Here is a 57,671-nt window from a genome sequence, read left to right as displayed (position 1 = left end):
TACTGATATCGTTGTTTTTAACTGGCCTGTTGATACCGTTTACAGATTTTTTGACACTTCAAAAAGACGCGCTTATAAACCAGTCGACAAAAAATCAAATTATGTAAAAAGATGCGTGGGAATTCCCGGTGATAATTTATCCATAAAAGACGGTGTCGTTTACATCGATGGTAAAATACTACAATTACCGGAACGAGCTAAACCGCAATTCTCTTATAAAGTAGCAATAGATGGAAAAACGCCTATTGATTTTGAAACTCTATACAAAGAGCTAGATATCACAGATCCTTCAGGATTCATAAATGAAACTACAAAAGACACTATTTTCATGAGTGCCTTGACTGAAGCCGGAGCGGAAAGATTGAAAAACACACCTGGTGTAACTGCTGTAATCAGACAAATATCGAGAGATGTTGACAAGGCAAACTATGGAAAAGGAGTATTCCCGCATATCAATAAATGGAATAGTGATAATTATGGACCAGTTTACATTCCTGAACAAGGAAAAACAGTGGAGCTGAACAGCGAAACATTGCCATTTTACAAAACTATTATTGATGATTATGAAAATAACGACTTAAAAGTAAATGGTACAGAGATCCGAATAAATGGTAAAGTTGCCACTAGCTATACTTTTAAACAAAATTATTACTGGATGATGGGTGACAACCGTCACAACTCAGAAGACAGTCGTTATTGGGGATTTGTTCCTGAAAATCATATCGTCGGAAAACCTATTTTCATATGGTTGAGTATCGATCCAAACGGAAAAGGAATAAACAAAATTCGTTGGGACAGAGTTTTCACAACTGTAAGTGGTGAGGGTCAACCGCAATCATACTTCAAATTATTTCTACTTGGATTACTAATTTTATTCGTCGGAGAATATTTTTGGAAAAAAAGAAAAAATAGAAAAAATTAGACAAAAGTCTTACAGTCGAAAGTCATAAATCTACATTTAATACAGCGTTATGACTTTCGACTTTATGACTTTAAAAACTTTAGACAAAGATGAACATTCTCCTCCACCCCACTTATTTCCCATCAATCAGCCATTTTACAGCAATGACTCAGTCGGAAAATATTACGTTTGAGATAGAAGATAATTTTCAGAAACAAACAAACCGCAATCGCGCTTACATTTACAGTCCAAATGGCATTCAATTGTTAAATATTCCGGTAAAGCATTCGAAAGAAAGCCATCAAAAAACCAACGATATTAGAATTGAAACCGAATTTGATTGGCAAAAACAACATTTCAAATCACTGGAAGCAGCTTACAGAAGTTCTCCCTTTTTCGAGTTTTTCGAGGATGACCTGCGTCCTTTTTTTGAAAAAAAACATGAATTTTTATTGGATTTAAATTTTGAAGCTTTGGAAGTTGTGTCAAAATGTCTTCGAATGAAAATGAATTATACAACAACAACCGAATATTTTCATGAAGTTGATACTACTGTAATTACCGATTATAGAAGTTTGGTAAACGGGAAAAAAGACTTTTCAATATTTGAAAATTACACTCAGGTTTTTGACGACAAACATGGCTTCATAAACAATCTCAGTGTGTTGGATTTACTTTTTAATGAAGGAAAATATGCAATGGATTATTTAAGAAAACAGCAACTGATTATCAGATAACAATTCCATTCGAGTTATTCAAAAGATAATCGTGCCATGATAGGAAAATGATCCGAGTTTATAAAACGAGGGAAATGTTCAAAACTCTTGACTTTCATTTTTTCATCAGCAAAAATATAGTCTATTCGAGCGGGATAATACCTAAACTTGTAAGTTTCTCCAAAACCAATACCCGCCTCTTCAAAGCTATCTTTCATCTTACCTTTTATATTTCGGTATACGTAGGAAAACGCGCTGTTGTTCATATCGCCACAAATAATTGTAGGGTAAATACATTTCATTTTGTGCTCTTTGAACAGCTCTGCTTGTTGCTGTTGCTGCTTGAATGCTTTACTGATTCTAATGAAAAGCATCTGTGATTTTTGTTGATTGATGGCATCTATATTTTCATCAATCTCGTTTACATCCGGAGAAATCTTAATGGACTGTAAATGCATATTGTACACTCTGATAATATCTTTCCCTTTTTTGATATCTGCAAATACTACGTTATTGCTGGAATTAGGAAAAATAATATTCCCTTGGTTAATAATTGGAAATTTAGAAAAAATTGCCTGACCGGTTTTTATTTGGTTTCCATCTGTAAAAATATAGCGATGCGGATATACTTTCAAATCAATATTAGCCGAAGAGGAGAATTCTTGCATACACAATATATCGGGATTTTTGTCATTGATGAAAGCCAGAATATCCGAAGGCACATCATCCCTGTCAATCCACCTGAATACATTCAACAACCGAACATTGTAACTCATTACGGTAAAATCTTTTTCTTCCTTAGAAAATTTAGGAGAAGAAAATTTATAGAACTTATTTATAAAAGTGATTCCTATCAATAAAACCAATCCGGAAACAATCAATTGCTTCTTGAACTGCATTGCCCAATACACAAAAAAAAGCGCATTAAAAACAAAAAAAAGCGGCATGAAAAGTGTCAAAACGGATAAAAGAGGAAATGATTTTGGCGCTAAAAAAGGCAAAATATAAGCAATAAAAGTCACGAAGGTTAGCACTATATTGAAAAAAAACATTCCTTTATTAAACCATGAAAGATTTTTCATTTTCTATATTTTATTATTTTTACAAAAAGCCAACCGTTCACTTAAAAATTTATTTACCTGCTTTAAACAAGAATTCTTTTTCTTCTTTGGACAAACTATCGTACCCTGACTGACTAATTTTGTCTAAAATTTCATCAATTTGTTGTTGCGATTTATCCTTAGTAATTATTTTTGAAACGCTTCTTTCCAATGGTTTACTGTAGTTTTTATGCACTTTCTTGAATGGTGTTGACGTGTTTTTTTTGAATAAATTTTCAAAAAAATCTAATACACCAGAAACTATTTTACTTAAATCCGTTCCATTTTGAAGCAATTTAATAAAAATAAAGCCAAAAAATGCACCTGCAAGATGAGAAATATGTCCACCCATATTCTCCGAACGCAATTGCATCAAATCCACGATAATAATGACAGCGGTTATATGCCATAACTTAACATTTCCAATAATTAGTAAACGAAGATCCATCAACGGATAATACGTAGTTGTAGCGACTAAAATAGCCATAATAGCAGCAGAAGCGCCTACAATAGGAGCACTAATATTTAAAACATAAAACACCAGAATATAACTTATTCCCGCAAAAATGGCACTTAGCACATACAAGCCAAATAATTGCTTAGATGTAAAATACGTCATAAATAATCGCCCCGAAAAATTCAAAACAATCATATTAAAAACGATATGCATGATTCCGCTGTGAAAAAAAGAATACGAAAGCAATGACCACGGTTTCCAGAGCAAAAGCGCCGGATTAGAAGACAAACTTACATACTGAATATAATCGATAGTGATGCCCAACAACGATAAAAGCGCAAAGAGGAGCCACGGAAGCACAAACAAAGCTACGTTCCAAAATATTAGCCTGGTTACTATTCCTCCCGTTTTATAATGTAATTTCAGGTCGTCAATAATATTCATAATTCTATCGGGATTTAAGAGCTGCTATTTAAGTTGTACTACTTTTAAAGATATTACAATTTTAATTCCAACGGTTTTTATTGAACTGATTTTTTTTCCAATACCACATAATGATAAATCCAAACAAAGCGCCACCAACGTGGGCAAAATGGGCAATTCCACCACCTCCGAAAATTGATTTCCCAGAAATCCCTAAATATAAATCGACTAAAACTAAACCGGGTACAAAATATTTTGCTTTTATAGGTACAGGAATAAACATCAAGGCCAATTCAGCATTTGGAAACATAAAAGCAAATGCCACTATTATTCCGTAAATAGCTCCAGACGCACCAACAGCAGTTCCAGCAAAGGCACTGGTAAAATTCTGAAAATCAGAAATGGATATAAATTGTTGCCATCTGGTATCAATTTTACCCTCATTCAAAAGTTGCAAAATATCTTGTTTTTCAAATCCATTAGAAACCAAAGTATTTAAACCATCTTGAAAATAGTAATAATTGACTCCGGTATGCAACAACGCAGCGCCGAAGCCACATGAAATATAGAAGAACAAAAATTTCTTACTTCCCCAAATTTGCTCTAAAGCAGATCCAAAAGAAAACAATGCAAACATATTGAAAAAAATATGCATAAAACTTCCATGCATAAACATGTGCGTTAACGGCTGCCACAATTGAAAATCTCGATTTACAGGAAAATACAAAGCTAATATTTTATAGGCAGCATCACCTATTATCAAAGTACCTACAAAAAACAATACATTGATAATAATCAATTGTTTTACGGTTTCAGTTACATTTCTCATATTGCAAATTTTTTATCTAAATCTTCCACACGCATCGTGATGAAAGTGGGTTTATGAAAAGGGGAAACATTTGGATCTTTACAGGCAAAAAGTCCGTTGACCAAGTTTTCCTGCTCTTTTTCGGTTAAGTGCGTTCCTGTTTTCACGGCTAAACTTTTGGCCATCGATTTGGCAATCGTATCATTCTGACTGAAACTGCTTGCCGGTATTCCGTCATGTAAATCGCTTAACAATTGTTCTAAAACCAATGAAACTTCACTCTCCGTTACATTTACCGGAATTCCTGAAATAACGATATGATCTGTATTATTTTCTTCAAAAACAAATCCGGTGTTCATCAATGACAGCTGTAACTCCCCAATAAGTTCCATTTCGCTTGACGAAAAAAACAGGTTCAAAGGAAACAACAATTGCTGACTTGAAGCTTGTTGAACGGTCATATTTACCAAAAACTGTTCGTACAAAACACGTTGATGCGCGCGTTGCTGATCGACAATTACCATTCCTGATTTAATAGACGAAACGATGTATTTTTTATGTATTTGATAGGTCTTATGAACGGAATGCTCTACTTCTTCGTCATTGAACAAAGAGGAAGTCACTTCTTCATTCTCGAAAGTCATGTGTCCAATTTCATCCGTATCTTGTTTTAAACCTACATAAAGACTTTCCCAATTGGCTGTTGGTTCCGGTTTTCTATAACTGGAAAATTGTTTGCTGGGTTTATCTTCAGAGAATGGATTGAAAGTACCATCTACCTGAATTGTAGGCGTTTCTCCAGTTAAATCTTTGTAATGATACGGGGTGTCTAAATTAGAATCCCTATCGAAATCCAATACTGGAGCCACATTAAACTGTCCCAAACTATGTTTTATAGAAGCTCTCAAAATCGCATATAATGCATGCTCGTCATCAAATTTAATTTCTGTTTTGGTAGGATGAATATTGATATCAATTGTGTTTGGTGGCACTGATAAATATAAAAAATAACTCGGCTGTGCGCCGTCTTTCAGGATTCCGTCATAGGCAGCCATAACTGCATGATGTAAATAACCACTTTTTATAAAACGCTCATTGACAAAGAAAAACTGTTCTCCCCGACTTTTCTTGGCAAATTCTGGTTTGCTGACAAATCCCTGAATGGACACTATTTCTGTTTCTTCCTGAACCGGCACTAATTTTTCATTGGTTTTACCCGAAAAAATATTGACAATCCGTTGTCTCAAAGTAGATGGCGGCAAATTAAACATTTCACTGCCATTGTGGTAAAACGTAAAGTGAATATTGGAGTGCGCCAAAGCGACACGATGAAATTCATCAACAACATGACGGTATTCCACGGTATCCGACTTCAGGAAATTACGTCGCGCCGGAATATTAAAAAATAAGTTTTTAACTGCAAAAGAAGTTCCTTTTGGCAAAACTGCCACTTCTTGTGATATAAATTTGCTACCCTCAATGATGATATGGTTTCCCAGTTCCTCTTGATCTTGACGCGTTTTCATTTCTATATGCGCTATGGCAGCGATAGAAGCCAAAGCTTCACCACGAAACCCTTTGGTGTTCAATGAAAATAAATCTTCGGCTTGACGGATTTTCGAAGTGGCGTGTCGTTCAAAACACAGGCGCGCATCCGTTACGCTCATTCCTAAACCGTTGTCGATTACTTGTACCAACGCTTTTCCGGCATCTTTTATAATTAATTTGATATCTGTAGCTCTTGCATCAACCGCATTTTCGAGCAGTTCTTTGACCACTGAAGCTGGTCTTTGAACAACTTCTCCAGCAGCAATTTGATTGGCAACATGATCAGGAAGTAATTGAATTATACTCGACATTAAAAAATTTAGGTTTAAAGTTTAAGGTTTAAAGTTTTTTAAAACCAAGAGGTACAAATTTAATAAATTTCTATTGGGTTTTATTATTAATGTGCTTTAAAAAAACAAAAAATCATAACCTAAAAAAACCGTCAATTAGGACTTTTTAAAAACTGCTTTCAACCATCGTTAACTCGCAAATACAACTACGCAAACTAATAAATACGTTCTGAAAAATTATATAAAATTATATGTCAAAAAAAATAAAATTATAAATTAAAAAAATTTAAACACCTGAAATACAGTATTGTAAAATGTAAATTATGGAATGTTTTAACAAAATTCTATAATTGCTGTGCTTGTTTAAAACTTACATTTGTTAAAACAAACAAGTTAACAATTAAAAAAATCTATTATGAAAGCGACCAACGAAAAACAAGAAAAAGAAGAAGTAGCCTCTAAAAAAGGAGCTGTAAAAGCAAAACCAGATGCGGCACAAGGTTTAAGAGATTTTTTTGAAGATGGATTAAAAGATATTTTTTGGGCAGAACATGCCTTGGTGAAAGCCTTACCTAAAATGGCAAAAAATGCCACCTCTTCAAAACTGATACAGGCTTTTGAACATCACTTAAAAGAAACAGAAGAACATATTACTCGTTTAGAAAAAGTGTTTGAATCTTTAGGACTGAAAGCAGTTGGGAAAAAATGTGATGCAATGGATGGTTTACTAAAAGAAGCCGATGGGATTATGGCAGAAACTGAATTAGGAGTAGTACGAGATGCCGGAATAATTGCAGCTGCACAAAAAGTAGAACATTACGAGATAGCTACGTACGGTACGTTGAGAGCTTATGCTGTTACTTTAGGCGAAAGCAAAGTGGCTACTCTGCTGGATAAAACCCTTGAAGAAGAGAAAAAGGCTGATGTTACCTTAACAGAAATCGCTTTGGCTGAGATTAATATTGAAGCTGCAAATGCCGATGAAAAATAGGCTGATCAATAACTGATTTGTCATTTATAAAAACCTGTTTTTTCAGGTTTTTATAAATGTGTTTGTTTAAAACAGTATTGGTTTCGAATACAGAACGAAACTGCATAAAAAAACCTACTCCATTGGAATAGGTTTATATTATTAATCTAAAAAATAACAGGTAATGCTATTATTTATTCTTTTAATTCGAGAGGAGTTCCTTCATCTAACTGAACAGCACCCGAAGATAATAAATGTTGGTTGTCAATTTGATGTGACAACGAGGATTGTTGACGAATATAAGCCATTTTGATAGCGGCAATAGCAGCTTCGGTACCTTTATTTCCGTGAATTCCTCCACTTCTGTCAATGGATTGTTGCATTGTATTGTCAGTAAGTACACAAAATATAACTGGAATATCCGTTTGAACATTCAAATCTTTTATACCCTGCGTTACGCCTTCACATACAAAATCAAAATGTTTGGTTTGCCCTTGAATGACACATCCAATAACAATAACAGCATCAACATTTTGTGTTTGCAACATTTTTTTAGCGCCATAAATAAGCTCAAAGCTTCCTGGAACGTTCCAACGGATTATTTGTCCAGCTGGAACTTCGTTTTCTAACAGGGTTTTGAACGCACCATTAAAAAGACCTTCAGTTATATTCTCGTTCCACTCAGCAACTACAATTCCAAAACGAAAATTTTTAGCATTTGGAACAGTATTTTTGTCGTATTCGGATAAATTTTTATTTTTGGTAGCCATTTGATTTTAGAATTTTGATTTTAGAATTTTGATTTTAGAATTTTGATTTCAGATATTAAAGATAGCATTTTGAAATCAAAAGTCTACAATCTTAAATCACCAATCTTAAATCATTTTTTACTATTGTGCTAATCCTATCAAAACGTCAACTGAAGCAGCTTCTGGAGTAGCTTCATAATTTTCTTTGATATCAGTAAAATATTTTAATGCATCTGCTTTATTTCCTAGAGCCAGAGCAGTTTTTCCAGCTTTCAACAAGAAACGCGGCGTTGTAAAATCATTTTTGTTTGATTCAGCAGCTTTTACATAATTTTCCAAAGCTTCCTTTGGTTGATTTTTTTGAGAATAAGCATCTCCAATCGCTCCTTTTGCCAAAGCTCCTAAAACAATATCATCTGATTTGAACTTGCTCAAATAATCAATTGCTTCTGTATATTTTCCTGTATTCAAATAGGCAATTCCAGCATAATAATTTGCTAAATTACCCGCATCAGTTCCTGAATATTCATCTGCTATTTTCAAGAATCCAAATTTCCCTTCTGAACCGTTTAAAGACAACTTATATAATGAATCACTTGCTACTCCATCCGTTGCTTTTTGAAAATTTTGTTGTGCAACGAACATTTCATTTGCGGCCTCATCTTGTTTTGGCGACGCAATAAATCTTTGGTATGCTAAATATCCAATAGTTAATATCGCTGCAGCGGCAACTAATCCAATAATGATTTTTTGATTTTTGGCAACCCAGTCCTCCGTTATTGTAGCACTTTCATCTAATTTTGAAAAAACTTCAGCAGTTGTACTGTCTTTTTCGTCAATGATTACCGCTTCAACTCCTTCTTCTTTAACTTCTTTTTCTTTTGGTGCTTTATATCCTCTTTTATTGTAAGTAGCCATTTAAATTTAATTTAGTGAGTCGCAAAAATAAAATTTTTATTCAAACCCACACAAAAAATATGCTTTTATATTAAAAAAAAATATACTGCGGAATTCTTGGTTTCTAAAGACAAAATAATTCTCAGAGAAAAAACAGAAAAGAAGGTTTTATCGATATTTTTCAATAATTTGCACCCACTTTAAAAAACCCATTTAAAAACAGTAAAGTTCTCAATACCAGCAAGCCTTACCCATGTATTTAAAAAAGATTTCATTATTCAATTATAAGAATTTCTCAGAAGCAAATTTTGATTTCGACAGCAAAATAAATTGTTTTGTAGGCAAAAACGGAATTGGTAAAACAAATGTGCTGGATGCTATTTATCATTTATCATACGGAAAAAGCTATTTTAATCCGTTAGCGGTCCAAAATATTAAACACGGAGAGGAATTTTTTGTCATTGACGCTACATTTGACAAGAATGAACGAACGGAACAAATAGTCTGCAGTCTTAAAAAAGGCCAGAAGAAAATATTGAAACGCAACGGCAAAGCATACGATAAGTTTTCGGACCATATTGGATTTATTCCTTTGGTGATTATATCCCCAGCCGACAGAGATTTGATTGTGGAAGGCAGTGAAACCAGACGGAAATTTATGGACAGCGTCATTTCGCAACTGGATTTCCATTATTTGCAGCAACTTATTCAATACCAGAAAGTAATGAGCCAGCGCAACGCTTTATTAAAATATTTTGCATTGAACCATGTTTTTGATACCGATACGCTGTCTATCTATAATGAGCAACTCAACGGTTTTGGCAATTATATTTTTGAAAAAAGAAAAGAATTCATAGAACAATTCATTCCTATTTTCAACACGCACCATCAAGCCATAACAGGTTCGCAGGAAACTGTTCAGCTTGTGTATGAAAGTCATTTATTTGAGAAAGATTTACTAAGCCTTTTACAGGAAAACATTAATAAAGACCGCGCTTTACATTACACGAGTGTGGGAATTCATAAAGACGATTTAGCTTTTGATATTGATGAACATCCAATAAAGAAATTTGGCTCACAAGGCCAACAAAAATCCTATTTAATCGCTTTAAAACTAGCACAATTTGAATTTTTAAAAAAACAAAGCGGTGTGAAACCAATTCTGTTATTTGATGATATTTTTGACAAATTAGATGAAAGTCGGGTGGCCAAAATAATCGAAATGGTCAACAGTGATACTTTTGGACAACTATTCATTTCGGATACGCATCCGGAGCGTACTGAAGTTATTTTAAAATCGACGCATCAGAGCTATAAAATTTTCAACTTATAACTTTTATTTAATAGTTTTTATAGCGTTCAAAAATCGAAAAAAACTAATTTAGCCTATTCAAATTTAAATCAAAACACAATGAAATTCAGTTCAATATTTCTATTAATCATATCTTTTGCTTTTTTATCTTGTAACGGACAAGCATCAAAAGAAAGCCAAACTATCGATGCAAAAGCTTTTAGCGAAAAAATCGCAGCAACAACAAATCCACAAATTCTGGATGTACGAACGCCTGCGGAATTTTCGTCAGATCATATAGACAAGGCCGTCAACGTAGATTGGCTCGGAGACAGCTTTGTTGCGGAAACTGAAAAACTGGACAAAACAAAACCTGTTTATGTGTACTGCAAAAGCGGCGGAAGAAGTCAAAGTGCCGTTGCAAAACTGAAAGAACTTGGTTTTACAAATGTTTATCAATTACAGGGAGGAATTTTAAAATGGGACGCTGCAGGACTGTCTAAACCAAGCAACAAAATAACCGGAATGACTTTGCGGGACTACAATAAATTAGTAGACTCCGATAAAAAAGTATTGGTTAGTTTTTATGCTGAGTGGTGTGCGCCTTGCAAAAAAATGACACCCTATATCACAAAAATGCAAACTGAACTAGAAGATAGCGTAACCATCATACGATTGGATGCCGACAAAAACAAAACTTTAATGACCGAAATGAAAATTAGTGAACTTCCTACAATATTATTGTATGAAAAAGCAGCAGTAAAATGGAGAAAATCCGGTTTTATTAGCGAAGGAGAATTAAGAGAACAAATACAATAGTACTAGATGCTTTCAAAAGAAACACTACAATTTTTGGATGATTTAAAAGCCAATAACAACCGGGATTGGTTTTTGGAAAATAAAAAACGTTACGAAGCTTTCAAGAAAGATTACCAACAATTAGTTGCTGATTTACTGGATGCCATGAAACCGCTTGACCCATCGCTGGAAATGCTTGAAGTCAAAAATTGTACGTTCAGAATCAATCGCGACATTCGGTTTTCTAAGGACAAAACGCCGTACAAATCCCACTTAGGAATCTGGCTTTCGTCTGGTGCGAAAGGGCTGAATCGTTCCGGTTATTACATTCACTTAGAAAAAGACGCAAGTTTTATTGCTGGTGGATTGTATTGCCCAGAGTCCGAAGATTTAAAAAAAATGCGCAAAGAAATTGCCTATTTTCATGATGATCTCGAAGCTATTCTTGAGGAAAAAAATTTCAAAAGGGAATTTGGCGACTTTGATAGAAATGAAAAAGATACTTTAAAAAACCCGCCAAGAGGCTATGACAAAGAACATCCGGCGATAGAATTATTAAAATTAAAGAGCTTTGAGTCTTCTCAGAAAATTGAGTTCTCAGCTGCTGCAAAAAAAGATTTTGTTGGTGTAATGAGCCAAAAACTGATTGCGCTAAAACCATTGAACGATTTCATCAATCGCGCCTTAACGTCGGAATAATTAAAATGAAAAAAAAGAAAATACTTTTTCTTGGAGAATCCTATAGAGCCGATGCCATCACTTGGATGAACGGACTCAGGGAATTTGGCAATTTCGAAATCATCACTTGGGAATTAAAAACGCCCAGCGATTGTTTTAGGAAACGAATTTTAAGGATTTTCGAATTTGAACTTGCTATTTTTAAAATCAAAAAACTAATCCAGCTGCATAAACCGGATATGGTTATTGCGGAACGAACTACCAGTTATGGCTTTCTTGCTGCATTGTCCGGAGTAAAACCTGTAGCAATTGCGCAACAAGGCCGAACAGATTTGTGGCCGGAAAAATCTATTTCACTTCCGTTAAAAAAAATAATTCAGTATTACGCTTTCAAAAAAGCCGATTTAATTCATGCTTGGGGACCCGTGATGACTATATCTATGCTGCAGGCTAAAGTTGACATGAGTAAGGTTTTGGTATTACCAAAGGGAATTGATTTGGTACAATTTGGCAATCAAAACACTGCCAATCCTGAAAAAATTTGCGCTATCGTCACCCGCTCTTTGATGCCGGAATACCGCCACGCTACTATTTTAAAGGCATTTGCTATTTTAAACCAAAAAGGGATAGATTTCGTCCTTACTATTGTAGGAGACGGAACACAACTTGATAAATTGAAAAATTTAGCAAAAAATTTAGGTATCGAGAATAAAGTCAATTTTACCGGAAGAATTCTGAATACGGCATTGCCAAAGCTATTGCAAGAATCTAACATTTACATCAGTATGCCCATAACAGAAGGCGTTTCGGCATCCTTATTTGAAGCGATGGCTACAAATTGTTATCCAATAGTGAGTGACATTACAGGAAATAAAAGTTGGATTGAGCATCGAAAAAACGGTCAATTAGTTACCGTTGACGATTCTGAAAAGCTTGCCGAGGAATTAATTTGGGCTTTTGAAAATAGAGATCACAGGGCACAAGCCGTTTCTAACAACAGGACATTTGTTGTAAAAAATGCTGACTACATTACAAATATGAAGATTATTGCCCAAAAATACCACGAATTAATTAACTCAAATCACTCCAATTAATTATGTGTGGAATTAATGGAATCTTGCATTTACAATCTCAAAAAAAAGTAGACGAACGCAATCTTGTAAAAATGCGGGATTCTCTGGAACATCGCGGCCCGGATGACAAAGGATTATTTATAGCAAATAATATTGGTTTAGGACACCGAAGACTTTCAATTCTGGATGTTTCTTTAGCCGGACACCAACCTTTCTTTTCAGAGGACGGAAGATACATTATGGTTTACAATGGCGAAATCTATAATTATAAAGAATTTTACTCTGAGTTGAAAAGCAGCGGTTTTGACATCAAAACTACTTCGGATACGGAGGTTTTAATGAAATTATTTGAATTACACGGCTTAAAAATGCTCGGCCGCCTCAATGGAATGTTTGCTTTTGCTATTTGGGATAAATTAGAAAAAAAGCTGACTCTTGTTCGCGACAGAATGGGCGTTAAACCGCTATATTATTCTTTTTATAACGAAACATTTTATTTTGCATCGGAGCAAAAAGCACTTTTCACAGCCGGAGTTCCGCTAAAAATGGCGCAAGACGGACTGGAAGAATATATTTTTAACCGATTTGTAGCCGGCGAAAACACATTGTACCAAAACATAAAAAAAATATTGCCTGGACATATTATGACCATTCATGAAGGTGGAAAAACCATTACCCAAAAATGGTGGGATTTAAAAAAGGAAATTCAAAATCAGCCAGTAATAAAAAATCCTGTACAATGGTTTCGGGAAACCTTTGATGATTCTGTTAAAACGCGAATGGTGAGCGACGTTCCTGTTGGTGTATTATTAAGCGGCGGACTGGATTCTTCCTCGGTTTTAGCGTCATTGCACCATCAAAAATACAAAGACATCCAGACGTTCAATATGGGTTTCAAAGAAAAGGAACACAACGAAGCGCACTTAGCAAAAATGATGGCCGAGAAGTTCAATTATGGATTTCACACAATGCAATTAGAAAATAAAAATCTTTATGATCAATTAATCAGTTCAACTTATTTTCAGGATGAACCCATTATGCATTTAAGCGAACCACATATTTTAGCAGTGGCACAAATGGCAAAACCTGCCGTAAAAGTATTGCTGTCGGGTGAAGGCGCCGATGAATTAATGGGGGGTTATGTACGCTACAAAGCTTTGAAATATCCGTCTTTGTTAAATTCAATTGCGACCATCAGCAACATCGAATTATTTTCTAAAACACCAAGGTATGAAAAGCTGCGTCGTTATGCTCAAATCAGTAAAAAATCTGATTTGGTTATTTACAATGGCTCGAATATTTACCCTAATGATATTGCAAAAACTTTTGGCATAAATACACCTCCAACAAACGAATATAGGAGAAAAATCTACGAAGAAGCAAAATCATTGTATCCTGATAATTTACGTAGACAAGCACTTTATTTTGACCAACATACCTATTTATGCTCGCTGCTGGATAGAAACGATCGTTGTACAATGGGCGCATCCATTGAGTGTAGAGAACCATTTCTGGACCCGAGATTAATTATTGGGCTAGGATCATTGGATGACAAGTGGCTCTTCTCAGGAAAAAAAGGGAAATTTATTTTGAAAAAAGCAATGGAAGAACGTTTACCAAATGAAATTCTGAATTTTAGAAAAGTAGGTTTGAGTGCGCCTTGGGGCGATTACATTACAAAAAGCCCGGCTTTTAAAGACGAATTAGACTCTTTTTCAAAAAGTGATCTATTTCAAATCCCTTATTTTGAACACATTAATATCCAGAAATTATTACTGAATTTACAAAAAGGCGATACTAGAATGACTCCTTATATTATGCCATTGTTTATGATGCATATCTGGATGAAAACGTATGCAACTAAATTTTAATTCTTACTTTTGGTGCATAATTCAACAATACAAAACGCACTTTCTTTTATGGAAATACAGCATAATTTCTCTTTAAAAAAATACAATACATTTGGTATTGAAGCCAAAGCAAAACAGTTTGTCGCAGTACATTCTGTGCAGGAATTAAAAAATGTTTTACAAGAAAATAAAACCATCCAAAAATTTATTTTAGGCGGCGGAAGCAATATGCTTTTTACAAAGGACATTGATGCGCTAGTAATTCATATCGATTTAAAAGGCAAGAAAATTATAAAAGAAAACGACGATTTTGTCTGGGTCGAATGTCAAGCTGGAGAGAGCTGGCATGAATTTGTGCTTTGGACCATCAACCAAAATTTTGGAGCACTGGAGAATATGTCACTTATTCCGGGAAATATTGGAACTACGCCAGTCCAAAACATTGGAGCGTATGGAACCGAAATAAAAGACACTTTTGTTTCCTGTGAAGCAATAACAATAGCAAGTCAGGAAATGAAAACGTTTACGAAGGAAGAATGTCATTTTGGGTACCGAGAAAGCATTTTTAAAAACGAAGTAAAAAACCAATATATTATTACATCAGTTGTCTTTAAATTGACAAAAACGAACCATAAAATTAATACTTCTTACGGAGATATTTCGGCTGAATTAGCCAGAAACAACATCACTAATCCTACTTTAAAGGATGTTAGTAACGCCGTAATTACTATTCGGAAAAGCAAATTACCCGATCCAAAACAGTTGGGTAACAGCGGTAGTTTCTTTAAAAACCCAATTCTCCTGAAATCAGATTTCCAAAAAATTCATCAACAATTTCCTGAAATGAAATATTTTGACATTTCAGAAACCGAAGTAAAAGTTCCCGCTGGCTGGCTAATTGAACAAGCTGGTTTCAAAGGAAAACGTTTTGGAGATGCCGGAATCCATAAAAACCAAGCTTTGGTTTTAGTGAATTACGGTAATGCGACCGGTCAGGAAATTTTGAATGTTTCTAAAGATATTCAGCACACTATTTTTAAAATGTTTGGAATTCATATTGAAGCCGAAGTTAATGTGATATAGATTTCAGCTTGCAGTGTTCAGTCGCAGTGTTCAACTCCAGAAAAATCGGAATTTTTTATGGATTTCAGATTATTAATACCAAAATAGCATTTCAAAACTGCTAAATCCTAATTCTTAAAGTAAAAATGTACACTCCAGAAATCTACAAAAACGAGAATCAAGAAGAAATAAAAAAATTTCTGCAAGAAAATAGTTTTGGTATTCTCATCAATCAAACCAATGGGAAATTGTGTGCAACACATATTCCTTTGGAACTGGAGACCAATAATGAAGGCAAGGACATTTTATGCGGGCACATTTCTAAAGAAAACCCACAATGGATTGGTTTTACAGACAACGACCAAATTCTAGCTGTATTTTCAGGTCCTCACAGTTATATTTCTTCTTCTTGGTACGATCATGAAAATGTTCCAACATGGAACTATGTTGCGGTTCATGTGTATGGAAAAATCAAAATTATTGAAGGAGAGGCCGTCATCGAATCCTTAAAAAAGCTAGTTGATAAGTACGAAAAAAAATCTGAAAATCCGGTTCGGGTAGAAGATTTATCGAAGAAAACCATGATGCAATCTCGTGGAATTGTGGCATTTGAAATTGAAATTACTGAAATCCTAGCCACAAGAAAATTGTCTCAAAACAGAGACAAAAAAAATTATCAAAACATTATATCCGAGTTAGAAAAAGCGAACACGAATCAGTCCATCGCTATCGCAAATGAGATGAAGAAATGCCCAATGTAATTTCTTTCGAAATTCACGAATTGTATTTAACAATTTAGAATTCAATTCATACCTTTGCACTCTCCCGTTTCGAGGCCTCGGCATCGATATTAAAAACTCATAAAACTCAAATGCTTATACCAATTCTTTACTTTTTTATTTTTATTGTTGTCATTCAAATTTCGTATTATTTAGGTGTTTTTCGAAAATTTGCTTTCGCTGACGCGCAGAAAATTACACCTAAAAGAATCCCGATTACGGTAATTGTTTGTGCGAAAAACGAAGAAGAAAATGTCGCAAATTTTATTCCCCTACTTGCGGAACAAAACTATCCTGATTTTGAAATTGTACTGATTGATGATGCGTCAAGTGATCGTACTTTGGATATTTTTGAAGGTTTTGAAAAGCAATATCCTAATGTTCGTTTGGTAAAAGTCGAGAACAATGAAGCCTTTTGGGGAAACAAAAAATATGCTTTGACATTGGGAATAAAAGCGGCCAGAAAAGAGTACTTATTGTTCACTGATGCTGATTGTTACCCCACTTCAAAAGAATGGATAACAGCAATGAGTTCTCAATTTACCATGCAAAAAACAATTGTTTTGGGTTATGGTAAATATGAAAAAATTCCTAATTCATTTCTGAATAAAATAATTCGTTTTGAAACTTTATTGACCGCAATTCAATATTTTTCATGGGCAAAAATTGGACATCCTTACATGGGCGTCGGAAGAAATTTAGCCTACAAAAAAGAAGAATTTTTTAATGTAAATGGATTCATTGAACACATGCAGATTCGTTCTGGCGATGATGATTTATTTGTAAACCAAGCTGCAAAAGCTAAAAACACTACTATTGCCTATACACTCGAAAGTTTTACGCTTTCTAAACCAAAAACTACTTATAAAGACTGGTTGACCCAAAAGAGACGGCATATTGCGACGGCAAATTATTATAAACCATTCGATAAATTACAATTGGGAGCATTCTATTGTTCGCAATTACTATTCATTTTATTGCCCATTATCTTGTTGGCTTTTCAATTTCAATGGATATTAGTTTTAAGTTTAATAGCATTGCGTTATCTTGTGGCATGGATTGTGGTAGCTTTTTCAGCAGGTAAACTTAAAGAAAATGACATTAAATTCTGGTTTCCTGTCGTCGAGGTAGTACTTATCTTCACACAAATCAATATTTTTATAACAAATATATTCTCAAAACCAGTACATTGGAAATAAACAAACAAATAGAAAAAGCAAAACAAGGCGATCAGGTTGCCTTCACTTTTCTATTGAATTATTATTGGAATGAAGTGTATGGTTTTATGCTGAAACGTACCGAAAACGAAACCAATGCAGAGGATGTTACTATAGAAACTTTCTCGAAAGCATTTGATAAAATAGCTTCTTACAACTCGGAATTCCAATTTAACACTTGGCTTATTGCTATTGCAAAAAATGTTTACATTGATTTATTGCGAAAAAAGAAATCAAGTCTTTTTGTAGAAATTACTGATGAAGAAGACCAGCAAGCCTACAATATTGCTGACACAACTCCATCTGCAGAAGATGAATTGATTACTGAACAAAACCTTTCCCGGTTATTGCAATTCATCAAAGAATTGAAACCACATTATCAAGAAGTGATTCAGTTGCGCTATTTTCAGGAAATGAGTTACCAGGAAATTGCCAATAAAATTGGTGAACCATTGAGTAATGTGAAGATTAAATTGCTTCGCGCCAAAAAACTTCTGGCAGAAATTATTCAGAACAAGAGGTAGTTTTCTTTTTATAAAATAGCATCGATTTTTAATCCTTTAAAAATAAAAAAAGTGATCTAAATTAGTTTTAGACCACTTGATTAAAATCAAAAGCGAATACCGATTACTAAAAAATTACCTTATAACTCTTTCCGGATAATCCGTAATAATTCCGCTTACTTTAAGTCCTTGTAAATTCTTAATATCCGCAGGTTCATTCACCGTCCAAGGATAGATTTTAAAATTATTCGCTTTCATTATCGCTACATTTTCAGCCGTTAAAGTTTTAAAATATGGGTTTATTGCCTGCGCATTTAGCTCTTTTCCAGTTTTTATAATAGTCTCTATAGGATCTTTGTACGTAAGCAACCCAATAGCTATTTCATTACTTAGAGACCTCATTTTTTGCAATTCTCCTATGCGAAAACTAGAAATAAAGAAATCTTTATTTCTCCATCCTTTTTTCTTATATTCTTCTATAATTCTGTACGTATCCGTAGCGGTATTAGTTCCTTTCAACTCAATATTAAGCACTACTCTTTTATCAATGGTCTCAATAACTTCTTGCAAAGTTGGGATTTGATGTTTTCCGGCAACCAAAACTTTTCTCAATTCATCGAAAGTGTATTCTTCAATTTTACCTTTTGCGTTTGTGATTCGATCCAAATCATCATCATGAAAAACAACCATTTCCCCCGTTTTTATTTTAAAAACATCTATTTCTAACATATCCGCTTTTAACTCTATTCCTTTATCTATTGATGCCAATGTATTCTCTGTGGCATGCCCCATTGCTCCTCTGTGACCACAAACAACAAATTTATTTGAAGTGCAATTTGAAAATAATAGGACTACTGATGATGCCAATAATAGTTTAGTAAATTTCATAATTTTCATTTAAGTTTTTATAGTAAAAATAGATTATGCGGCAGTCTCAAATATTAAGAAAGGATTAAATTAAGACTATTTTATTTAAACAAATTCAATGATTTCAGTATTCAAATTGTTAACAAAATCGCAAAAAAAGGTTCTTTTTAACCTCTTTTTTAGATTTCATTAACATAAAAGTATTCTAGTATTATTGTTAAAGTAACGACCATTTTTCAATTAGTCAATTCCTTTGTCAGCACTAAAAAACAAAAAAATAGTATTCATGAAACAACTCAAATTATTTTTATTTACGATTGTGCTGACAGTATTTGTCGGCAATAAAAATTTTGCGCAAACTACTCAAGCGTCCATATCAGGTATCGTTTTAGGCAGTAATTCAGAACCTATAAAAGATGCAATGGTTCAAATTCGGAATGAGTCAACTGGATTTAAAACCAACTCCTTGTCTAATTTCAAAGGCGCTTTTACCTTCAAAGAACTACCGTTAGGTGGACCTTATACTATTAGCGTTACAGCTTTAGGTCACGGAGAACAACAGCGCTCCGGCTACACTTTAAATCAAGGTGATTTAGTAAATATTGAAATGGTAATGCAAAACGACATGCAAAATTTAGAAGTCGTCGAAGTTGTAGGAAGAGGTTTAAAAAATAAAACAGGAAACTTAGGAGCAGCGACGGCAGTAACCGCAAAACTGATTAATGCGTTACCGGTAAATGGAAGAAATTTTACCAGCTTAATGGATTTATCGCCTTTGAGCAGAGGTGGAAATATTTCAGGGCAATTAGCTTCTTCCACTAATTACACGCTGGACGGAATGAATGCTAAAAACCCAACTTCGGCAGGATCTACAACAAGTCGAAGTGGTGCTCCTTACTCCATATCGATTGAAGCCGTAAGAGAATTCAAGGTCGTTACCAATCAATATGATGTAGGCTACGGTCGAAGTGGCGGTGGAACAGTAAGTGCTGTGACTAAATCAGGGACAAATGATTTTACAGGAAGTATGTTTGCTTATAATCGTGCAGACTGGCTGTCAAGCCCGTACGATATTAGAGGAAACAGACGTCAAAATGATTTTTCTACGTCACAATATGGTTTCACTTTTGGCGGACCAATCATAAAAGATAAATTGCATTTTTTTGTAGCGTGGGACCACCAACAAGATTCCCGTCCATTAATTATAGCTGATGTTCAATCCGCAGAAGACGAATTACGTTTTAATGTTACAAGAGCCACATTAGATAATTTTGTAACTATTGCCCGCATTAAATATGGCGTTTCTAACACTCCACAATATGGAACTTTTGACAAAAAACGTAATTCTGATGCCGCTTTTGCTCGTATCGATTGGCAAATTGACAGTAATAATTTATTGACGGTACGTAATAACTTTACCTATGATAATAATAAACTAGGCTTACAAGATAATACGACCATCAATTTATATGAATCATATGGCGACGATTTTAATGTTGACAACAGTATTTTAGCTTCTTTACGAACAAAAGTAAATTCCAGAGTTACAAATGAACTAAAAGTGCAACATTTATATACTTTTCAAGACAGTAATCCAGGAGATCAATTGCCTTCGTACAATATTCCACGTGCTGTTGTAGAAAATGTTGCTTCAACTATTAATGGAGCAGTAAGAACTTCGAATATCCAAATTGGCGGACACCGGTTTGCCCAAGAAAAATTCACCAATAATGTTTTTCAAATTGTAGATAATTTATACTTTAACACGGATAAAGTTAAATATACTTTTGGTTTTGATTTAATGCAAACCAATTCAAAATCTTTATATGGTAGCGAAGTAAATGGTCGTTTCCATTTTAATAGTGTTGCTAATTTTGACAACTTAACACCTTATCGATATTATAGAGAAGTACCATTAGTAGCTGATCCTACCGTAACTTCAAATATATTAAACGCCGGAATTTATGGTCAGCTACAAACTAAAATTGCATTGGGATTAGACCTAACTTTAGGATTGCGATTTGATTATGCTAAATACCCGACGGCAACATTCAATCAATTGGTTTTTGATGAATTAGGCATTCGTACTGATAACAAACTTCAGTCAGCTATTCTTCAACCGCGAGTGCAATTATCTTGGGATGTGAATGAAGGCCACAAAGATTATGTTCGTTTAGGAGCTGGAATTTTTGCTTCCGATTTAAATAACTATGCGGTCATCAATAATTTATATTTTGATGGAAATCACACCGCTACTGTCGATGTACGATCTCCAAATGTTCCGATGCCAAATTTCATTAATTATCGAAATAATTATGCCAGTATTCCCACTTTGGATGCGTTTCAATTACCAACTATTAATTTCACAGGAACAAATGCTAAAGTACCTGTAGTTTATAAAGCCAATATATCGTACTCCCATTTCTTCACTGATAAATTAAAAGCAGGAATAGCAGGATATGCAACTTTAGGACGCAATAACTATGTTTATGTAGACCGAAATATGGTAGCAGATCCATTTTTTACTTTGGGCAATGAAGGCAATCGTGGTGTATATGTTCCTGCAAGTTCAATTCCGGCAAATGGCGCGGGAGACTGGATGCAAGGACGTATCAGCAAGAAATTAGGACGTGTTTTAGAATTAAACAGCGAAGGTAAAGTCAATCAATTTGCACTGGTTGCAGATGCTACTTACCGTTATTTTAAAGATGGGGAAATTTCTGCGAGCTACACCTTGAATGACACAAAAGACAATACTTCATATAACGGAAACGTTGCCAACACATCAACTTTAGTTTTACCGGTAAAAGATGATCCAAGAGACTTGAGCAAAATGAGTTATTCAGATAATCATTTTCGACATAAAGTAGTGTTTTACGGAACATTACCTACTTTTTATGGTTTCAATGTTGGTGTTCGTTATTCTGGCATCGGCGGGACTCGCTACAGCTTACTTTCAGGAGGAAATACAAATGCCGATTTTGTCGCTGCTTCAAATGACTTAGCGTATATTTTTGACATCAATGATCCAGCGGTTCCTCAAAATATAAAAACGGGATTACAAACCATTCTTGACAACCCTGATGCAAGTCAAAGTTTAAAAGAATATATCAATAAATACTCTGGAAAATTAGCCGAAAGAAATGGCGGTGTAAATGCGTTTTATGGCCTTGTTGATGTCAGAATCAGCAAAAAGATTGCATTAGACAAAAAACAATTTCTGGAATTTACAGCTGATATATTTAATGTTGCCAATTTATTTAATAAAGAACGGGGTGTAAATAAATCTCTGGGAAGTCAATCATTATATGCTTTAGGTACACCAGCATCAGGAACAACAGCTGCAGTTCCCGGATTTGACAGCGCCAAACAACAATTTAACTACAGAGTAAACAATGCAGGACTTCCTTCGCTTTCAGGAAATCCATTTCAAATACAAATTGGATTTAAATATGCTTTTTAAATCTTAAAAATAAATTATTTTAAACCCAATAAAGCGTATTCATTGATTTGAATGCGCTTTTTTTGTGAATACTCAACCCTAAAATCAATAATAACAATAATTAAATAACATAAAAGTTAAATTAATAAACATAACTTAACGATAATCAAAAATAATTACTAAATTTATATAATAATATTTCTATTTTGCACGTTACCAATAAAAACGCTCTTCGCTTATGATTTAATTGTACTTAATCTTTAAAACCATAAATTATGTCAAAACTAAGCATTTACGAAACAGGCTGGATTAATCTTGTTTTTCAAGACAGAAACAAAGAATATGGTGCATATCAGTTGCGCCAAGAAAGTACTAAAACGGCATTAACGGCACTTTTTACCGGTGTGTTATTTATCTTTGGGGCTTTGAGCATTCCAGTAATCAGTAACTATATTAATCATAGTAAAACTGATACGATAGGCATTCCTGAATTTACAAATACTACAGTGCGACTTACTGATATAATTCCAAATCAGCTAGAGCAAAAAAAATCTCTTCCTGCCATACAAACCAAAACTGTTGATGTTCCCGTAAAAAGCGCCAAACTGGTAAACCCTGTGATCGTTCCAGCTTCACAAGCCAATCAGGACATTTCAAAAATTACCGATAATACGACGGTAACAAATACAACTACAGAAGGAACAGGAATTGTAGGAGTCAATCCAACTTCATCGTCAGGAACAGGAACGGAAATCACATCAGTTGTTGACGCAGGCAATACCATCATCAATAGCGTTGCATTAGATAAACTACCAGAATTTCCTGGCGGAATTAATAAGTTTTACAATTATGTTGGAAATAATTTTGAAGAACAAGAAATAGATGGCAGTGGTTCAATTCGAGTGTATGTTTCTTTTGTAATTGAAAGAGACGGAAGCATGACCGATATTCAGGTAAAAAGAGATCCTGGCTATGGTTTAGGAAAAGAAGCCGTACGAGTTCTAAAATCCATTAAAACGAAATGGGCACCCGGAATGATTGCTGGAAAACCAGTGCGGACCGCCTATAATCTCCCGATTACTGTACAAATGAATTAAATAAAAGAAAAGCTTCAAATAATTTTGAAGCTTTTCTTTTTTTAACCTTTTTATTTTTTTTACATTCTATCCTAAAACAACAAAAAGTCCGAACTCCTGATTGCAGCGGCATCCTGCGCTATCATTGCTAGGAACGTCGCAATCAGCGTGAATCTAGCGGAAAACAGGACAACTACTCCCTAAGAACAAGTAAATATTGTGCTCCTAAAGCATCCGTTTCTCTTTATTCAAATAAACAAATAAAGGAATCCACAAACAAGCAACTTTCCTTATCTTTGTGCTCTGAAAATTGATATATGGAAACTGTTTTAGAAAATACTTTACCTGCAGGAACCCGAGTCGGAGCCGAACTGACCGGAGCTAAACCAAAATGGTTGAAGGTAAAGCTCCCAATAGGCAAAAAATATACAGAGCTTCGTGGCTTAGTAGATAAATATAGTTTGAACACGATTTGTACTTCTGGAAGTTGCCCGAACATGGGTGAATGCTGGGGCGAAGGAACAGCAACATTCATGATTTTAGGAAATGTGTGTACGCGTTCTTGTGGCTTTTGTGGTGTAAAAACTGGAAGACCAGAAACGGTGGACTGGGACGAACCGGAAAAAGTGGCGCGTTCTATTAAAATTATGAATATCAAACATGCCGTAATCACAAGCGTTGACAGAGATGATTTGAAAGATGGTGGTTCTATCATTTGGATTGAAACCGTAAAAGCCATTCGCAGAATGAACCCAAATACGACACTGGAAACGTTGATTCCTGATTTTCAAGGTATCGAAAGAAACATTGATCGAATCGTGGAAGCAAATCCGGAAGTGGTTTCGCATAATGTGGAAACCGTTCGGAGATTGACACGTGAAGTACGAATTCAGGCGAAATACGACCGAAGTTTAGAAGTGTTACGTTACTTGAAAGAAAAAGGAATCAACAGAACTAAGTCGGGAATTATGCTTGGTCTTGGCGAACAAGAAGAGGAAGTGTACCAAACAATGCGTGATTTGCGTGACGTCAATGTCGATATCGTTACTATTGGTCAATACTTGCAACCCAGTAAAAAACACTTGCCGGTAAAAGAGTTTATAACACCAGAACAATTTGCAAAATACGAGCAATTTGGTCTAGAATTGGGTTTCCGCCATGTAGAAAGCGGACCTTTAGTTCGTTCGTCTTACAAAGCACAAAAACATATATTGTAGTCGAATCTCGTAAAGTCATAAAGTCGAAAGGCTTGGTATTTTGACTTTTTGACTTTCTGACTTTAAGACTTTAAGACTTATGATAAGAATTGCAATAAATGGTTTTGGAAGAATTGGTAGAAATTTATTCCGATTACTTTTAAACCATCCTTTAATAGAAGTGGTAGCCATAAATGATATCGCCGACAAAAAAACAATGGCCCATTTAATAAAATACGATAGTATACACGGTGTTTTACCTTTTGCAGTTAGCGATGATGAGAAAGGAATATTGGTGGATGGAAAACATTTTTTGTTTTTTCATGAAAAAAATATTACAAATCTGGATTGGAAAAGTTTAGACATTGATTACGTTGTGGAATCCACCGGAAAGTACAAAACTTTTGAAGAAATCAATTCCCATATTATTGCTGGTGCCAAAAAAGTGATTCTCTCCGCACCATCAGAAGTTGACACCATAAAAACGGTGGTACTCGGTGTAAATGATTTTATACTTGACGGTACGGAAACTATTATTTCAAATGCCAGCTGCACGACGAATAATGCCGCACCAATGATTAAAGTAATCAATGAACTTTGCGGTATAGAACAAGCGTATATCACCACGATTCACTCTTACACGACGGACCAAAGTTTACATGATCAACCGCACAAAGACTTACGCAGGGCCCGCGGTGCAAGTCAGTCCATTGTTCCTACAACCACTGGAGCGGCAAAAGCATTGACGAAAATATTTCCGAAATTTGAAGGCAAAATCGGCGGTTGCGGTATTCGTGTTCCCGTGCCTGATGGATCCTTGACTGATATTACTTTCAATGTAAAACGTGCCGTTACCATAAATGAAATAAACGCGGCTTTTAAATCGGCAGCACAAACTACTTTAAAAGGCATTTTAGATTACACTGAAGACCCTATTGTTTCCGTTGATGTAATTGGCAATAAAAATTCATGTATATTTGATGCACAACTTACTTCTGTTATCGATAAAATGGTAAAAGTGGTGGGATGGTACGACAATGAGATAGGATATTCCTCACGAATAATTGATTTAATTCTTTTGACTGATATGAAAAACAAGCAATAAAAAAATCGGCTACGAATGAAATATTTTTTCGTTTATGTACTTTTTTTAAACACGCTACTGTTCGCTCAACCCAATGAGAAAACAGATAGCACCGCTTATTACAGCAGCTTGAGCAACTCATACGTTCAAGATAATGATTATAAAAATGCTTTACTAAATACGCAGAAAGCAATACTATATTCAGAAAAAAATAAAAACATCAAGGACCAAGCCTATCAAAATTTTTATCTTGGAAAACTTTACATTGATTTAAGAAAATATAACGATGCAGTTGAATCGTTATTAAAAAGCTCTGAATTATATGCCAACTTAGACCCTAGCTCCGATCAAGCTCACATGTATTACCATCTTGGCTTGAGCTTTATGGCAACAGCAAATTTTGACAGAGCCATACTTTACTTCAATAAGGCAAAATCAATTTACACCACATTAAATATTCCCGACACTGCTGAATTATTTACGCTTCAAACGGGACTTATTTACAAATCAAAAAATAAATTAGATTTAGCATTATCTGTTTTTAAGACTATCATTGCAAAACCTGACAGTCCTGATTTATCAAATACAAAAGCAGAAGCCTTGTACCAAACAGGAAGAATTGAAGCGTTTAAAAGCAGGAATAATTTAGCTTTAAACTATCTAAATAAAGCATTAGACCTCAATAGTAAAACTGAGAATCTGGAACAAAAATCTAATATTTTGCTTGCCTTGAGTACTGTATATGAAAAAATGTTAGATAAAAATAATGCCTATTTATACTTGAAACAGCATCTTAATCTAAAGGAACGAATTTCCATTTTAAACAATAAGAGACTTGGTATTGATGACTATACAAATTTTAAAGAATCCGAACGATTAAAAGAAATTGTACAAACCAATAACGAAAACATAGAGCAAGCAAAAGCAAGTAAATTTTCTAAACTGATTAGTATTCTGGCCGTAGCGTTGGTTTCAATTTTATCCCTGTTGAGTTTGTCTTTGTATAAAAACAATATCATCCGCAATCAGTCAAATTTATTGCTAAAAGAAAAAAATAAAGAATTAGAAATTGCGAAAGAGAAAGCAGAAAAAGCATCAAAAGCCAGGTCTGAATTTCTTTCGACAGTAAGTCATGAACTTCGTACACCGCTTAATGCCATCAACGGGATTACCCACTTGTTATTGGAAGAAAAACCTAAGAAAACTCAAATGGATTATTTATCATCATTAAAGTTCTCAGGTGATTATTTAACAAAATTCATTAATGAAATTTTAGAAATAAACAAAATAGAATCGCACAATGCTGAAATAGAATATACAAGTTTTAATCTAAAACAACTTTTGACAGACATTCAAAATTCCTTAAAAGAATTGGCTTTAATAAACAACAATAATTTCACACTCAAAATAGACCATGCTATTCCTGACTATTTGATTGGAGACCCTACAAAACTATCGCAGATCGTAATGAATCTGATTAATAATGCCTTGAAATTTACTAAAAATGGGGATGTGAAGGTACTTGCCAAGCTCGGAAATTTAGTAGATAAAAATGCGACATTGTATTTTGAAATAACAGATACCGGAATTGGGATACCCCCAGATAAATTAGTCAGTGTTTTTGACAGCTTTTCTCAAGGTTCTACAGAAGTCAATCGCAAATATGGCGGCACAGGTTTAGGCTTGACGATCGTAAAAAAATTAATTACAATTCTTGGAGGACATATAAAACTAACAAGTACTGTTGGCCTAGGCTCGACATTTTCATTTGAATTGGCATTTAAAACAAGTGAAAAAACTTTACTTGTGGAAAAAACTTCAAAAATAGATTACGATTCTAAATTGTTAAACAAAAAAATCCTGTTAGTGGAGGACAATAGAATCAATCAAATGATTATCATGAAAATGCTTCTTAATAAACAAATAATTTGTGAAGTAATTGATAATGGTGAAGATGCTATTGAATTAGTACGAAAGAACAAATTTGATCTCGTTCTTATGGACGTCCATTTACCCGGCATCAACGGAACTATTGCTACAGAACTGATTCGAACATTCGATACAACCACCCCTATTATTGCGCTTACCGCCATATCATTAGATGAAAATCGCGAAATGTTATTATCATTTGGCATGAACGATGTTATTACTAAACCGTTCATACCAGAGGAATTTTACACCGTGATTGCAGGATATATTTAAAACTAATACTTTAAAATCAATTCTCGGATAAGGCTTCGCACTTTTGGTTCGGCTTCTTTAGCAGCTTCTAAAACTTCATCATGAGAAATGGTTCCAATACTTTCTTCGTTACCCATATCAGTAATTACTGAAATACCAAATGTTTCCAAGTTCATATGACGTGCCACAATTACTTCAGGAACGGTTGACATTCCCACACAATCCGCGCCCAAAATTTTTACCATTCTGTATTCGGCCAAAGTTTCAAAAGTTGGTCCTTGTAGACCCAAATAAATTCCTTCATGAACTTCTATATTAAGCTCCTTTGCTAATTCAGTGACTTTTGCAATCATTTTTCGAGAATATGGTTCACTCATATTTACAAAACGAGGTCCAAAACGTTCGTCATTTTTTCCACGCAAGGGATGTTCAGGGGTCATATTAATATGATCCGTAATCATAACGACAGACCCTACTTTGTAACTTGGATTCACTCCGCCTGATGCATTAGAAACCACCAGTTTTTCAACACCCAAAAACTTCATTACCCGCACGGGGAAAGTAACTTCTGTCATTGAATAACCTTCATAATAATGAAAACGTCCTTGCATGGCAACTACTTTCTTCTCGCCTATTGTTCCAAAAACCAATGCACCTTTGTGCCCTTGCACTGTTGACAGCGGAAAATTTGGAATTTCATTGTACGGCAAAGTAAATTTTACCTGCATTTCTTCCGTAAAACTTCCTAATCCCGAACCTAAAATCACGCCATATTCTGGCTTAAAATCAATTCTTTCCTTAATATAACTTATTGTTTGTTGTACTTTTTCCCACATAATTTAAAATTGTTTTGTCAAAATTTTCACTTCCTGAAACGAAAGAACTTTGTATTGGTAAATAAAAAAGTTGTTCACTTGGCAAACTTCCGTTTAAACGCACATAATCTTTTTCGGTAGTGATAATAATGTTGTTTTGAGCTACGTTTTTGATTTCTAAAATGTCTTTATCTGTAAAATTGTGATGGTCCGGAAAAGACAAACACACATCATTGGTATCTTGTAAATAGGCGAAAAACGGTTCTGGCTTTGCAATTCCTGCCACCAATACTTTAGCAGCAACTTGAATTTCATTTAGATTTATTTTTCGGTTCTCACCATAAATAAATTCTTCGTAAGCTATAAAAGTAAAGTACAATTCTTGATTTGCAGTAACTTTTAACCTCTTTTTAATCTTATTTTGTTCGTCGAGCGGAAGATTAAAAGGACACTTAGTCACAACAATGACATCAGCTCTCTTTGTTCCACTTCGGCTTTCGCGTAAATTTCCGGTTGGCAGCATAAAATCATCCGAATATAAATCGCCGTAGGACGTGAGTAAAATGTAAAGTCCTGCCTTAACTTTCCGATGTTGAAAAGCGTCGTCCAGCAAAATCACTTCTGGCTTTTTAGGAAGAGCTAGTAATTGTTCTATTCCGTTTTTTCTGTCGGCATCAACCGCAACCTGTATTGAAGGAAATTTTTGAAAAAATTGAAAGGGTTCGTCTCCCAGAATTTTTGCATTTGTGCCTGCTTGCGCCAAAACAAAACCTGTAGATTGTCTTTTGTATCCGCGGCTTAACGTGGCGATTTTATATTTATCCGAAAGCAAGCGAATCAAATATTCGATTTGGGGCGTTTTTCCGGTTCCGCCAACGCTAAGATTTCCGACAGCAATAACAGGCAAATCAAAAGAGTATGATTTTAAAACTCCTGCATCGAAAAGAAAATTGCGAATACTTGTTATCGTGCCATATAAAATGGCAAACGGAAACAACAATTTTCGCAGTAAATTCATTTTACGAAAGTAGAATAAATTATCTTTGAAATAAAAATCCAACACATATTTCACAAGTTTTCACAAATTAAAAATAACTATGATTATTTGTGTAAAATAAAATCTGTGTAAATCTGTAAAATCTGTGTCAAAAACATGAAAATTAAAGAAATAATTTCTGTACTCGAAGAAATGGCGCCACTCGCCTATGCCGAAGATTTTGACAATGTCGGATTATTGGTTGGCGATCAGGAAATAGAAGCTACCGGAATTTTGGTTTGCCATGATGCTTTAGAAAATATAATTGATGAAGCGATTTCAAAAAACTGCAATATGGTGGTTTGTTTTCATCCTATCCTATTTTCTGGTTTAAAAAAAATAACGGGAAAAAACTACGTAGAAAAAGCCGTTATTAAAGCCATAAAAAATGACATTGCAATTTATGCCGTTCACACTGCTTTAGACAATCATCAGGAAGGCGTGAATAAAATATTCAGCGATGCACTGGGCTTGGAAAATACCAAAATCCTGATTCCAAAGCAACATTTAATTCGGAAATTAGTGACCTACACCATTGCTAAAAATGCGGAAGAAGTGCGAAATGCTCTATTTGATGCTGGCGCAGGCAATATTGGCAACTATGAAAACTGCAGTTTTAATTCAAAAGGAATTGGAACTTACATGGGAAATGAGCATAGCAATCCTCAGGTTGGAGAGCGATTTGAGTTTGTGCAGGGGGATGAAATCAAAATCGAAGTCACTTTCGAAAAACATTTGGAAAATAAAATCCTGAAAGCATTATTTAAAAGTCACGCGTATGAAGAAGTCGCGTATGAAGTATATGCACTGCAAAACCAACATCAAAATATTGGCATGGGAATGATTGGCGAATTGAAAAATCCCATGAATGAAAAAGAGTTTCTGCATTTCGCAAAAGAAAAAATGCAGTGTGGAGGAATTCGACATTCGAACTTTATTGGAAAAGAAATTAAAAAAGTGGCCGTTCTTGGCGGAGCTGGAAGTTTTGCGATAAAAAATGCAATTCAAGCCGGAGCTGATGCCTATTTAACTGCCGATTTAAAATACCATCAGTTTTATGAAGCCGAAAACAAGTTACTTTTGGCCGATATTGGACATTTTGAGAGCGAACGTTATACAAAAAATTATATTGTAGAGTATCTTCGAAAAAAAATCCTTAATTTTGCAGTTATTTTATCAGAAGAAAATTCAAATCCAGTTAAGTACTTATAGAATATGGCGAATACGAAAGAATTAAGTGTTGAAGACAAGTTAAGAGCAATTTACGATTTACAACTTATTGACTCTAGAATTGACGAAATCAGAAACGTAAGAGGAGAACTTCCTTTAGAGGTAGAAGATTTAGAAGATGAAGTGGCTGGTTTAAGCACACGTTCAGAAAAATTGAAAGGAGAACTTGAAGTTATCGAGGATCTAATCAAATCAAAAAAGAATGCAATTGATGAGCATAAAGAAGCTATCAAAAAATATACTAAGCAACAAGAAACTGTTCGCAACAACAGAGAATTTAATTCGTTGACTAAAGAAATTGAATTTCAAGAATTAGAAATTCAATTATCAGAAAAACAAATTAAAGAAATGAAAGCTTCTATCGAACACAAGAAAGAAGTAATTTCAAGTTCTAAAGAAAGATTAGAAGCAAAATCAAATCACTTAAAGCATAAAAAATCAGAGTTAGACGCTATCATGTCTGAAACTGCTAAAGAAGAAGCATTCTTGTCTGAGAAATCAGCAGAATTTCAAGCTTTAATTGAAGAAAGATTATTGAAGGCTTACACAAGAATCAGAAGTAGTGTTCGTAATGGATTAGCAGTAGTTTCTATCGAAAGAGGGGCATCTGCAGGATCGTTCTTCACTATTCCTCCACAGACACAAGTAGAAATTGCTTCCAGAAAGAAAATCATTACTGATGAGCACTCGGGAAGAATATTAGTCGACAGTTCTTTGGCCGACGAAGAAAAAGAGAAAATGGAACAATTATTTTCTAAATTCTAATTACATTTAAGTCCCGATACACATCGGGACTTTTTTATTATGAAGAAATTGCTTTTTTTTATATTCACTAAATCTATTGGTTTATACATTAACATGTTGAGTTTTGTATTTCCAAAGAAAGCATCGCAACTGGCGTATGGATTCTTTAGTGAACCCCGAGAAGGGAAATTATTAAAGGACAAACTTCCGGAAATTCTGCAAGAAGCACAGTCCGAAATGTTCCAACTTCAAGAAGATTCCTTTCATACTTATACTTGGAAAGGGAATGATACTGTAATTCTTTTGGTTCATGGCTGGGAAAGTAACGCTTCTCGCTGGGAAAATTTACTCCCATATCTCAAAAAATCAGGAAGCACCATCATCGCCATTGACGGACCGGCTCACGGCCTATCCAGCGGAAAAGAATTCAATATTCCTCAATACGCCGAATTTATTCACGTTGCTGTGCAAAAATTCAAACCACAATATCTTATCGGACATTCCATAGGCGGAAAAACCTGCTTGTATTACCAATCCGTTTATCAAAATGATGCTTTAAAAAAAATGGTAATACTTGGAGCTCCAAGTGATTTCAAAATCATCCTTAACAACTACATAACGTTATTAAGTTTGAATAATAAAATTTCAAAGTCTTTAGAAGCGCATTATCTTACTAATTTCAAACTCAGCTTAGAACAGTTTTCCGGTAAAATATTCGCTTCAAAATTAAATATAAAAGGATTAATTGCCCATGACATTGATGACTCTGTAGTTTTATTTGAAGAAGCAAAAAAAATTGCAGGAGCTTGGAAAAATGTCGTTTTTATTGAGACAAAAGGCTTAGGCCATAGCATGCACGACGATGAGCTGTATAAAAAAGTGTTTCGATTTTTATTTGAAGAAAAATAAACTTTTTAGATTTTTAGACTTCTTAGATGACAGGAACTTGTGATTTAAATCAAAGAATATTTTACATATTCCATTTAAACTAAGCTTTCACACAATCCAAAAATCTAAGAAGTCTAAAATCTAACAAACAAATTCATTACTTTTGCAGTATGGAAGAAAATCTAAAACGCCTCAACAAATTTATAGGAGAAACTGGGTATTGCTCCCGCCGCGAAGCCGATAAAATCATTGAAGAAGGTCGTGTAACCATCAATGGAATCGTTCCGGAATTAGGTACGAAAGTTTCTTCAGATGATGAAGTGCGTATTGACGGTAAACTAATCCGTGAGAAAAATGAAAAACCCGTTTATCTTGCTTTTTACAAACCTGTCGGAATTGAATGTACCACAAATTTAGATGTTCGCAATAATATTGTAGATTACATCAATTATCCAAAACGTATTTTTCCCATTGGAAGATTGGATAAAGCCAGTGAAGGATTAATTTTCATGACCAATGACGGTGACATTGTTAATAAAATATTACGAGCCAGGAATAATCACGAAAAAGAATATACTGTTACTGTAAACAAACCCATCACTGATCGTTTTATTGAAAGAATGGGAAATGGAATTCCAATTTTGGACACCATTACCCGAAAATGTAAAGTGGAACAAATCAGTAAATTCACTTTCAAAATCATTCTGACACAAGGTCTAAATCGCCAAATTCGTAGAATGACAGAATATTTAGGGTATGATGTTACAGCGCTAAAACGCATCCGAATTATCAATATTTCGCTTAACATTGCTGTTGGTCGTTATCGCGATTTAACAGATGCCGAAATCAAAGAATTAAACGAACTCATCGAGCCTTCAAGTAAAACTGAAGAAGCGAGTTTGCCAAAAACGGAAGTATCAAAACGAAAAACTGAATTTATCAAAAAAGATGATCCCAGGTTTAAAGGACGAGGTGATTATTAAGCGGGCATAAAATCAAAAGGCATTATTAATTTAGTTTCTTTTGCGATTTCATAAAAGTTTTTAGCTGTTGTAAATCTGATATTATCGTGTGTTACTTTAAATCCTCCAAATATGTCAGAACCTTTTATATTCAATAGACGTTCTTGAATTCGTTCTCTGTTGAAATATATCATTTTCTCGTGGAATATAATCCTGCAATAATGAAGGTTCGCGGGAACCTACAGATTGAGAATTTTCAATTTCTACTGAAGGACTTCGGGACGCTGTTGTAAATATTTCATGTGATTTCATATTAATATAATTTAATATTTTTCATCACTTGACAACAAAGAGTAAAACACAAATAATATTGATGGTATGTACTAAAACTGTATTGAAAAACAATCTGCAGCATTTTTTTACCAAAAATAAATAGAATTGAAATACGTGAAGTTGGGTGTTTACACGGCTTATTTCAATAAAGAAAAGTTACTGAGTATTAATCGAATAAAGTTGAAAAAACTTAACGTATGTACAACAAAGTAATAACAAAATCTTAACAGCAAAACAACTGCTGAAGTGTGACCTTTGCAATGTAATAAACTGGTTATTTATTATTTTGGTTTTGGTTAGTTAAAGAATTGCCTGTATGTAAATGCAGGCTTTTTTTATTTAGCTGTGCTAATAAAGGAAAGGACGGCATCATTAAAAGCATTAGGTTGCTCTACATTTACTACATGTCCACATTTTTCGATTACAAAGAGTTCGGACGATTTATAATGATTTTCTACAACTTTACGAACTGATGGCAAAAACATATAATCTTCTTCGCCCATCACATAAAGAGTAGGAATATTCAATTCAACCTGACGAAACCATTTCAATACCGGATTTATTTCGGCAGTGAGTTTAAACCATTTTATAAATTCCTTTTGATATAATTTTTTGGCCTCGTTAATAAAAAGCAAGCGCGATTGTTTGTGACTTTTTTTGGGCATAATCACAAAAGCAAAAAACTTATACAAAACGAGATAAGGCAAAACGTATTTAAACATATTTCCCAAACGCATCAATACCTGGGAACGGAAATTCATCTTTAAGATTGCACCTCCCAAAATCATGCTTTGTACCCTTTCTGGGTACATTTCTGCCAACTGTCTAATGAGTATGGTGCCCAAAGAAATTCCAACAAAATGTGATTTTTCGATTTTAATAAAGTCTAAAACTTCCAAAATATCATTGGCCAAAGCCGAAAAAGTATATTTCTGTTTGAAAGCTGTTTTTAAAGTAGGTTTTGATTCTCCGTGACCTCGCAAATCCAGCAACAATACATTATACTGTTTTTTGAAATCGCGAATTTGCTTGAACCAGATAGAAGAACTTCCTCCGGCACCATGAACAAAAGTTACCCACTGGTCGGTGTTTTTATTTTCGTAAATGGTATAATTAATCACGTGTTTTTTTTGTAAAAATATAACTTTAATTTTAAATCTCAATCTTAACAAAAAATAATGCCAATTTAAAGATTGTATGCCGTAAATTTGCAAAAAATTATACCCATGAAAGGATTATTGATAGAAAAAGATGAAATCGAAAAGTTTAAAAGAGAATACCAAATACTCTCTGAACAAAATTTCAACGTCGAAAAGACTACAGTAAAGTCAATCGTGACAACAGAAAAATTGATTTTAGACGAATGCGAATTATAATTTTTGATGCATTTTTTTAAAATAATCAAAAGCTTTTAGCAATCGGCTTCCATACCAAGAAAACATTTCGCCATCTACAAATACAGTTTTTGCGTGGTGCGTGAAACGACCTATCTCAAAAGCATCTTCTTCCTTAAAAGGATACGGCTCTGACGATAGGAAAACCAAATCAGGATCACCTTGCAAGCGCATTTTTCTGAGTTCGATTTCGGGATAACGTCCCGAAGTCTCGGAATTGTCAGCATAAATGTTTTGAAAGTGGTTTAGTTTTAATAATTCATTGATAAAATTATCCGAGCCTGCGACCATAAAAGGGTTTTTCCAAATGAAGTATGCTACTTTTTGTTCCGGTTTATCTTTGATGAAGTTTTTAAAATCGCTCAAGGCAAAAGCCAATTTGTCGTTCCATTTCTGGGCTTCTGTTCTGCAATTAAAAAGCTGACCAAAGTCGGTTATCATTTGAAAATTATCTTCAATAGTGATGATATTTGTCACCCAAACAGGACAAATTTTTCGCAATTCCTCCACAATTTCAGCGGTGTTTTCCTCTTTATTACAAATGATAATATCCGGTTGCAGCAATCTGATTTTTTCGTAATGTACTTTTTTGGTTCCGCCAACAATTTTCTTCGTTGATATAAAATGATACGGATGTACACAGAATTTTGTAATTCCTATGATTCGGTCTTCTAAACCTAAATCATAAAGCAATTCCGTTTGTGAAGGAACCAATGAAATGATGCGTTTTGGCGACGTTTCAAAAGAATGTGCTATTCCGATTTGATCTATTAAAGTTTTCATAGTATTATTTCACAAAGATTGATACGAACATGCAGATATTCACTGACTTTTTTTGAAAAAAATTTACAAATCTTGACAAATAAATCTGTGTTAATTTATGAAATCTTTGTCCAATCATATTCGTACTAATTTGTGAAATTCGTGTTTATTTTTATTGAACTGTGTTTAATATTGCTGCCATTTCCTGTTGCATCTTCAACGCCTCTATTCTTGCTTTTTCGGCAAAATCAATTCCGTTTGAGGCATAAATAATTGCTCGGGAGGAATTTATTAGCAATCCAATATTCTCGTTCATTCCGTATTTACAAACTTCCGAGAGACTACCTCCTTGCGCGCCAACTCCCGGAACTAATAAGAAACTGTCAGGGACAATTTTGCGAATTTCAGTGAAATATTCCGCTTTGGTAGCGCCTACGACGTACATCAGGTTTTCGCTGTTTTTCCACGTTTTAGAAGTTTCTAATACTTTTTTGTACAGTTCTTTTCCACCTGAAGTATCGGAAACGTTTAAAGTCTGAAAATCAAAAGCACCTTCATTTGAAGTCAAAGCCAACATAATCGTATGTTTATTTTTGAAAGCTAAAAAGGGTTCAACCGAATCTTTCCCCATGTAAGGAGCAACCGTAACGCTGTCGAAATTTAAATCTTCGAAAAAAGCTTTGGCATACATTGATGACGTATTTCCAATGTCACCTCGTTTCGCATCTGCGATCGTAAAAATACCCGGATAGGTTGAGTTGATGTATTCAATTGTTTTTTGCAACGACATCCATCCTTTAATTCCGTTAGCTTCATAGAAAGCGGTATTGGGTTTGTAGGATACTGTCAAATCATGCGTGGCATCAATTATTGCTCGATTAAACTCGAAAATCGGGTCTTCTAAATCTAATAAATGCCTCGGAATTTTGTTTAAATCAACGTCTAAACCAATGCATAGGAACGATTTTTTCTGTTGAATTTGTTGGATAAGTTGTTGCGTTGTCATTTTTATATAGTTGTGCGGCAAAATTACAAACATAGAATCAAAATCAGTTACAATCCTGTAATAAAATTCGAATTTATATGGTGAAATGAAATTATAGAATTACGGTACTTAAAAAATTGCAATGACAGAAAACAGAGATTAATTTAGATTCAAAAAGAGCGTTATTAACAGGAAATGATAAAAGCAAAAACCGAGTTTAAAATTAAGATGTAACCTGCTAAATAAGTAATAATAACAGGTGAAATTCCGAGGAAATTCAAACAAAAAAACATTTAAAGCGTATACGAACTGTTAAAAAAATTGTAAAATTAACGATTGTTGAGCATTTAAAATTTTATTGAAGTGCCAAATCATAATTTTTTTTTATTTTTAAAATCTTAATAATGAAAACTTAACCCTTACGTAATTAATTAAAACTTGGGTAAAAGTCGCTAATCGCTCCGTTTTAAATTCGAAAAAAAGTTTTTAAGAATGATTCAAAAATGAATTTAAAAGCAAGCTTTTTATATCTTTACTATTAAACAAAAGTCTTTATGAAAGTATATTTAAAATTTGATTATGCTCAACTGACAAAAAAAATTGTTCAGGAAAAATTATCCGAATTGGGGTATAAATTTAATATTATCGGGTTTGGTGAGTTTAATTTTTTAGAAAAAATACCGTCTGGGAAATTGGATGAAATCACAGCTATTTTCAAAGAATATGGAATAGAAATCGTTGAAAATCAAAAAAGAGTATTAGTTCAAAAAATAAAAGACGCTATTGTTGAAATGGTAAATAGCGACAAACCTTTGAACATAAAAAGCTCCGTGTACATTGCGGATAAGTTAAATCTCAGTTACGCGTATTTGTCTAATGTTTTTTCAGAAGTTACGTACACTTCTATTGAAAATTTTATTATTATTCAAAAAATAGAATTATCCAAACAATTAATGATCAGCACACCACTTAATTTAACTGAAATTTCCATTCAGTTGAATTATTCGAGCGTAGCACATTTGAGCACGCAATTTAAGCATACGACCGGAATGACGCCTTCCGCTTTTCAACGAATCATTTCGAAAAGAAGGGAATTATCTAACAAAAACAACATCTAAAACACATTTATATGAATACTGAATTTATAAATATTTGCCTTGCGGACGATGACGAAGATGACAGACTGTTTTTCACAGATGCCTTTGATGAATTAAAAATAAATACAAAAGTGAGTACTTTTAATGATGGTGTCGCACTGATGAATTATCTAAATAATGAGGATTCTGTTTTGCCCAGCGTATTATTTTTAGATTTAAATATGCCAAAAAAGAATGGCGTAGAATGTTTATTGGAAATCAAAAAAAATGAAAAACTAAGTGATATTGCCATTGCGATTTATTCGACCTCATCATCGGAAGAACATATTGAAGAAACCTTTATAAATGGCGCCAATATTTACATTAAAAAACCAAATGATTTTGAGGATTTAAAAAAAATACTTGCAGAAGTTGTGACCATAAATTGGCAATACCACACATCCGGCTTAAACAAAGACAATTTTTTAATGCGAATGTAAAATGAGATATACTCAACTTCAGAAGTCACCTGTTTTTCTAAAAATTATTTTTGTTATTTCGGTCGCGATTATATTTTTTATTGGAGGCATTACTTTTAAGCACATTACGGTTCTAAAAAAATCGTCCGCTTGGGTGAGCAACAGTCATGAGGTGAATGCTGAACTTGAACGTTTGATTTCCTATATAAAAGATGCCGAAACCGGACAAAGAGGTTACATTTTGAGTAGTGATAAAAGCTTTCTGGAACCGTATTATAAATCAAAAATTTTAGTAAGAAAATCGTTTAAAAGAGTTTCCAAACTAACGGCAAATAGCAGAACACAACAAAGCAATTTAAAAAAGCTGTTGTTTTTCATTAACAAAAGACAAAATTATCTTTCTAAGTCGCTCTATCTAAAGGAACAGGGGATTTACGATCAAGAAATTCTTAAAAACAACTTAATTATCGGTAAACAAACAATGGATTCTATTCGCATCAAAATAGAAGACATGATGATTACCCAACACAGACTTTTAAAAAACAGACAACAGGAGTATGAATCGACTATGAATTATACTCCGCTGCTCATTTATTTAACGCTAATTGTAACCTTGGTTTTAATTACGATTGCTTTCATAAAAATGAACAGGGATTTAGTATTGTTGAAAAATACAATCAATACGTTATCTGTTGCTAATGAAGCCAATAATCTTGCAGAAATAGTTGGTGGTTGTGGAAGTTGGCAGTTAAATTTTGAAACGAATACCTATACTTTCTCTGACAATGAATATCGGTTATTGGGGTGCGAGCCGCAATCTTTTGAAGCGAGTTTAGAGGTGTTTTTAAACTTTATTCATCCTGAGGATTTAGAATTTGTAATCGAAAAGACCAAAAGCATTCATACCCATAATGATCTTGCTCCTTTCACGTACAGAATTATTAAAAAAGATGACAAAATAAGATATTTCAGAACGGTAGGACGAATTGTCACAATTGCTTCCGGCGACAAAACTTTTATAGGCACCACAAGCGATGTTACGGAAGAAGTGCAGGCTCAAAACCTTATTGAAGAGCGGAACAGGGAATTAGAAAACAATAACAAAGAATTAACTGCTTTCAATTACATTGCGAGTCATGATTTGCAAGAACCATTGCGAAAAATTGAAACTTTCCTTTCGAGACTAGTGATTAAAGATTACAGCAATTTATCAAAATCCGGACAGCAATACGTGTCTAGCATTCAATCCTCTGCCAACAGAATGCGGGTTCTTATTCATGATTTATTGCAATTTTCGAGAACTAATAAAGGTGAAAAAGTTTTTGAAGAAGCTGATTTGAATGTTTTACTTGAAAATGCAAAGCAGGAATTAGCTCAAATTATTGAAGATAAAAAAGCAATTGTAGAAAGTAATGAATTACCAACCTTGAACGTAATTCCATTTCAAATTCAGCAGTTGTTTATCAATTTAATAAGCAATTCTTTGAAATACAGCAAAGCCAAAACTGCTCCAATCATCAAAATTAATGCTTCGATAATCACTCACAACGAAGAAGACCTGCTGCCGAATAGCAACTCTAAATATTACAAAATTAGTATTGAAGACTACGGAATTGGTTTTGAGCAGGAATATGCCAAAAAGATTTTCATCCTCTTTAATAGACTTCACAACAAAAACGATTATGAGGGAACCGGAATTGGTCTCGCTATTTGCAAAAAAATAGTAGAAAACCACAAAGGATTTATTGTTGCGAAAGGAATTCCTGATGAAGGCGCAACGTTTATCATTTATCTACCGGCGTAATGTAAAAGATATTCTTTACTGAATTTTACAATTAATGTTAGGCTCTTTTTGGAGGCACTCGCTTTTACGGTGAGGACTGTTTTTGCAAAAAAATAGTATTGGTTAACCTATTGGTTACAATTACTTAAAATTAAAAGTTCCAAAAAAATTTAAAAACAAACGCTTCGATACATAGAAAATTAAGATTCAAACTGCCCAAATGCTTGAGTAAGAAAGCTGTGCTTTACTGTAATAAAGTAAAATTTCTTAAGTGAAATTCATAAAAACTATATTTTATGCGATATTCAAATTCGCTTCATTTGCAAGGTTATTTAAAAAAAGTAGACAAACTGTAACCTTTTTTGACAGTCATTTTTTATCCAAAGTTTTACAAGCCCATATTTAAATTCTGTAATAAAATTCGAAATTGATGTAACGCCCAATCAGCAGAGGCATTGCATCTTTGTAAAACTAAAATAACAATGTAAAAAGTATTCAGAATGAAAAATTTAAAAAAAGTATCAGCGGTTGTTTTATTACCTACAGGAATAACAAATTTAATTCAAGAACAAAAAAGCAGTCTTCTATAGATTTCAAAGATGTTCTCAACACCTCTAACTTGTATACTAAAGATGTTGATGATGAAAATCTACCGATGGGTTTAATTTAGGATTGTTTACAGAATCGCCTATAACTTCCAGCTTGGCTTTGCAACCAGAGATAAGTTTTACGACCAAAGGAGTCGAACTACAACACGACAATGCTTTTGCGCAAGGAACAGGGAAATTCAGGCTGAACTATCTTGAAGTTTCTTTGTTATTAAAAGCAAATCTAACAGACAATTTCAACGTTCACTTCGTTCTGTATGCCGCTTTTCTGGTAGATTCCAAAATTACAAATGAATCTTTAAACGGCTCCCACAACACAAAAGACAATATCGATGAAGATGATTTAAATAAGTTTGATCATGGTTTAGCCGCTGGAATTGCATTTGATTTTGACAGTTTCGGAATAGGCGCCAGATACAATTACGGTTTAAACAAGGTGGGAAAACAAAGAACAGTTATTGGACAAACCTTTACTTTTCCAGATTCTAAAAACAGCGTATGGAGTGTGTACGAAGCGATAAAATTTTAATGAAATAAGTACATCATGTCAAATTTAATTAATGCAGTCGCGGTGGTGCTTGTAATTATTTAAACGTTGGGATTTTTCATTTAGAGCGTAGGAAGCATCATTCCTGTTTTTTGGCAATAGCAGTAATAACCCTTACACCGCGAATGATAAGTGGATATAAATTCAAATTTAAAAAAAAATAAAATCATGAAAAATAACAATTTAGCAGCAGGAATACTTGGCGGTTTAGCAATAGGAACGGTTTTAGGAATACTTTTTGCCCCGGCAAAAGGGTGCGAAACCAGAAAAAAAATTGCTGATAAAAGCAGTGATTTAGCAGATTCTCTAAAAGATTCTTCCGGAAAATGGAATGAACAAATTGCCCAAACTATCAGTCATCTCAAAAAGGATTTCGAACAATTGCTTGGAAATGCTTCAGACATCTTAAAAGAAGAAATAGCAAATACGGATAATTTAAAAAGTATTAACAAGCACACAATTTAAGTTCAAAGTCGTTTCAAACGAACTTTTTACAACACTGAAAAATTACACATTTTATTTCAAAAATTGATTAAAACACAGTATTATGAAAAACACATTCAATATCAAAACTTTTATTACCACGTTAGCTATAATTTTAGGAATAGCAACCACTAGCGCGCAAGAAGCAAAAAATTACAATCAGGGATTTCGTCTTGGATTTGGAATCAACGGTGGACTTCCACTGGATAATCCATACGATTATAATTTGGGTGCCGATGCCAGACTTCAATATGATTTGTCCAAAAAATATTCCGTAACATTTACCACAGGATTCAGCAATATGTTTGCATCCGGTGATACTAATGATTTGGGTTACATTCCTGCAAAAGCCGGTTTCAAAGCATTTGTACTCAAAGACCAATTGTATCTGATGGGAGAAGTAGGTGCGGCTTTTGCAGTGACAAACGGATACAACGACACCTCTTTGTTGTTAAGCCCAGCCATTGGATATGCTACGGATAAAATCGACATCAGTTTGCGATATGAGCATTTCAATGACTTTCCGGTGGTTAAAAACAACGTTGTCAAAGAAGGTTTAGGACAAATTTCACTGCGATTGGCATACGGATTTAAACTATAGCATAAATCCAAAATGAAAAATTCAGTACCACTATTAGGACTTTTTTTACTGACGATTTCCTTTACTTCTTGTAAAACTAAAACCGAAAAAAAGGCCGAAATAGTTACCGCTAATTATGTTCGTTTTGTTGATTCTGTTACGCACAAAACTACTGCTGATGCGGCAGCGAATTGGTCCAATATTGAAAAGTATTTCGAAAAACAATCGAATGAACTCAATTGTACGATTGACAATTTAGATGACACGTCGGCTTTTGACGCCAAAATTGATTCGGCGACCGCTAAATACGAAGCTTTCAAAAATTCGATTCCGCGGCAAAAAGAAGTAATTAAAGCAGTACATATTTCAGCAAAATAAATTTGGTTACATATAGATATAGGTATAAAAAAACCAGCGGAAAATTAATTTTCGCTGGTTTTTTGTATTTAAAAGTATCTTGATTGCTTAGTAAACTTCGCTGGCTTCTTTCAGTTTTTCCATGTTGTTGACTAAAGCCAACTCATCAACAATTTTCTGAATGTCACCATTCATGATATTTCCCAAATCGTACAACGTCAATCCCACACGGTGATCCGTTACACGACCTTGCGCGTAATTATAGGTACGGATTTTTGCCGAACGGTCACCAGAACTTACTTGAGACGTACGCGTTGTAGCATCTTCCGCTTGTTTTTTGGCTAATTCCTGTTCGTACAAACGGGAACGCAAAACGCCAAATGCCTTATCTTTATTCTTGTGTTGTGATTTTTGATCCTGACATTGCGCCACTAATCCGGTCGGAATGTGTGTCAAACGAACCGCTGATTTGGTTGTATTTACGGATTGTCCCCCTGGTCCTGATGAACAGAAAAAATCCACACGTACATCATTCATATCGATTTGTACATCAAATTCCTCTGCTTCCGGCAATACCATAACAGTCGCTGCTGATGTATGAACACGCCCTTGAGTTTCCGTTTGCGGTACACGTTGCACACGGTGAACACCAGCTTCAAACTTCAAAGTTCCGTAAACGTCCTCACCGGTAACTTCAAAAATCACCTCTTTAAAACCACCCGAAGTTCCTTCATTCATATCCACCACAGATGTTCTCCAACCTCTGTTCTCACAATATTTCGTGTACATACGGAACAAATCCCCGGCAAAAATACTCGCTTCATCCCCACCCGTTCCGGCACGAATCTCCACCATCACATTTTTCGCATCTTCGGGATCTTTTGGAATCAACATAAATTTGATTTCTTCCTCCAGTTCCGGCAATCTGTCCTTCGCTTCTTCCAGTTGCATTTTGGCCATTTCGGTCATATCAGCATCACTGTTATCGGCAATTATTTCATTTGCTTCCTCGATATTTGCCATCAAAATAACATATTCATCGCGCTTTTCAGCCAAAGCTTTTAAACTTTTGTACTCTTGATTCAATTGCACATAACGCTTCTGATCAGAGATTACATCCGGCTGAATGATTAAATCCGAAATCTCATCGAAACGTTGTTTTACTATTTGAAGTCTATCTAACATTTTCTTATTCCTTTATTTAGAGTGCAAAATTAGTGAAAATATTACACATTATTTAGTGAAATATTACACATTTTGGCTTTCAGATTTTACATTTTTTTCAGGAGCTGTTTCCTGCTATCCGCTGTATCTTTTTTTGGTAAAAAAACCAGAAAAAGGATGCCGCTTCTATCAGGGCTAGGGAATTGTGCTAATAAGAGATTGATAACACATATCTGCACGATCAGCACAAATCCTTAATCAAGTTTGTACTAAGCCTTTTACAATTTTAATAATAAGATTTTTAATATTATTAAGTTAAAAATTTATCTTTGTTGTTAAATGAATTATAAAATTTAAAAAAATGATAAGAATTATACATCTTTCAGATTTCCATCTTAATCCAACGAATTTGTTAGATTGGAATAATTTTATAAAAAAAGCATTATTAAAAAAATTATCTGAATTAAATAGCCAAGAAGAAATTTTATTTATAGCATTAACTGGAGATCTAATTGATTTTGGAGGTAAAGAATTTAATTCACCCGAATTAGCATTTAATACTTTTGAATCAGAAATAATTGAACCAATTATTAAGTCTTTAAATTTAACAATAGATAGATTTTTAATTATACCCGGTAATCACGATGTAGTTAGAAATGAAGATACCGAAAGAGACGAATTAGGAAGTAAAAATTATTTTACAACATCTGAAAACATTTCTAAATTTATTACTAAAGCTATAACTGATGATAGTTTTGATGGAATGAAAAGAATGATTGCTTATAAAAATTTTGAAAAAAAATTATATAAAAATCTTGCAATACCACATAATATAACAATTTTTGGTTCTTCTTTTATTATTACTGATAAAACAGGATTTGAAATAGGGGTTTCGTGTTTAAATTCTGCCTGGAGAAGTTACAGTAAAGATGATAAAGGAAATTTATTAATAGGAGAAAACCAGCTTATTGAGCAGGCCAATTTTATTGAAAATACTGATTTAAAAGTTGCTTTAGTTCATCATCCAATTGATATGTTATCAAATGTTGAATCAAAATTAATAATTGACCATTTACATAAAGATTATAATCTCTTACTTTTCGGGGATTCCCACGAAACTTTAACATCTATGAGCACTGGATTTAATGGCTCTCTATTTATGAATTTAGCACCATCTGGAATGAGTGATATTAGAACTGATAGCAGAAGGTATTCAAATGGTTTTACAGTTATTGATGTTGATTTTAATGACAAACAAATTTGTGCACAATATTTTAGATATAATCATAATAAAAAAGAATATGTGATTGATACTGATTCTGGAAATACAGATGATGGAAAGTTTTGTCAAGTAATACCAGAAAAAGAAAAAAAGAAAAATATAAGCATAATTAATAAAGCGTTGGCAAATGTAAAAGACAATCATTATAGTTCGATGAATGATTGTATGATTGGCATTAAAGTAGATATAAATGTAAAATGCATCAAGGCTGCTTTTATTTTACCTCCAATAACAATGGGTAAATCTCTCTCTGACGAAGACGAAACCCCTGAAATTAATATCAATCAAATAGTAAAAGACAATTATCATCAAATGTTTTTTGGTAATAAAGAAAGCGGTAAAACAGTTTTACTTTTCAGATTAGTTAGAGAGTTTGTTGATGAATATCAATATACAAGAAAACTACCAATTTATTTTAATTTAGAGGAGATTGGACATAAAGAAATTGAAACAGTATTAAAGGAATATTTAAGTTTTAATACAAGTGAATTAAATGAGTTAATTAAAAATAATGACATTGTTTTATTAGTTGACAATTTAAATTATAAAGAGAATGGCAATAACATAGATAGAATAAAAAAAATAGAAACTTTTTTAAATGAAAATAAAAACATTCAAATTATTGCTACTGGAGATGGCGATATATCTTCGGGTGTTCCTCCAATTGATTATGTCAAATATTGTAAAATCCCATTTAAAAGCTATTTTATACAAAATTTAAGATCAAAAGAAATTAAATCAATTATAAAGCTTTGGATTCCTGATGAAGATAGTATTAAAATGGAAAGCAGATTAGATAAAATAGTTAGTGATTTTAGTTCTTTTTCTTTACCGAGTAATGCAATGTCTGTTTCTCTTTTTCTTTGGAGTACTGAACATTCTGATCGTAAGCCTATAAATAATGCTGTATTACTGGATATTTACATAGAAATTATTCTTGAAAAATTGAACCAAGATAACATTTATAGAGGTTCGTTTGATTTTACAAATAAATTGCAACTATTAGCAAATATTGCTCAAGAAATGTTAATTGATGGAAAAGATGATTATTCTTTAATTTATAGTGATTACATCAAAGTAATTGAATCATATTTAAAATTGGTTGGGTTCGATTATGAGTCTGATAAAATCGCAGAATATTTCATTAGAAGAAAACTTTTTACAAAGTATCAAGGGAATAGAATTAAGTTTTCACAATCTTGTTTCTTTAACTTTTTTTTGGCTAAAAGAATGGAGTTTAACCCAGAATTTAAGGCTTATATTTTGGCAGAAGAAAATTTTTGTAAATTTATTTATGAAATAGATTTTTATTCAGGTTTAGTTAGAAGTGACAAGGAATTATTAATTAAAATATTTGATCGGTTTAAACAGGAATTTAGTAAAACTGATTATATTTTTCCTCAACTTGCTAATAATTGGGACAGGTATTTTATTATAAAGTTGAAAAGTGAAGAAAATGAAGATTCTAAATTTCAATCCGTAACCAAAACTACTGAAATTTCAACAATTAAAGAAAATAGACCTTCTGAAGAAATGATAGAAGAATTTCAAAATAGAAGACTTTCACAAATAGATGAACCAGGTAAAATTTTGAAAAAGAATGGCAGTGTTAATTTGGAAACTTTATTAATATTAATGTCAGTAGTTTTAAGAAATTCAGAAGGAGTTGAAGATATTAATTTAAAAAAAGAAATTTATAATTCTTTAGTCAAATATTTAATGATTTGGACTGTTTTATATCGTGAACATATTATTGATTATATTTTAAAAAATAAAAAATTACCCCCAACATTACCAACTAATATTAGTGTACAAAGAATGTTGTTAAATCTACCATTTCATATACAATCTGGTATGGCAAAATGGCTAGGAACACCTAAATTGGCAAAAGTAATTCTCGCAAAAATTGAAGAAGATGCAAAGGGTAAATCTTTTACTAAAAGTGATTTGGAATCATTCATTTCTGTTGCATTATATGCAGATGTACAAGGACGTGACTATCCGAAATATTATAAAAATTTTATTAAAAATTTAAAAAACACACCAGTTAGAGATTATGCTTTATACAAGTTAATATTTTATTATTACAGAAGAACTAGAGATGGTAGTGAAAATGAAGCTCTATATTTAGATATGATTTCAGAATTGAAAATGAAAGAATTAAATTTACCTAATAAAATGAAACAAAAAATAATTAATACATATATAACTTCAAAGAAAAACTTTTTGAATTAATTTCCGCCGTGGCGCGAGCGTCCCGCCCGTGAACACAAACAAAAGTAAATACATTATAAATTGTAATTGGCACGAGCGGGGTGGGCACAGAATGCAATTCTGCGCTAACAATAAATGAGAATATATGAAGTAATCTACGGCATTTTTCTCTTTCTTTATTATGAAAATGAGACGTAATCAATAGCCCTGATGGAAGCGGCATCCCACGCTTTTTAACGTGGATACAGCGTACAGCAGGAAGATTGGTTCTTAAAAACACTAATCGGTATGCTCCTAAAAACTTGAACTTTCCTAGCCGTTCATAACTCCTAAAAATTTCTTTTTAATACCGATTATGTATTCAATATAGTTCAATAAAGATTAAACTATTTTCATACCCCTATCGCTCGGATATCCACAATCGTTAGCGCAGTTTTGCAAACTGTGCCCACAACGAGAAGCAAATAAAAAACAGAACAACTGGATGTGATCGCATTGTTCCTCGTAATGACTTAATGAAATCGTCCACAAATAAAACCAACTGAAATGAAAAAGATCCTTATTACATTTTTAATAGTTACATTCTTTGTTTCTTGTAAAGAAACAACTAGCAAAAAAGCGGCCGAAGTTAAAAATCAACAAGTTGACAGCACAGCGAATCAAGTGATAGAAGTTGCTGCGTTCAAAGGGCAACAAGTTACCGGAGTCACACTTACAGATGACGGGCGTATTTTTGTAAACTTTCCGAGATGGAGAAAAGGAGTTGATGATTCAGTAGTGGAAATAACAAATACTACCGTTCAAAAAAGCTATCCGGATGAAAATTGGAATTCTTGGGAGATTGGACAGCCAGTTGTAGCCAATAAATTTGTTGGAGTGCAATCAGTAGTTGCCTTTGAAAACCAATTGTATGTCTTAGACACCAGAAGTCAATTATTCGAAAATGTACTGGATGCGCCTCGTCTTTTTGTTTTTGATTTAACAACTGATAAATTAGTTAAAACCTATGTTTTAGATAAAAACAGCTACCACCCTGATTCTTATATCAACGATCTTAGGATCGATAAAAAAACTCAAAAAATCTATCTTACTGACTCAGGAAACTCTGGTATTGTCATCATAGATATTAAATCCGGTCGTTCTAGAAGAGTTTTAGACAATCATAAATCAACAGCTGCCGAACAAGGCTTTTTGACATTTGGAGGCAAAAAATGGAAAAATACCATTCATTCTGATGGAATAGCCTTAGACACTGTAAACGACCGACTTTATTTTCATGCCCTTACAGGATACAGCCTCTATTCAATTGCAACAAATATGCTTAACTCTGAAGATGAAAAAAGCATTGAAGAAAGCGTTCGATTTGAGGCAAAAACCGCCGCACCAGACGGCATGCTATTTGACGACAACGGCAATTTATATTTTGCCGATTTAGAAAATAATAAAATCCAGTATCGAAAACCAGATGGCAGTATTCACACTTTGGTAGAAGGTGACAAGATAAAATGGGCAGATACATTTAGTATTTATAACAATTACTTGTATTTTACCAACTCAAGAATAAATGAAGTTACTGCTGATATTTCAAATTTGACTTTTACTTTAAACAAAATAAAATTAGCCAAATAGTAAAAAAAGTTATATTGACAAATCTAGCATTTGCAGCGGACATAAAGTTACTGATATCAAACATTAGTTTTTAGTTTCAATGTATGATATAAGATGGGTCGAATTTTTCAGACTCATTTTTTTTATCAAAAAAAAAGTTTAACTATTTTTAAAACTTACATTGCTACAGCAATAGTTGTGCAATAATAGAAATGAATGTCAACAGCAAAAAAAGATGCAGATCGCTTGGATATCCCCAGTCGTCAGCGCAGTATTACTTCGCCAGATCGTTCGGATATCCAAAATAGTTAGCACAGTTTTGCAAACTGTGCCCACAACGAGAAGCAAATAGAATAATCGACAAATTGGATGGTATTGCTTCGTTCAGTACAATGAATTAAACCGATTAATCAACAGCAATTTGTCAATATAACGGGGTTTGGGTTTAATTTGAAGTTGGTTTTGTACTTGCAAAGTCAGTGTTTAATCGAAAGTTTTGGCTCCCTCAATCCGCCACATCGCCACGATGCAAAACGTTATAGCCAATGCTAAGGACGACACAACAATGACAAACATTTTACATAAATAGTATGACAAAAGTTTTAATTACAGGGGCGACAGGAAATGTTGGGACAGAAGTGATAAAGTCATTGCAAAACATTGACCATCAACTTGAAATTTATGCTGGAGTTAGAAACTTAAATGAAGACCGACTTAAATTATCCAATTACAAAGTAAATTTTTCTCTATTTGACTTTACAGATGTTGAGACATACAAAACCGCTTTGAACGGCTGTGAAATCCTTTTTTTATTACGACCGCCACAAATTTCAGAAGTAGAAAAATATTTTAAACCTATCATTGACACTTGTAAAAAAAACGGAGTTAAACATATTGTATTCTTATCAGTTCAGGGCGTTGAGAAAAGTAAAATGATACCGCACCACAAAATTGAGAAACTAATTGTTGACAGCAAAATACATTACACGTTCCTACGACCTGCTTATTTTATGCAAAACTTTACTACTACTTTGCATAACGACTTAGTGAATAAAAAAAGAATTTATCTACCTGCTGGTAACGCAAAATTTACTCTGGTTAACGTTCGTGACATTGGTGCAGTTTCTGCAACTATCTTGACAAACATATCGGAGCATATTAATAAATCGTATGAATTAACTTGTAATGTAAAGTTGACGTTTTTGGAAATGGCAAGAATATTAAGTGACATTTTAGCAATTGAAATTCAATATATATCGCCAAACCTTATAAGTTTCTTCCTGACAAAAAGAAAAGAAAAAACACCAACGATGTTTATTCTTGTGATGATTATGCTTCACTATTTCCCAAGATTTCAAAAAAAACCTGAGACTACGAACTGGGTCGAGAAAATCACCAATAGACAACCAACAACATTTGAACAATTTATAAATGACAATAAAAAAGCACTTACCGAATGACAATAAGCTCCAAATCGCACGGATATCCACAATCGTTAGCGCAGTTTTGCAAACTGTGCCCACAACGAGAATCAAATAAAATAATGGTCCAACTGGATGGGATTGCTTCGTTACTTGCACTGACTTAACCCAATCGCTCGGATATCCACAAGCATTAGTGCAGAATTACAAACTGTGCAAACAACGAGAAACAAATAAAATAATAGAAAACAATATTGGATGATTTTGGACTTAAACGTGATATTGCCGAGAGAGGAAAAATAGCGTTCGAAATGCTTCAGGCCAAAATACATGATACTATTCTAATGGATTTGGAACTACAGAATATATTCTTAAAACAATGAATTCAAAAATTCTTGTTATTGCCTTAACTGCTGATTTAACAAAGTGGATTTGAAAAAATGCAAATCAAAAACAATGAACGATTGTATTGCAAAACCTGTTGATGAAACACCAATGTAAGGCAAGATAATTGGCCTTTCAAATAAAGCAGAAATGAAAAAATAGATTTAATTTTTTGATATCAAAAAAGAAATAGGTAAAAGTAGTAACGAGTTAAAAAATTATTTTTATTAGTTATTTGTCGAAAACAAAGCTTTTAGTAATTACCACTATTTAATCCTATTGTAAACTATCATTTACAGCACATATTGGTAATTTTTAGTTCATTCAAATTAGCATAATAGCTAAAAAACTTTTCGAAACGACAATCTTATAACTAAATACTAAAATTTTATAACTTATCCGGCAGTAATATTTTAACATTTGTATAGTGGCAAATAAGTCACAAAATAATCAAACCAATTATGAAATTAAAAAATACACTATCTACCCTCGCTATGCTATCGGTAGTATTTTTGACCAGTTGTACTAATGATAATGTTGAGAATTCAACTTCTAATTCGTCTGCTGTTGCAAAATCAGATGGTTCAACTTCTACCATATTTGCGGTAAATGAAACTTATAACATACCAACAAAAATTGGTTCACAGAAACCAGTAAATCTTGGTATTGCAGGAGATTTTGCAATTTTATCAAAAACAGGAATTACAGATGTGTATAAATCCGCTATTACGGGTGATATTGGTTCAAGTCCAATAACTGGTGCTGCTATATTAGTTAGGTGTACCGAAGTAGTAGGAACAATATACACCGTTGATGCTGCAGGTCCGCTTCCATGTAGTGTACCTAATGCTACAAGATTAACAGCTGCTGTTGGAGATATGCAAACCGCCTACACTGATGCAGCAGGACGAATTAACCCTGATTTTCTGAATTTAGGTGCCGGAAATATTGGAGGAAAAACACTGACACCTGGTTTGTATAAATGGACAACTGCGCTTACTATTCCAACGGATATAACTATTTCTGGTAATTCAACTGATGTTTTTATTTTCCAAGTAGCCGGTACTCTTAAATTGAGTTCCGCAGTTAGAATGACGTTAACAGGAGGAGTACAAGCCAAAAATATTTTTTGGGTAGTTTCCGATGCCGTAACATGTGGAACAACTAGTCATTTTGAAGGAAACATATTAGGAATGACCGGGATCAATTTTCAGACTCATGCAACAATAAATGGAAGATTGTTAGCACAAACTGCCGTAACACTTCAAATGAATGACGTAACCAAGCCATAATAATTGTAGGCAATAAAAACATAAAAAATAGGCCTTCCGATTTTGGAGGTCATTGAAAAACAACGCTTGTTTTTGATTATCGTAATTTTTCAGAAAATAAAAAAACGCTTATAACAGGATATAAAACATCCTTTATAAGCGTTTTTCTTTTTATAACTATTTTTTATTATAAGTTGTATGATTCTTTTTTTGACTTCTTTAGATGCATTTTGCATCATGCGGGTGTAAGTTGTATTTCCTACATTAATTTCAGTATTCTTTTTTAGTTGACTGCGAAAAATGCTATTGCTCCCTGCATTTGCATATTGGTAAGTCCATACGATATTGCTCTATCATAACCATGTACATTTTTTAACCCGATCGCTCTGGTATCCACAATTGTTAGCGCAGTTTTACAAACTGTGCCCACAACGAAAAGCAAATAAAATAATCGACAAACTGGATGTGATTGCTTCGTTCCTCGCGATGACTTAATCCAATCGCTCAGAAATAAACTCTGGAAGCAAAAAGTTTTAACCCATTAAAAAACCAACAGATGGAAGTACCACTTACCCCCCGCTGGCGAAAGCGTCCCGCTCGGGAACGTGATCAAAATCATTTATTTATTCATTTTTCGATATTGTCAGGAAACAAAATTATATTCACGAGCGGAATGCTCAGAATAACGTAAAAACAGGGACAAGAAAAACTCAAGTTTCAGAAAACCGAAAAAAAAATTGAAAATAAATTTATGATTGAACAACTTGAAGATAATTCCACTGCCGCTCGTTTTCAACGAGTGCCAGTTTAATTTATGGCATAATCGTATCGTTTGCAACGCAGATTTTTATTACTTTTATTAAATCAAATTCTTCATTATTTCATAAAATGAAATAAAATGAAACCCGATCGCTCATATACCCATAATCGGTAACGCAGTTTCGCAAACTGTGCCCGCAACGAGAAGCAAATAAAATGATAGTCCAACTGAATGTGATTGTGTCGTTCCCCGAAATGACATAATCCAATCGCTCACAAATAAACCCAAAAGCATCAAAAAAGTACTAACACATTAAACAAAACAAACCAATGAAATTACTGCTTAGCACCTTATTTTTAATATTGAACCTGACTGAATTCGCACAATCGAATGCATTTGCTGGTAATTATAATCGCACCTTTAGCAAAGAAGGGGATCATTTAATTGAATATAAATTGACCTTAAATCAAGATGGAACATTCGTATTTCACTCCTTTTCGAAAATTAAAAATGGATTTCCGCCTGAAGTACATAATTACGGAAAAGGAAAATGGACTGCCAAAGACAATGTGATTTCTTTTTCTTCCAACAAACAAGAAGACTTTGATGCAAAATACAAGTTGGATTTCAATAAATCCAAGGCGAGATTTGTAACTAAAAATCCCCGTGATAAATCAAACCGAATCATCAAGACCAAACTTGCGTTTGTAGAGTCAGAAATTCCCTGGATACAAAGAATGGATATTTTCAAAATATAACTATGCATTATAACGTAAGTGTATAATTCCATTTCTTAACGTTCACCACAAAAATGATGGAATAAAAGAATAGATAAATTGGATGCGATTGCTTCGTTCATTGCAATAATTTCCCTGGTTAACGCAAGCTATCCGCTCATGAAAATAAACGGATTTAAACACATTATTGATGGAAGTTCGCTTTAGCGTGACGCTTGCTCGAATCTTTAAGAAAAAACTATTTCTTTCGTTATTATAAAAATAAAACGAAATCTTTAGCCCTGATGGAAGCGACATCTCCCGATTTAGAAAAACAAGGCTTTTTCAGCCGTAGATTTTATTAATCGGGAATACAGCGGACAGCAGGACGGTTCGTTATTGAAAACACCATTTGTTCTGCTCCTAAAAAAACACAACTTACCCATTCATAATTCTTACCGATTTCTTTTTAATACCAATTTCTAAATTCCTAATTTGCACCCTTAAATTAGAAAGAGAAAATGAAGGTCTGTATTGCCGAAAAACCAAGTGTAGCGCGCGAAATCGCATCCGTATTGGGAGCTAATACCAAGCACGACGGGTATTACGAAGGCAATGGCTATCAGGTAACGTATACTTTTGGGCACTTATGTACCTTGAAAGAACCGAACGATTACAAACCCCACTGGAAAAGCTGGGATTTAAATAACCTGCCTATGCTTCCCGACAAATTTGAAACCAAAGTGGTCGAAAATTCGGGAATCCAAAAGCAATTCCGAATCATAAAAAGCCTGTTTGACAAAGCCGAATTGGTCATCAACTGCGGGGATGCCGGGCAAGAGGGAGAACTCATTCAGCGCTGGGTGATAAACGAAGCCAATTATAAAGGCGAGGTACAACGCTTGTGGATTTCATCCCTAACCACCGAAGCTATAAAAGAAGGTTTTGAAAACTTGAAACCATCCGCCAACTACGATAATTTATATTACGCAGGATTTTCCAGAGCCATTGGCGACTGGTTACTCGGTATGAATGCCACGCGTTTGTACACAGTAAAACACGGCGGATACAAGCAAGTTTTGTCTATTGGAAGGGTGCAAACCCCTACTCTTGCCATGGTCGTGGACCGATTCAAGGAAATTGAGAATTTCAAGCCGCAACTTTATTGGGAGTTGCAAACGGTATATCGAGACACGCTGTTCAGCTATGAGGAAGGACGTTTTCTGAAAAAGGAAGATGGCGAAATCCTAGCAAATAAAGTCAAGGAAAGCGAGTTTGAAATTGTCTCTGTTGAAAAAAAGAACGGCAATGAATTTGCACCAAAACTCTTTGATTTAACTGGCTTGCAAGTGTATTGCAACACGAAATTTGGCTTTACCGCAGATGAAACACTGAAAATTGTACAGACTTTATACGAACAAAAAGTAGTCACGTATCCGAGAGTCGATACCACGTTTTTGCCAAATGATATCTATCCAAAAGTGGCTGGGATTCTGAAAAACTTGACGAATTATGCCGCGTTGACGCAACCGCTTTTGGGAAAAAAGATTAAAAAATCGGCTAAAGTTTTCAATGATAAAAAAGTTACGGATCACCACGCGATTATTCCAACCGGGATTCAAACCAACTTGCAATACAATCAGCAACAAGTTTATGACATAATTACCAAGCGTTTTATTGCCGTGTTTTACGACGATTGTTTGGTAGCCAATACCACCGTAATTGGGAAAGCAGCCGATGTAACTTTCAAAGCGACGGGAAAAGAAATCCTAAAAAAAGGTTTTCGAATAGTTTTTGAAGACCCAAACGCAAAAGAAAAAGAAGCTGATATATTACCCAGTTTTATTGTAGGCGAAAAAGGTCCACACGAACCCTCGTTTTTAGAAAAGGAAACCAAGCCGCCGAATCAGTTTACGGAAGCTACCTTATTGCGCGCAATGGAAACCGCGGGCAAACAAGTGGATGATGAAGATTTACGCGAACTAATGAAAGAAAACGGTATCGGACGTCCATCCACACGAGCCAATATTATTGAAACGCTGTTTAGACGCCAATACATTATTCGAAACAAAAAACAAGTATTGCCAACACCTACAGGAATTCAATTGATTGATACCATTCAAAATGATTTGGTAAAGTCGCCTGAACTCACGGGTTCTTGGGAAAAGCAATTGAAAGATATTGAAAAAGGAACCTTTACCGCCGGTTCGTTTATCAATAATATGAAGCGAATGGTGGAAACTTTGGTGTATGAAGTACGCAGTGAAACCAGACGCGCGAATATTTCGCATGCAGGAAGTATCCAAAAAGAGGTAGGTAAAGTAGAGAAAAAGAAAGCAGTCGGAATTTTGGCGGAAGCCTGTCCAAAATGTAAAAAAGGGACACTGATAAAAGGAAAATCTTCGTATGGATGTTCCGATTATAAAGTAGGTTGCACCTTTTTATTGCCTTATACGTTTGCAGAGAAAAAAATATCCGAGAATCAATATTTGCGGTTGCTTCAAAAAGGTTCTACCGTAAACTTGAAAGACTTTAAAACGGATGCTGGCACTCTGGAAGGTTTGCTTCGTTTTGACGAAAATTTCAAACTCAAATTAGAATCTAAGAAAACTTTGGCGAAAGCCAATCCGGACGAATTAGCCTGTCCGAAATGTAAAAAAGGAACGGTTCTGAAAGGAAAAACTGCTTATGGTTGTAGTCATTATAAATTGGGATGTGATTTTAAAGTCACTTTTGATACGGTGAGAACCCAACTTAAAGATCAAAAACCCACCAAAGAATTGGTATACACTATTTTGAAAAAATGTGTATAATACCGAAATAGGTAAACTTCATTATCATTTGTTGTCACGAATTTCAGGAATTATAACGAATTACATTCGTTTTAAAGGCGAATTTGTGAAATTTAAACAGATAATTTTTCGTGCAAATTTGTGTAAGCGTGGCCATGTTTTTTTTAAAGCGTTAGCTGTAATATTCCAGAACCAAAAATAAAATACACCTATTCTATTTTTTCATAATTTAGCTTAATCTAATTAAATACGAAAAATCTAAACTTATGTTTCACAAATCGACTCTTGCACTGCTTTTGTTAGCCTTTGTTTCCTGTAAAAATTCAGATGCAAATGAAAAAGAAAAAATCAAAGCCGCAAATTGGCTTTTGGGAAATTGGGAAAGTAAATCAGTTGAAGGCAATCTAACCGAAACTTGGGAAAAAGTAAACGACAGTACGTTTCAAGCGCAGTCATACTTCATCAAAGAAAAAGATACCTTGCATTTTGAATCGATAACCTTGCAACAAAAAGGAGATAAGTTAACGTATTCCGCTACCGTTAAAGGACAAAATAACGACAAAGCGGTTACTTTCAAATTGACAACCGGAACAGAAAAGCAAATGGTTTTTGAAAACCCAAAACACGATTATCCAAAAAAAATCATTTATACCCAAATTACAAAAGACAGTCTAGTGGCTAATATTTCGGGAATTCAACAAGGAAAACCTAGTTCAGAACAGTTTTCGATGAAAAAAATCAAATAAACTACAATAGACATAACGTGACTAAAAACTTTATAGATAAATACGTAGATTTAAGTAGTACTACAAACTGAATTTTAGCACTCTATCTAAAAATACTCTAATGCTATTCATATTTATTCTAAATAATTTTTGTATTATTTAAATGGGTTGTATATTTGCGTCAATTTATTCTTATTTATTCTAAATAAGATGTTACAAAAAAGATCAATCCTAATAATATACGTATGAAAAAGAATCTTTTTATTTCTTTTGTCTTAGCCACTACTTTGTTTATGAATGCGCAACAAAAAAATAC

At 33.9% G+C, this 57,671-nt stretch carries 50 protein-coding genes and 1 pseudogene (2 of these 51 cut by a window edge); 37 read left to right on the top strand and 14 right to left on the bottom strand.

The features are described from left to right. A protein-coding gene (gene lepB, locus ACP7AV_RS08800) for a signal peptidase I (RefSeq protein WP_426091632.1) crosses the window boundary here: on the top strand, positions 1–922 show its 3' portion. 647 nt of this gene lie to the left of the window's left edge; 922 of the gene's 1,569 nt are visible here — the last part of the coding sequence; its start codon lies beyond the left edge, outside the window; its stop codon occupies positions 920–922. A gap of 89 nt (positions 923–1,011) precedes the next feature. After that, positions 1,012–1,638, top strand: a complete 627-nt coding sequence (locus ACP7AV_RS08795; protein ID WP_426091631.1) for a WbqC family protein — start codon at positions 1,012–1,014, stop codon at positions 1,636–1,638. Between the two features lie 14 nt (positions 1,639–1,652). On the opposite strand, the gene ACP7AV_RS08790 is transcribed toward ACP7AV_RS08795, so the two are convergent. The 4 genes from ACP7AV_RS08790 to mutL form a co-directional block, all read right to left on the bottom strand. Then, a complete protein-coding gene (locus tag ACP7AV_RS08790) occupies positions 1,653–2,699 on the bottom strand; it encodes an endonuclease/exonuclease/phosphatase family protein (RefSeq protein WP_426091630.1) in 1,047 nt (348 codons plus the stop codon). Between the two features lie 49 nt (positions 2,700–2,748). Continuing rightward, positions 2,749–3,618 (bottom strand): rhomboid family intramembrane serine protease, encoded by an 870-nt coding sequence (locus tag ACP7AV_RS08785; RefSeq protein WP_426091629.1) that lies wholly within the window; start codon positions 3,616–3,618, stop codon positions 2,749–2,751. A gap of 61 nt (positions 3,619–3,679) precedes the next feature. Continuing rightward, a complete protein-coding gene (locus ACP7AV_RS08780; protein ID WP_426091628.1) occupies positions 3,680–4,426 on the bottom strand; it encodes a rhomboid family intramembrane serine protease in 747 nt (248 codons plus the stop codon). After that, entirely contained in the window at positions 4,423–6,264 is a 1,842-nt protein-coding gene (gene mutL / locus ACP7AV_RS08775; RefSeq protein ID WP_426091627.1) for a DNA mismatch repair endonuclease MutL, read from the bottom strand. The genes ACP7AV_RS08780 and mutL overlap by 4 nt, the downstream gene beginning before the upstream one ends. A 394-nt stretch (positions 6,265–6,658) precedes the next feature. Here mutL and ACP7AV_RS08770 point away from each other — a divergent pair, with 394 nt between their 5' ends. Next, on the top strand, positions 6,659–7,234 hold the full coding sequence (locus ACP7AV_RS08770; RefSeq protein ID WP_426091626.1) for a ferritin-like domain-containing protein: 576 nt from the start codon (positions 6,659–6,661) through the stop codon (positions 7,232–7,234). 173 nt (positions 7,235–7,407) lie between these two features. Here the strand turns inward: ACP7AV_RS08770 and ribH are convergent, their stop codons facing one another. Beyond that, positions 7,408–7,983 carry a 6,7-dimethyl-8-ribityllumazine synthase gene (gene ribH, locus ACP7AV_RS08765; RefSeq protein ID WP_426091625.1) on the bottom strand — a complete coding sequence of 192 codons (576 nt, stop codon included), beginning with the start codon at positions 7,981–7,983 and terminating at the stop codon, positions 7,408–7,410. Positions 7,984–8,103: 120 nt separating this feature from the next. Continuing rightward, entirely contained in the window at positions 8,104–8,880 is a 777-nt protein-coding gene (locus tag ACP7AV_RS08760) for a tetratricopeptide repeat protein (protein ID WP_426091624.1), read from the bottom strand. A 232-nt stretch (positions 8,881–9,112) separates the two neighbouring features. Here ACP7AV_RS08760 and recF point away from each other — a divergent pair, with 232 nt between their 5' ends. The 9 genes from recF (at position 9,113) to ACP7AV_RS08715 (ending at position 18,131) form a co-directional block, all read left to right on the top strand. Then, positions 9,113–10,192 (top strand): DNA replication/repair protein RecF, encoded by a 1,080-nt coding sequence (recF, locus tag ACP7AV_RS08755; protein WP_426064260.1) that lies wholly within the window; start codon positions 9,113–9,115, stop codon positions 10,190–10,192. Between the two features lie 78 nt (positions 10,193–10,270). After that, positions 10,271–10,969, top strand: a complete 699-nt coding sequence (locus ACP7AV_RS08750; RefSeq protein ID WP_426091623.1) for a thioredoxin domain-containing protein — start codon at positions 10,271–10,273, stop codon at positions 10,967–10,969. A gap of 6 nt (positions 10,970–10,975) precedes the next feature. Beyond that, on the top strand, positions 10,976–11,647 hold the full coding sequence (locus ACP7AV_RS08745) for a DUF2461 domain-containing protein (protein ID WP_426064262.1): 672 nt from the start codon (positions 10,976–10,978) through the stop codon (positions 11,645–11,647). Between the two features lie 5 nt (positions 11,648–11,652). Then, the gene (locus ACP7AV_RS08740) at positions 11,653–12,720 is read left to right on the top strand and encodes a glycosyltransferase (protein ID WP_426091622.1); all 1,068 of its coding nucleotides are present in this window, start codon (positions 11,653–11,655) and stop codon (positions 12,718–12,720) included. A gap of 2 nt (positions 12,721–12,722) precedes the next feature. Next, positions 12,723–14,570 (top strand): asparagine synthase (glutamine-hydrolyzing), encoded by a 1,848-nt coding sequence (gene asnB / locus ACP7AV_RS08735; protein WP_426091621.1) that lies wholly within the window; start codon positions 12,723–12,725, stop codon positions 14,568–14,570. A 48-nt stretch (positions 14,571–14,618) separates the two neighbouring features. Further along, positions 14,619–15,632 carry a UDP-N-acetylmuramate dehydrogenase gene (gene murB, locus ACP7AV_RS08730; protein WP_426091620.1) on the top strand — a complete coding sequence of 338 codons (1,014 nt, stop codon included), beginning with the start codon at positions 14,619–14,621 and terminating at the stop codon, positions 15,630–15,632. 125 nt (positions 15,633–15,757) lie between these two features. Beyond that, positions 15,758–16,372 (top strand): FMN-binding negative transcriptional regulator, encoded by a 615-nt coding sequence (locus ACP7AV_RS08725; protein WP_426091619.1) that lies wholly within the window; start codon positions 15,758–15,760, stop codon positions 16,370–16,372. A gap of 110 nt (positions 16,373–16,482) precedes the next feature. Then, entirely contained in the window at positions 16,483–17,589 is a 1,107-nt protein-coding gene (locus tag ACP7AV_RS08720) for a glycosyltransferase (protein ID WP_426091618.1), read from the top strand. Further along, positions 17,580–18,131 (top strand): RNA polymerase sigma factor, encoded by a 552-nt coding sequence (locus tag ACP7AV_RS08715; protein ID WP_426064268.1) that lies wholly within the window; start codon positions 17,580–17,582, stop codon positions 18,129–18,131. Before ACP7AV_RS08720 ends, ACP7AV_RS08715 begins: the two co-directional genes overlap by 10 nt. A gap of 114 nt (positions 18,132–18,245) precedes the next feature. Here ACP7AV_RS08715 and ACP7AV_RS08710 read toward each other — a convergent pair whose 3' ends face one another. Then, entirely contained in the window at positions 18,246–18,998 is a 753-nt protein-coding gene (locus ACP7AV_RS08710) for a glycerophosphodiester phosphodiesterase (RefSeq protein ID WP_426091617.1), read from the bottom strand. 265 nt (positions 18,999–19,263) lie between these two features. On the opposite strand from ACP7AV_RS08710, the gene ACP7AV_RS08705 reads away from it, so the two are divergent. The 5 genes from ACP7AV_RS08705 to ACP7AV_RS08685 all read left to right on the top strand — a co-directional run bounded on the left by ACP7AV_RS08705 (position 19,264) and on the right by ACP7AV_RS08685 (position 27,977). Further along, a complete protein-coding gene (locus ACP7AV_RS08705; protein ID WP_426091616.1) occupies positions 19,264–22,440 on the top strand; it encodes a carboxypeptidase regulatory-like domain-containing protein in 3,177 nt (1,058 codons plus the stop codon). 254 nt (positions 22,441–22,694) lie between these two features. Further along, positions 22,695–23,516 (top strand): energy transducer TonB, encoded by an 822-nt coding sequence (locus ACP7AV_RS08700; RefSeq protein ID WP_426091615.1) that lies wholly within the window; start codon positions 22,695–22,697, stop codon positions 23,514–23,516. A gap of 296 nt (positions 23,517–23,812) precedes the next feature. After that, the gene (gene lipA / locus ACP7AV_RS08695) at positions 23,813–24,712 is read left to right on the top strand and encodes a lipoyl synthase (RefSeq protein ID WP_426091614.1); all 900 of its coding nucleotides are present in this window, start codon (positions 23,813–23,815) and stop codon (positions 24,710–24,712) included. Positions 24,713–24,791: 79 nt separating this feature from the next. Beyond that, positions 24,792–25,796, top strand: a complete 1,005-nt coding sequence (gene gap / locus ACP7AV_RS08690) for a type I glyceraldehyde-3-phosphate dehydrogenase (RefSeq protein WP_426091613.1) — start codon at positions 24,792–24,794, stop codon at positions 25,794–25,796. A 15-nt stretch (positions 25,797–25,811) separates the two neighbouring features. Continuing rightward, complete coding sequence (locus ACP7AV_RS08685) at positions 25,812–27,977, top strand: ATP-binding protein (protein ID WP_426091612.1); 2,166 nt, start codon at positions 25,812–25,814, stop codon at positions 27,975–27,977. A 2-nt stretch (positions 27,978–27,979) separates the two neighbouring features. Here ACP7AV_RS08685 and ACP7AV_RS08680 read toward each other — a convergent pair whose 3' ends face one another. Both ACP7AV_RS08680 and lpxK read right to left on the bottom strand, forming a co-directional pair. Beyond that, on the bottom strand, positions 27,980–28,792 hold the full coding sequence (locus ACP7AV_RS08680; RefSeq protein WP_426091611.1) for a purine-nucleoside phosphorylase: 813 nt from the start codon (positions 28,790–28,792) through the stop codon (positions 27,980–27,982). Beyond that, positions 28,755–29,789, bottom strand: a complete 1,035-nt coding sequence (gene lpxK / locus ACP7AV_RS08675; RefSeq protein WP_426091610.1) for a tetraacyldisaccharide 4'-kinase — start codon at positions 29,787–29,789, stop codon at positions 28,755–28,757. Before lpxK ends, ACP7AV_RS08680 begins: the two co-directional genes overlap by 38 nt. Before the next feature lie 135 nt (positions 29,790–29,924). On the opposite strand from lpxK, the gene ACP7AV_RS08670 reads away from it, so the two are divergent. The 4 genes from ACP7AV_RS08670 to rluF all read left to right on the top strand — a co-directional run bounded on the left by ACP7AV_RS08670 (position 29,925) and on the right by rluF (position 33,652). Continuing rightward, positions 29,925–31,019, top strand: a complete 1,095-nt coding sequence (locus tag ACP7AV_RS08670; protein WP_426091609.1) for a Nif3-like dinuclear metal center hexameric protein — start codon at positions 29,925–29,927, stop codon at positions 31,017–31,019. A 3-nt stretch (positions 31,020–31,022) separates the two neighbouring features. Further along, positions 31,023–31,802 carry a zinc ribbon domain-containing protein gene (locus tag ACP7AV_RS08665; protein WP_426064278.1) on the top strand — a complete coding sequence of 260 codons (780 nt, stop codon included), beginning with the start codon at positions 31,023–31,025 and terminating at the stop codon, positions 31,800–31,802. 39 nt (positions 31,803–31,841) lie between these two features. After that, positions 31,842–32,690, top strand: a complete 849-nt coding sequence (locus ACP7AV_RS08660) for an alpha/beta fold hydrolase (RefSeq protein ID WP_426091608.1) — start codon at positions 31,842–31,844, stop codon at positions 32,688–32,690. A gap of 149 nt (positions 32,691–32,839) precedes the next feature. Beyond that, positions 32,840–33,652 (top strand): 23S rRNA pseudouridine(2604) synthase RluF, encoded by an 813-nt coding sequence (rluF, locus tag ACP7AV_RS08655; protein ID WP_426091607.1) that lies wholly within the window; start codon positions 32,840–32,842, stop codon positions 33,650–33,652. Here rluF and ACP7AV_RS08650 read toward each other — a convergent pair. Beyond that, positions 33,649–33,840: a catalase gene (locus ACP7AV_RS08650; protein ID WP_426091653.1), complete on the bottom strand. Its 192-nt coding sequence runs from the start codon at positions 33,838–33,840 to the stop codon at positions 33,649–33,651. The two genes, rluF and ACP7AV_RS08650, sit on opposite strands and share 4 nt — an antisense overlap. A 459-nt stretch (positions 33,841–34,299) precedes the next feature. Continuing rightward, complete coding sequence (locus tag ACP7AV_RS08645; protein ID WP_426091606.1) at positions 34,300–35,085, bottom strand: alpha/beta fold hydrolase; 786 nt, start codon at positions 35,083–35,085, stop codon at positions 34,300–34,302. Positions 35,086–35,190: 105 nt separating this feature from the next. On the opposite strand from ACP7AV_RS08645, the gene ACP7AV_RS08640 reads away from it, so the two are divergent. Then, positions 35,191–35,340, top strand: a complete 150-nt coding sequence (locus ACP7AV_RS08640) for a hypothetical protein (protein ID WP_426091605.1) — start codon at positions 35,191–35,193, stop codon at positions 35,338–35,340. On the opposite strand, the gene ACP7AV_RS08635 is transcribed toward ACP7AV_RS08640, so the two are convergent. Then, entirely contained in the window at positions 35,335–36,141 is an 807-nt protein-coding gene (locus ACP7AV_RS08635) for an ABC transporter substrate-binding protein (protein ID WP_426091604.1), read from the bottom strand. The two genes, ACP7AV_RS08640 and ACP7AV_RS08635, sit on opposite strands and share 6 nt — an antisense overlap. Positions 36,142–36,292: 151 nt before the next feature. Next, a complete protein-coding gene (gene pyrF, locus ACP7AV_RS08630) occupies positions 36,293–37,126 on the bottom strand; it encodes an orotidine-5'-phosphate decarboxylase (RefSeq protein WP_426091603.1) in 834 nt (277 codons plus the stop codon). Between the two features lie 533 nt (positions 37,127–37,659). On the opposite strand from pyrF, the gene ACP7AV_RS08625 reads away from it, so the two are divergent. From ACP7AV_RS08625 to ACP7AV_RS08595, 7 genes and pseudogenes are all read left to right on the top strand, one after another. After that, complete coding sequence (locus tag ACP7AV_RS08625) at positions 37,660–38,223, top strand: helix-turn-helix domain-containing protein (protein WP_426091602.1); 564 nt, start codon at positions 37,660–37,662, stop codon at positions 38,221–38,223. Between the two features lie 11 nt (positions 38,224–38,234). After that, a complete protein-coding gene (locus ACP7AV_RS08620; RefSeq protein ID WP_426064289.1) occupies positions 38,235–38,681 on the top strand; it encodes a response regulator in 447 nt (148 codons plus the stop codon). Position 38,682: 1 nt separating this feature from the next. Beyond that, positions 38,683–40,464 carry a sensor histidine kinase gene (locus tag ACP7AV_RS08615; protein ID WP_426091601.1) on the top strand — a complete coding sequence of 594 codons (1,782 nt, stop codon included), beginning with the start codon at positions 38,683–38,685 and terminating at the stop codon, positions 40,462–40,464. Between the two features lie 648 nt (positions 40,465–41,112). Next, positions 41,113–41,580, top strand: a pseudogene (locus tag ACP7AV_RS08610) (porin family protein); the annotation flags it as partial. A 186-nt stretch (positions 41,581–41,766) separates the two neighbouring features. Next, positions 41,767–42,063, top strand: a complete 297-nt coding sequence (locus ACP7AV_RS08605; protein ID WP_426091600.1) for a YtxH domain-containing protein — start codon at positions 41,767–41,769, stop codon at positions 42,061–42,063. 82 nt (positions 42,064–42,145) lie between these two features. Next, on the top strand, positions 42,146–42,682 hold the full coding sequence (locus ACP7AV_RS08600; protein WP_426091599.1) for a hypothetical protein: 537 nt from the start codon (positions 42,146–42,148) through the stop codon (positions 42,680–42,682). A 12-nt stretch (positions 42,683–42,694) separates the two neighbouring features. Then, on the top strand, positions 42,695–43,039 hold the full coding sequence (locus tag ACP7AV_RS08595; protein WP_426091598.1) for a hypothetical protein: 345 nt from the start codon (positions 42,695–42,697) through the stop codon (positions 43,037–43,039). Between the two features lie 87 nt (positions 43,040–43,126). On the opposite strand, the gene prfA is transcribed toward ACP7AV_RS08595, so the two are convergent. Further along, entirely contained in the window at positions 43,127–44,203 is a 1,077-nt protein-coding gene (prfA, locus tag ACP7AV_RS08590; protein ID WP_091203850.1) for a peptide chain release factor 1, read from the bottom strand. 340 nt (positions 44,204–44,543) lie between these two features. Between prfA and ACP7AV_RS08585 the strand changes: the two genes are divergently transcribed. The 8 genes from ACP7AV_RS08585 to ACP7AV_RS08550 form a co-directional block, all read left to right on the top strand. After that, on the top strand, positions 44,544–47,699 hold the full coding sequence (locus ACP7AV_RS08585; RefSeq protein ID WP_426091597.1) for a metallophosphoesterase: 3,156 nt from the start codon (positions 44,544–44,546) through the stop codon (positions 47,697–47,699). Positions 47,700–48,224: 525 nt separating this feature from the next. After that, entirely contained in the window at positions 48,225–49,307 is a 1,083-nt protein-coding gene (locus tag ACP7AV_RS08580; protein ID WP_426091596.1) for an L-dopachrome tautomerase-related protein, read from the top strand. Positions 49,308–49,876: 569 nt separating this feature from the next. Continuing rightward, on the top strand, positions 49,877–50,746 hold the full coding sequence (locus ACP7AV_RS08575; protein ID WP_426091595.1) for an NmrA family NAD(P)-binding protein: 870 nt from the start codon (positions 49,877–49,879) through the stop codon (positions 50,744–50,746). Between the two features lie 806 nt (positions 50,747–51,552). Next, positions 51,553–52,383: an ice-binding protein gene (locus ACP7AV_RS08570; RefSeq protein ID WP_426091594.1), complete on the top strand. Its 831-nt coding sequence runs from the start codon at positions 51,553–51,555 to the stop codon at positions 52,381–52,383. A gap of 1,068 nt (positions 52,384–53,451) precedes the next feature. Next, positions 53,452–53,880: a hypothetical protein gene (locus ACP7AV_RS08565; RefSeq protein WP_426091593.1), complete on the top strand. Its 429-nt coding sequence runs from the start codon at positions 53,452–53,454 to the stop codon at positions 53,878–53,880. 479 nt (positions 53,881–54,359) lie between these two features. Continuing rightward, on the top strand, positions 54,360–56,651 hold the full coding sequence (locus ACP7AV_RS08560; protein ID WP_426091592.1) for a DNA topoisomerase 3: 2,292 nt from the start codon (positions 54,360–54,362) through the stop codon (positions 56,649–56,651). A gap of 245 nt (positions 56,652–56,896) precedes the next feature. Continuing rightward, positions 56,897–57,376 carry a DUF6265 family protein gene (locus ACP7AV_RS08555; RefSeq protein ID WP_426091591.1) on the top strand — a complete coding sequence of 160 codons (480 nt, stop codon included), beginning with the start codon at positions 56,897–56,899 and terminating at the stop codon, positions 57,374–57,376. A 224-nt stretch (positions 57,377–57,600) separates the two neighbouring features. Then, positions 57,601–57,671 carry the 5' portion of an ankyrin repeat domain-containing protein gene (locus tag ACP7AV_RS08550; protein WP_426091590.1) on the top strand. The gene runs 1,438 nt beyond the window's last position, so the window shows 71 of its 1,509 coding nt (coding positions 1–71); its start codon is at positions 57,601–57,603; its stop codon lies beyond the right edge, outside the window.

Source organism: Flavobacterium sp. DSR3-2 (assembly GCF_049896525.1).
Classification (GTDB): Bacteria; Bacteroidota; Bacteroidia; order Flavobacteriales; family Flavobacteriaceae; genus Flavobacterium.
Note: the sequence above shows the minus strand (reverse complement) of the source record. Positions and strands in the feature narration are given on the sequence as shown.

What these genes read in the sequence shown, in the direction of transcription:
- ACP7AV_RS08795 (WP_426091631.1), top strand. Translation starts at nt 1,012, where the DNA reads ATGAACATTCTCCTCCACCCCACTTATTTCCCATCAATCAGCCATTTT.
- ACP7AV_RS08790 (WP_426091630.1), bottom strand. Translation starts at nt 2,699, where the DNA reads ATGAAAAATCTTTCATGGTTTAATAAAGGAATGTTTTTTTTCAATATA.
- ACP7AV_RS08785 (WP_426091629.1), bottom strand. Translation starts at nt 3,618, where the DNA reads ATGAATATTATTGACGACCTGAAATTACATTATAAAACGGGAGGAATA.
- ACP7AV_RS08780 (WP_426091628.1), bottom strand. Translation starts at nt 4,426, where the DNA reads ATGAGAAATGTAACTGAAACCGTAAAACAATTGATTATTATCAATGTA.
- mutL (WP_426091627.1), bottom strand. Translation starts at nt 6,264, where the DNA reads ATGTCGAGTATAATTCAATTACTTCCTGATCATGTTGCCAATCAAATT.
- ACP7AV_RS08770 (WP_426091626.1), top strand. Translation starts at nt 6,659, where the DNA reads ATGAAAGCGACCAACGAAAAACAAGAAAAAGAAGAAGTAGCCTCTAAA.
- ribH (WP_426091625.1), bottom strand. Translation starts at nt 7,983, where the DNA reads ATGGCTACCAAAAATAAAAATTTATCCGAATACGACAAAAATACTGTT.
- ACP7AV_RS08760 (WP_426091624.1), bottom strand. Translation starts at nt 8,880, where the DNA reads ATGGCTACTTACAATAAAAGAGGATATAAAGCACCAAAAGAAAAAGAA.
- recF (WP_426064260.1), top strand. Translation starts at nt 9,113, where the DNA reads ATGTATTTAAAAAAGATTTCATTATTCAATTATAAGAATTTCTCAGAA.
- ACP7AV_RS08750 (WP_426091623.1), top strand. Translation starts at nt 10,271, where the DNA reads ATGAAATTCAGTTCAATATTTCTATTAATCATATCTTTTGCTTTTTTA.
- ACP7AV_RS08745 (WP_426064262.1), top strand. Translation starts at nt 10,976, where the DNA reads ATGCTTTCAAAAGAAACACTACAATTTTTGGATGATTTAAAAGCCAAT.
- ACP7AV_RS08740 (WP_426091622.1), top strand. Translation starts at nt 11,653, where the DNA reads ATGAAAAAAAAGAAAATACTTTTTCTTGGAGAATCCTATAGAGCCGAT.
- asnB (WP_426091621.1), top strand. Translation starts at nt 12,723, where the DNA reads ATGTGTGGAATTAATGGAATCTTGCATTTACAATCTCAAAAAAAAGTA.
- murB (WP_426091620.1), top strand. Translation starts at nt 14,619, where the DNA reads ATGGAAATACAGCATAATTTCTCTTTAAAAAAATACAATACATTTGGT.
- ACP7AV_RS08725 (WP_426091619.1), top strand. Translation starts at nt 15,758, where the DNA reads ATGTACACTCCAGAAATCTACAAAAACGAGAATCAAGAAGAAATAAAA.
- ACP7AV_RS08720 (WP_426091618.1), top strand. Translation starts at nt 16,483, where the DNA reads ATGCTTATACCAATTCTTTACTTTTTTATTTTTATTGTTGTCATTCAA.
- ACP7AV_RS08710 (WP_426091617.1), bottom strand. Translation starts at nt 18,998, where the DNA reads ATGAAATTTACTAAACTATTATTGGCATCATCAGTAGTCCTATTATTT.
- ACP7AV_RS08705 (WP_426091616.1), top strand. Translation starts at nt 19,264, where the DNA reads ATGAAACAACTCAAATTATTTTTATTTACGATTGTGCTGACAGTATTT.
- ACP7AV_RS08700 (WP_426091615.1), top strand. Translation starts at nt 22,695, where the DNA reads ATGTCAAAACTAAGCATTTACGAAACAGGCTGGATTAATCTTGTTTTT.
- lipA (WP_426091614.1), top strand. Translation starts at nt 23,813, where the DNA reads ATGGAAACTGTTTTAGAAAATACTTTACCTGCAGGAACCCGAGTCGGA.
- gap (WP_426091613.1), top strand. Translation starts at nt 24,792, where the DNA reads ATGATAAGAATTGCAATAAATGGTTTTGGAAGAATTGGTAGAAATTTA.
- ACP7AV_RS08685 (WP_426091612.1), top strand. Translation starts at nt 25,812, where the DNA reads ATGAAATATTTTTTCGTTTATGTACTTTTTTTAAACACGCTACTGTTC.
- ACP7AV_RS08680 (WP_426091611.1), bottom strand. Translation starts at nt 28,792, where the DNA reads ATGTGGGAAAAAGTACAACAAACAATAAGTTATATTAAGGAAAGAATT.
- lpxK (WP_426091610.1), bottom strand. Translation starts at nt 29,789, where the DNA reads ATGAATTTACTGCGAAAATTGTTGTTTCCGTTTGCCATTTTATATGGC.
- ACP7AV_RS08670 (WP_426091609.1), top strand. Translation starts at nt 29,925, where the DNA reads ATGAAAATTAAAGAAATAATTTCTGTACTCGAAGAAATGGCGCCACTC.
- ACP7AV_RS08665 (WP_426064278.1), top strand. Translation starts at nt 31,023, where the DNA reads ATGGCGAATACGAAAGAATTAAGTGTTGAAGACAAGTTAAGAGCAATT.
- ACP7AV_RS08660 (WP_426091608.1), top strand. Translation starts at nt 31,842, where the DNA reads ATGAAGAAATTGCTTTTTTTTATATTCACTAAATCTATTGGTTTATAC.
- rluF (WP_426091607.1), top strand. Translation starts at nt 32,840, where the DNA reads ATGGAAGAAAATCTAAAACGCCTCAACAAATTTATAGGAGAAACTGGG.
- ACP7AV_RS08640 (WP_426091605.1), top strand. Translation starts at nt 35,191, where the DNA reads ATGAAAGGATTATTGATAGAAAAAGATGAAATCGAAAAGTTTAAAAGA.
- ACP7AV_RS08635 (WP_426091604.1), bottom strand. Translation starts at nt 36,141, where the DNA reads ATGAAAACTTTAATAGATCAAATCGGAATAGCACATTCTTTTGAAACG.
- pyrF (WP_426091603.1), bottom strand. Translation starts at nt 37,126, where the DNA reads ATGACAACGCAACAACTTATCCAACAAATTCAACAGAAAAAATCGTTC.
- ACP7AV_RS08625 (WP_426091602.1), top strand. Translation starts at nt 37,660, where the DNA reads ATGAAAGTATATTTAAAATTTGATTATGCTCAACTGACAAAAAAAATT.
- ACP7AV_RS08620 (WP_426064289.1), top strand. Translation starts at nt 38,235, where the DNA reads ATGAATACTGAATTTATAAATATTTGCCTTGCGGACGATGACGAAGAT.
- ACP7AV_RS08615 (WP_426091601.1), top strand. Translation starts at nt 38,683, where the DNA reads ATGAGATATACTCAACTTCAGAAGTCACCTGTTTTTCTAAAAATTATT.
- ACP7AV_RS08605 (WP_426091600.1), top strand. Translation starts at nt 41,767, where the DNA reads ATGAAAAATAACAATTTAGCAGCAGGAATACTTGGCGGTTTAGCAATA.
- ACP7AV_RS08600 (WP_426091599.1), top strand. Translation starts at nt 42,146, where the DNA reads ATGAAAAACACATTCAATATCAAAACTTTTATTACCACGTTAGCTATA.
- ACP7AV_RS08595 (WP_426091598.1), top strand. Translation starts at nt 42,695, where the DNA reads ATGAAAAATTCAGTACCACTATTAGGACTTTTTTTACTGACGATTTCC.
- prfA (WP_091203850.1), bottom strand. Translation starts at nt 44,203, where the DNA reads ATGTTAGATAGACTTCAAATAGTAAAACAACGTTTCGATGAGATTTCG.
- ACP7AV_RS08585 (WP_426091597.1), top strand. Translation starts at nt 44,544, where the DNA reads ATGATAAGAATTATACATCTTTCAGATTTCCATCTTAATCCAACGAAT.
- ACP7AV_RS08580 (WP_426091596.1), top strand. Translation starts at nt 48,225, where the DNA reads ATGAAAAAGATCCTTATTACATTTTTAATAGTTACATTCTTTGTTTCT.
- ACP7AV_RS08575 (WP_426091595.1), top strand. Translation starts at nt 49,877, where the DNA reads ATGACAAAAGTTTTAATTACAGGGGCGACAGGAAATGTTGGGACAGAA.
- ACP7AV_RS08570 (WP_426091594.1), top strand. Translation starts at nt 51,553, where the DNA reads ATGAAATTAAAAAATACACTATCTACCCTCGCTATGCTATCGGTAGTA.
- ACP7AV_RS08565 (WP_426091593.1), top strand. Translation starts at nt 53,452, where the DNA reads ATGAAATTACTGCTTAGCACCTTATTTTTAATATTGAACCTGACTGAA.
- ACP7AV_RS08560 (WP_426091592.1), top strand. Translation starts at nt 54,360, where the DNA reads ATGAAGGTCTGTATTGCCGAAAAACCAAGTGTAGCGCGCGAAATCGCA.
- ACP7AV_RS08555 (WP_426091591.1), top strand. Translation starts at nt 56,897, where the DNA reads ATGTTTCACAAATCGACTCTTGCACTGCTTTTGTTAGCCTTTGTTTCC.